The organism is Citrobacter sp. Cpo065, assembly GCF_030332805.1.
Taxonomy (GTDB): Bacteria; Pseudomonadota; Gammaproteobacteria; order Enterobacterales; family Enterobacteriaceae; genus Citrobacter; species Citrobacter portucalensis.
The window spans coordinates 1-57671 of the sequence record NZ_JAOWHC010000017.1; the positions used below are offsets into that span (position 1 = coordinate 1).

Annotated in this window: 52 protein-coding genes and 5 tRNA genes (1 of these 57 running past the window's edge); 42 read left to right on the forward strand and 15 right to left on the reverse strand. The window is 53.1% G+C overall.

The genetic code is table 11. From position 1 onward, the window contains the following. Positions 1–125 precede the first annotated feature (125 nt). A tRNA-Trp gene (locus tag OGY68_RS00075) sits at positions 126–201 on the forward strand. Positions 202–300: 99 nt separating this feature from the next. Here OGY68_RS00075 and hdfR read toward each other — a convergent pair. Beyond that, positions 301–1146, reverse strand: coding sequence for an HTH-type transcriptional regulator HdfR (gene hdfR, locus OGY68_RS00080; protein ID WP_008787063.1), 846 nt, complete (start codon positions 1144–1146; stop codon positions 301–303). Between the two features lie 106 nt (positions 1147–1252). On the opposite strand from hdfR, the gene maoP reads away from it, so the two are divergent. Further along, entirely contained in the window at positions 1253–1591 is a 339-nt protein-coding gene (maoP, locus tag OGY68_RS00085) for a macrodomain Ori organization protein MaoP (RefSeq protein ID WP_003018025.1), read from the forward strand. Between the two features lie 24 nt (positions 1592–1615). On the opposite strand, the gene OGY68_RS00090 is transcribed toward maoP, so the two are convergent. Further along, positions 1616–3136: a YifB family Mg chelatase-like AAA ATPase gene (locus OGY68_RS00090; RefSeq protein ID WP_057067459.1), complete on the reverse strand. Its 1521-nt coding sequence runs from the start codon at positions 3134–3136 to the stop codon at positions 1616–1618. A gap of 352 nt (positions 3137–3488) precedes the next feature. On the opposite strand from OGY68_RS00090, the gene ilvL reads away from it, so the two are divergent. The 6 genes from ilvL to ilvA all read left to right on the forward strand — a co-directional run bounded on the left by ilvL (position 3489) and on the right by ilvA (position 10041). After that, positions 3489–3587: an ilv operon leader peptide gene (gene ilvL / locus OGY68_RS00095; protein WP_001311244.1), complete on the forward strand. Its 99-nt coding sequence runs from the start codon at positions 3489–3491 to the stop codon at positions 3585–3587. A 139-nt stretch (positions 3588–3726) separates the two neighbouring features. Further along, positions 3727–5373, forward strand: a complete 1647-nt coding sequence (ilvG, locus tag OGY68_RS00100; protein WP_057067460.1) for an acetolactate synthase 2 catalytic subunit — start codon at positions 3727–3729, stop codon at positions 5371–5373. Then, positions 5370–5633 carry an acetolactate synthase 2 small subunit gene (gene ilvM / locus OGY68_RS00105; protein ID WP_003018017.1) on the forward strand — a complete coding sequence of 88 codons (264 nt, stop codon included), beginning with the start codon at positions 5370–5372 and terminating at the stop codon, positions 5631–5633. Before ilvG ends, ilvM begins: the two co-directional genes overlap by 4 nt. A 17-nt stretch (positions 5634–5650) precedes the next feature. Further along, positions 5651–6580 (forward strand): branched-chain amino acid transaminase, encoded by a 930-nt coding sequence (locus OGY68_RS00110; RefSeq protein WP_003018014.1) that lies wholly within the window; start codon positions 5651–5653, stop codon positions 6578–6580. 60 nt (positions 6581–6640) lie between these two features. Continuing rightward, positions 6641–8491, forward strand: coding sequence for a dihydroxy-acid dehydratase (gene ilvD / locus OGY68_RS00115; protein WP_008787065.1), 1851 nt, complete (start codon positions 6641–6643; stop codon positions 8489–8491). A gap of 5 nt (positions 8492–8496) precedes the next feature. Beyond that, the gene (gene ilvA / locus OGY68_RS00120; protein ID WP_032945726.1) at positions 8497–10041 is read left to right on the forward strand and encodes a threonine ammonia-lyase, biosynthetic; all 1545 of its coding nucleotides are present in this window, start codon (positions 8497–8499) and stop codon (positions 10039–10041) included. A gap of 63 nt (positions 10042–10104) precedes the next feature. Here ilvA and fabV read toward each other — a convergent pair whose 3' ends face one another. Together fabV and ilvY are read right to left on the reverse strand one after the other, a co-directional pair. Further along, positions 10105–11298 (reverse strand): enoyl-ACP reductase FabV, encoded by a 1194-nt coding sequence (gene fabV, locus OGY68_RS00125; protein WP_008787067.1) that lies wholly within the window; start codon positions 11296–11298, stop codon positions 10105–10107. A 172-nt stretch (positions 11299–11470) separates the two neighbouring features. Further along, positions 11471–12373, reverse strand: a complete 903-nt coding sequence (gene ilvY / locus OGY68_RS00130; protein ID WP_003829023.1) for an HTH-type transcriptional activator IlvY — start codon at positions 12371–12373, stop codon at positions 11471–11473. A gap of 164 nt (positions 12374–12537) precedes the next feature. Between ilvY and ilvC the strand changes: the two genes are divergently transcribed. Then, positions 12538–14013 carry a ketol-acid reductoisomerase gene (gene ilvC / locus OGY68_RS00135; RefSeq protein ID WP_057067461.1) on the forward strand — a complete coding sequence of 492 codons (1476 nt, stop codon included), beginning with the start codon at positions 12538–12540 and terminating at the stop codon, positions 14011–14013. Positions 14014–14113: 100 nt separating this feature from the next. On the opposite strand, the gene ppiC is transcribed toward ilvC, so the two are convergent. After that, positions 14114–14395 carry a peptidylprolyl isomerase PpiC gene (gene ppiC / locus OGY68_RS00140; RefSeq protein ID WP_003017999.1) on the reverse strand — a complete coding sequence of 94 codons (282 nt, stop codon included), beginning with the start codon at positions 14393–14395 and terminating at the stop codon, positions 14114–14116. Between the two features lie 84 nt (positions 14396–14479). Between ppiC and rep the strand changes: the two genes are divergently transcribed. Beyond that, positions 14480–16501, forward strand: a complete 2022-nt coding sequence (gene rep / locus OGY68_RS00145; RefSeq protein ID WP_057067462.1) for a DNA helicase Rep — start codon at positions 14480–14482, stop codon at positions 16499–16501. A gap of 51 nt (positions 16502–16552) precedes the next feature. On the opposite strand, the gene gppA is transcribed toward rep, so the two are convergent. Both gppA and rhlB read right to left on the reverse strand, forming a co-directional pair. Beyond that, positions 16553–18034: a guanosine-5'-triphosphate,3'-diphosphate diphosphatase gene (gene gppA, locus OGY68_RS00150; RefSeq protein ID WP_057067463.1), complete on the reverse strand. Its 1482-nt coding sequence runs from the start codon at positions 18032–18034 to the stop codon at positions 16553–16555. Between the two features lie 136 nt (positions 18035–18170). Further along, positions 18171–19439: an ATP-dependent RNA helicase RhlB gene (gene rhlB / locus OGY68_RS00155; RefSeq protein WP_057067464.1), complete on the reverse strand. Its 1269-nt coding sequence runs from the start codon at positions 19437–19439 to the stop codon at positions 18171–18173. Positions 19440–19582: 143 nt separating this feature from the next. Between rhlB and trxA the strand changes: the two genes are divergently transcribed. From trxA to OGY68_RS00255, 20 genes are all read left to right on the forward strand, one after another. Further along, entirely contained in the window at positions 19583–19912 is a 330-nt protein-coding gene (trxA, locus tag OGY68_RS00160) for a thioredoxin TrxA (protein ID WP_001280776.1), read from the forward strand. Between the two features lie 130 nt (positions 19913–20042). Further along, the gene (locus tag OGY68_RS00165; RefSeq protein WP_049259789.1) at positions 20043–20162 is read left to right on the forward strand and encodes a rho operon leader peptide; all 120 of its coding nucleotides are present in this window, start codon (positions 20043–20045) and stop codon (positions 20160–20162) included. A gap of 87 nt (positions 20163–20249) precedes the next feature. Continuing rightward, a complete protein-coding gene (gene rho, locus OGY68_RS00170) occupies positions 20250–21509 on the forward strand; it encodes a transcription termination factor Rho (RefSeq protein ID WP_002437993.1) in 1260 nt (419 codons plus the stop codon). Positions 21510–21747: 238 nt separating this feature from the next. After that, entirely contained in the window at positions 21748–22851 is a 1104-nt protein-coding gene (gene wecA, locus OGY68_RS00175) for a UDP-N-acetylglucosamine--undecaprenyl-phosphate N-acetylglucosaminephosphotransferase (protein ID WP_032945680.1), read from the forward strand. Between the two features lie 12 nt (positions 22852–22863). Next, positions 22864–23910: an ECA polysaccharide chain length modulation protein gene (wzzE, locus tag OGY68_RS00180; protein WP_003829003.1), complete on the forward strand. Its 1047-nt coding sequence runs from the start codon at positions 22864–22866 to the stop codon at positions 23908–23910. A 55-nt stretch (positions 23911–23965) separates the two neighbouring features. Further along, on the forward strand, positions 23966–25096 hold the full coding sequence (wecB, locus tag OGY68_RS00185) for a non-hydrolyzing UDP-N-acetylglucosamine 2-epimerase (protein ID WP_032934208.1): 1131 nt from the start codon (positions 23966–23968) through the stop codon (positions 25094–25096). Next, positions 25093–26355, forward strand: a complete 1263-nt coding sequence (gene wecC / locus OGY68_RS00190; RefSeq protein WP_057067465.1) for a UDP-N-acetyl-D-mannosamine dehydrogenase — start codon at positions 25093–25095, stop codon at positions 26353–26355. Before wecB ends, wecC begins: the two co-directional genes overlap by 4 nt. After that, complete coding sequence (gene rffG, locus OGY68_RS00195; protein ID WP_057067466.1) at positions 26355–27422, forward strand: dTDP-glucose 4,6-dehydratase; 1068 nt, start codon at positions 26355–26357, stop codon at positions 27420–27422. The genes wecC and rffG overlap by 1 nt, the downstream gene beginning before the upstream one ends. A 33-nt stretch (positions 27423–27455) precedes the next feature. Next, the gene (gene rfbA, locus OGY68_RS00200) at positions 27456–28337 is read left to right on the forward strand and encodes a glucose-1-phosphate thymidylyltransferase RfbA (RefSeq protein WP_032945685.1); all 882 of its coding nucleotides are present in this window, start codon (positions 27456–27458) and stop codon (positions 28335–28337) included. After that, on the forward strand, positions 28315–28992 hold the full coding sequence (rffC, locus tag OGY68_RS00205) for a dTDP-4-amino-4,6-dideoxy-D-galactose acyltransferase (RefSeq protein ID WP_057067467.1): 678 nt from the start codon (positions 28315–28317) through the stop codon (positions 28990–28992). Before rfbA ends, rffC begins: the two co-directional genes overlap by 23 nt. A 4-nt stretch (positions 28993–28996) precedes the next feature. Next, positions 28997–30127 (forward strand): dTDP-4-amino-4,6-dideoxygalactose transaminase, encoded by a 1131-nt coding sequence (gene rffA, locus OGY68_RS00210; protein WP_008787075.1) that lies wholly within the window; start codon positions 28997–28999, stop codon positions 30125–30127. A gap of 1 nt (position 30128) precedes the next feature. Next, positions 30129–31379, forward strand: coding sequence for a lipid III flippase WzxE (wzxE, locus tag OGY68_RS00215; RefSeq protein WP_003017971.1), 1251 nt, complete (start codon positions 30129–30131; stop codon positions 31377–31379). Then, positions 31376–32455, forward strand: coding sequence for a TDP-N-acetylfucosamine:lipid II N-acetylfucosaminyltransferase (locus OGY68_RS00220; RefSeq protein ID WP_057067468.1), 1080 nt, complete (start codon positions 31376–31378; stop codon positions 32453–32455). Before wzxE ends, OGY68_RS00220 begins: the two co-directional genes overlap by 4 nt. Beyond that, positions 32452–33807: an ECA oligosaccharide polymerase gene (gene wzyE / locus OGY68_RS00225; protein ID WP_020996101.1), complete on the forward strand. Its 1356-nt coding sequence runs from the start codon at positions 32452–32454 to the stop codon at positions 33805–33807. The genes OGY68_RS00220 and wzyE overlap by 4 nt, the downstream gene beginning before the upstream one ends. Beyond that, positions 33807–34547, forward strand: coding sequence for a lipopolysaccharide N-acetylmannosaminouronosyltransferase (wecG, locus tag OGY68_RS00230; RefSeq protein WP_048237111.1), 741 nt, complete (start codon positions 33807–33809; stop codon positions 34545–34547). Before wzyE ends, wecG begins: the two co-directional genes overlap by 1 nt. A gap of 278 nt (positions 34548–34825) precedes the next feature. After that, positions 34826–36211, forward strand: a complete 1386-nt coding sequence (thrP, locus tag OGY68_RS00235; RefSeq protein ID WP_003828980.1) for a bifunctional threonine/serine APC transporter ThrP — start codon at positions 34826–34828, stop codon at positions 36209–36211. Positions 36212–36313: 102 nt separating this feature from the next. Then, positions 36314–36390: transfer RNA gene (locus tag OGY68_RS00240), tRNA-Arg, on the forward strand. 56 nt (positions 36391–36446) lie between these two features. Further along, positions 36447–36522 (forward strand) — tRNA-His (locus tag OGY68_RS00245). Between the two features lie 20 nt (positions 36523–36542). Beyond that, positions 36543–36628, forward strand: a tRNA-Leu gene (locus OGY68_RS00250). 41 nt (positions 36629–36669) lie between these two features. Next, positions 36670–36746 (forward strand) — tRNA-Pro (locus OGY68_RS00255). Positions 36747–37201: 455 nt separating this feature from the next. Here OGY68_RS00255 and hemY read toward each other — a convergent pair. From hemY to hemC, 4 genes are read right to left on the reverse strand one after another with little or no spacing between them, the layout of a single operon-like run. Continuing rightward, positions 37202–38401 (reverse strand): protoheme IX biogenesis protein HemY, encoded by a 1200-nt coding sequence (gene hemY / locus OGY68_RS00260; RefSeq protein ID WP_048215221.1) that lies wholly within the window; start codon positions 38399–38401, stop codon positions 37202–37204. Between the two features lie 2 nt (positions 38402–38403). Then, on the reverse strand, positions 38404–39591 hold the full coding sequence (gene hemX / locus OGY68_RS00265; protein WP_057067469.1) for a uroporphyrinogen-III C-methyltransferase: 1188 nt from the start codon (positions 39589–39591) through the stop codon (positions 38404–38406). Positions 39592–39612: 21 nt separating this feature from the next. After that, on the reverse strand, positions 39613–40353 hold the full coding sequence (hemD, locus tag OGY68_RS00270; RefSeq protein ID WP_003828974.1) for a uroporphyrinogen-III synthase: 741 nt from the start codon (positions 40351–40353) through the stop codon (positions 39613–39615). Then, positions 40350–41291 carry a hydroxymethylbilane synthase gene (hemC, locus tag OGY68_RS00275; protein ID WP_003828972.1) on the reverse strand — a complete coding sequence of 314 codons (942 nt, stop codon included), beginning with the start codon at positions 41289–41291 and terminating at the stop codon, positions 40350–40352. Before hemC ends, hemD begins: the two co-directional genes overlap by 4 nt. A 394-nt stretch (positions 41292–41685) precedes the next feature. Here hemC and cyaA point away from each other — a divergent pair, with 394 nt between their 5' ends. Beyond that, positions 41686–44232 (forward strand): class I adenylate cyclase, encoded by a 2547-nt coding sequence (cyaA, locus tag OGY68_RS00280; RefSeq protein ID WP_032934207.1) that lies wholly within the window; start codon positions 41686–41688, stop codon positions 44230–44232. 75 nt (positions 44233–44307) lie between these two features. On the opposite strand, the gene cyaY is transcribed toward cyaA, so the two are convergent. Continuing rightward, positions 44308–44628, reverse strand: coding sequence for an iron donor protein CyaY (gene cyaY / locus OGY68_RS00285; RefSeq protein WP_003828967.1), 321 nt, complete (start codon positions 44626–44628; stop codon positions 44308–44310). Between the two features lie 138 nt (positions 44629–44766). Here cyaY and lptM point away from each other — a divergent pair, with 138 nt between their 5' ends. The 8 genes from lptM (at position 44767) to corA (ending at position 51823) form a co-directional block, all read left to right on the forward strand. Beyond that, on the forward strand, positions 44767–44970 hold the full coding sequence (gene lptM / locus OGY68_RS00290) for an LPS translocon maturation chaperone LptM (RefSeq protein WP_003017937.1): 204 nt from the start codon (positions 44767–44769) through the stop codon (positions 44968–44970). 49 nt (positions 44971–45019) lie between these two features. Next, on the forward strand, positions 45020–45844 hold the full coding sequence (gene dapF / locus OGY68_RS00295; protein ID WP_003017933.1) for a diaminopimelate epimerase: 825 nt from the start codon (positions 45020–45022) through the stop codon (positions 45842–45844). Continuing rightward, positions 45841–46548 (forward strand): DUF484 domain-containing protein, encoded by a 708-nt coding sequence (locus OGY68_RS00300; RefSeq protein WP_008787084.1) that lies wholly within the window; start codon positions 45841–45843, stop codon positions 46546–46548. The genes dapF and OGY68_RS00300 overlap by 4 nt, the downstream gene beginning before the upstream one ends. Further along, positions 46545–47447, forward strand: a complete 903-nt coding sequence (gene xerC, locus OGY68_RS00305; protein WP_032945700.1) for a tyrosine recombinase XerC — start codon at positions 46545–46547, stop codon at positions 47445–47447. Before OGY68_RS00300 ends, xerC begins: the two co-directional genes overlap by 4 nt. Further along, positions 47447–48163, forward strand: a complete 717-nt coding sequence (yigB, locus tag OGY68_RS00310; RefSeq protein ID WP_032945701.1) for a 5-amino-6-(5-phospho-D-ribitylamino)uracil phosphatase YigB — start codon at positions 47447–47449, stop codon at positions 48161–48163. The genes xerC and yigB overlap by 1 nt, the downstream gene beginning before the upstream one ends. Positions 48164–48251: 88 nt before the next feature. Continuing rightward, a complete protein-coding gene (gene uvrD / locus OGY68_RS00315; RefSeq protein ID WP_003828957.1) occupies positions 48252–50414 on the forward strand; it encodes a DNA helicase II in 2163 nt (720 codons plus the stop codon). A 247-nt stretch (positions 50415–50661) separates the two neighbouring features. Next, entirely contained in the window at positions 50662–50718 is a 57-nt protein-coding gene (ysgD, locus tag OGY68_RS00320) for a YsgD/CorL family protein (protein ID WP_212723238.1), read from the forward strand. Between the two features lie 154 nt (positions 50719–50872). Continuing rightward, positions 50873–51823 (forward strand): magnesium/cobalt transporter CorA, encoded by a 951-nt coding sequence (gene corA, locus OGY68_RS00325; RefSeq protein WP_003017920.1) that lies wholly within the window; start codon positions 50873–50875, stop codon positions 51821–51823. Positions 51824–51896: 73 nt separating this feature from the next. Here the strand turns inward: corA and rarD are convergent, their stop codons facing one another. Then, entirely contained in the window at positions 51897–52790 is an 894-nt protein-coding gene (gene rarD / locus OGY68_RS00330) for an EamA family transporter RarD (RefSeq protein ID WP_003828953.1), read from the reverse strand. Between the two features lie 51 nt (positions 52791–52841). Further along, positions 52842–53309 carry an acyl-CoA thioesterase YigI gene (yigI, locus tag OGY68_RS00335; RefSeq protein ID WP_003017917.1) on the reverse strand — a complete coding sequence of 156 codons (468 nt, stop codon included), beginning with the start codon at positions 53307–53309 and terminating at the stop codon, positions 52842–52844. Between the two features lie 165 nt (positions 53310–53474). Between yigI and pldA the strand changes: the two genes are divergently transcribed. The 3 genes from pldA (at position 53475) to rhtC (ending at position 56946) form a co-directional block, all read left to right on the forward strand. After that, on the forward strand, positions 53475–54344 hold the full coding sequence (pldA, locus tag OGY68_RS00340) for a phospholipase A (protein ID WP_003828947.1): 870 nt from the start codon (positions 53475–53477) through the stop codon (positions 54342–54344). Between the two features lie 88 nt (positions 54345–54432). Next, on the forward strand, positions 54433–56262 hold the full coding sequence (gene recQ / locus OGY68_RS00345; protein WP_008787089.1) for an ATP-dependent DNA helicase RecQ: 1830 nt from the start codon (positions 54433–54435) through the stop codon (positions 56260–56262). A gap of 63 nt (positions 56263–56325) precedes the next feature. Further along, positions 56326–56946 carry a threonine export protein RhtC gene (gene rhtC / locus OGY68_RS00350; RefSeq protein WP_057067470.1) on the forward strand — a complete coding sequence of 207 codons (621 nt, stop codon included), beginning with the start codon at positions 56326–56328 and terminating at the stop codon, positions 56944–56946. Positions 56947–56984: 38 nt separating this feature from the next. Here rhtC and OGY68_RS00355 read toward each other — a convergent pair whose 3' ends face one another. Further along, on the reverse strand, positions 56985–57671 hold the 3' portion of the coding sequence (locus tag OGY68_RS00355; protein ID WP_057067471.1) for an Rpn family recombination-promoting nuclease/putative transposase. It continues 198 nt past the right edge of the window; 687 of the gene's 885 nt are visible here — the last part of the coding sequence; its start codon lies beyond the right edge, outside the window — the gene reads right to left on this strand; its stop codon occupies positions 56985–56987.

Genomic DNA, 57671 nt, shown 5'->3' on the forward strand with positions numbered 1-57671 from the left:
CGGTAGTTCAGTTGGTTAGAATACCTGCCTGTCACGCAGGGGGTCGCGGGTTCGAGTCCCGTCCGTTCCGCCACTTATTAGAAAATTAAGCCTGCTACTAAGCAGGCTTAATGATAAGAAGATTTAGGGGCGTAGCTCAGTTGGTAGAGCACCGGTCTCCAAAACCGGGTGTCGCGAGTTCGAGTCTCTCCGCCCCTGCCAGAAACAATCCTTAGCATTCTTGCTAAGGATTTTTTTTACCTGTAATTTGAGTTTTTCCTTCTTTCTTTTTTACTCCCGGCATCCTTGCCAGCGTTTTCCTTAATCTTCCAGAATATTCGTTCTCAGCAGATCGCAAATCAGCGCATGTTTATCGCTATTTTGCAGCCAAACTGCATATAACGGGCGTGAAAGCGTTGTACTGTCGGTAACCGTATGGAGATCGCTTTTACCTTTAGCCCAGCTGACCGGTAGCCAGCTAAAACCTTTGAGGACTGAAAGTTGCTGCCTGGCTAATTCTGCCGAACTGGTGGTAAGTACCGGCACTTCATCTCCCGCAATCAATCCAGCCTCGTGTTGCTGAAAGTCAGGTCCCCATTCCAGACGCAGATAATTCAGTTCATCTTTGGTTTGTGAAGGAGAACTGCAATACAGCGCCAGCGTGAAATATCCCAACAGTTGGCTGCTAAATTCGTCCATTTTGGGCGTTTCGGTAGTAATCAATAGATCAAGCTGTCGTTCATGAAGCTGTTTTACTAACGACTGTCGCTGCGCGATCCTCGCTTCAAATTGCAGGCTGGATTGTGGCTCCTGGGATTGGTACAAACGCCCCAGCCAGCCATTAAGCATGCATTCCCAGAGGGATGCGCTGGCACCAATAGAAAACTCGTTATGCCGCGAGGTATTCGCAACCTCCTTACGTGCTGCTTGCCACGTATTCATCAGCGTTTCAGCGTAAGGTAATAATTTTTCACCTGCAGCGGTTAAACGGATATTGTTTCTGTGTCGGGTGAACAGGTTTACACCCAATTGATTTTCCAGTTGTCTGATCCGAAAACTAACCGCTGATTGGGTCAGATAGAGCGCTTCAGCAGCCCTGCCAAAGTGGCGTGTCCGGCTAACTTCCAGGAAAGTTTTTAACAATTCCGTATCCACAACTCGCTCCATAAAATTATTTGTCGTTATGATTTAAATCTTTTGTTTGACGCTCTGTCAAGCGTAACTAATACTCCGCGCCATAAATAGCTCGGCCAAAGAATTAGGAGCGTGCAGGATGGCGGAAAGCTTTACGACGACTAATCGATATTTCGATAATAAATATTATCCCCGCGGATTCTCCCGTCATGGTGATTTCACCATTAAAGAAGCACAACTGCTTGAGCGTCACGGTTATGCTTTCAACGAGCTGGATCTGGGCAAGCGTGAGCCGGTAACGGAAGAAGAAAAACTGTTTGTTGCGGTATGCCGTGGTGAGCGCGAACCGGTTACCGAAGCTGAACGTGTGTGGTCCAAATACATGACGCGCATTAAGCGTCCAAAACGCTTCCACACGCTGTCTGGCGGGAAACCTCAGGTGGAAGGTGCGGAAGACTACACCGAATCTGATGATTAATAAAAAAGGGCGAAAGCCCTTTTTTTATGCCAGTAGTTTCTGCAAATGAATGAGTAATCTGTCTATCGCCCGATACCCAACAGCCTCCTGTAAGTGCTGGCGAGAGATATGGTCAGATTGTTCTATATCCGCGATCGTTCGAGCGACCTTTATCAGGCGTAACCATGCGCGGATGGATAATCCGAGATGCGCGAGCGTTTCTTCAAGCCACTGCGCATCGTCGCTACGCAATGGACAGTATTTATGGATATCCTGACTGTCCAGGTGCGCATTTAACTTATTCTGCCGCCGATACTGACGCTCTCGTGCTGCCATAACGCGTTGCTTCACCGTTGCGCTATCTTCCCCTTTTACCTGGCTCTGGCTGAGTATGCCGGGCGGCGGTAAGGGGATTTCGAGGGAGAGATCGAAGCGGTCAAGAAATGGACCTGATAATCGATTGAGGTAGCGTAGCGTCTGCTCTGGGGTACAGCGGTTATGGTTCCCCTGATAATGTCCTGTTGGGCTGGGATTCATGGCAGCAATAAGCTGAAAACGCGCGGGGTAAGTTATTTTTGCCCGAGTGCGGGATAAATGAATCTGCCCGGACTCAATGGGCTCTCGCAGTGCATCCAGCGTGCGCCGCTCAAACTCGGGAAGTTCATCCAGAAACAGTATGCCGTTATGCGCCAGAGATATCTCGCCTGGCGCAGGAATAGAGCCGCCACCGACCATGGCAGTTAATGAAGCACTGTGATGCGGCGAACGAAAAGGGCGTTGTTTCCACTGTTTTTGTAGCGTGTCGGAATTGACCAGACTTAGAATCGCGGCGCTTTCCAGTGCTTCATCATTGCTTAGTGGCGGAAGCAATCCTCTCAGGCGACTGGCCAGCATGGTCTTACCCGTTCCCGGCGGCCCGATGAGTAAGAGGTTATGACCGCCAGCTGCGGTAAGTTCCAGTCCGCGTTTACCCTGTTCCTGGCCGATAACATCGCTCAGATCATCTGCTAATGCGCAGGGGGTAAAATCTGCCGATGATGGTCTGTCTAAATCATGCTTACCTTCGAGAAATGCGCATACGGCCTGTAGATGATCGGCTATCAGGCACCCTTCACCGTGTATCAGTCCCACTTCAGCTGCATTCTCTTTTGCGACAATAATTCTCCTGCCTGCGCGAATAGCTTCAGTTGCACTTGATATCGCACCGGGAACGCCGCGTAACGCGCCTGTAAGCGCTAATTCGCCTACCAGCTCATATGTATCGAGGTTATGGGTTGTAAGCTGCTCAGACGCTGCCAGAAGCGCAACTGCGATAGGTAAATCATATCGTCCCCCTTCTTTCGGGAGATCGGCCGGAGCGAGGTTTATGGTTATCTTCTTTGCCGGGAATTCATAACCGCTATTAATAATCGCACTGCGAACTCGATCGCGAGCCTCTTTTACCGTTGTTTCGGGTAATCCCACCATGGTTAAACCAGGCAAACCATTGCTGATATGTACCTCGATGGTAATGGCTGGCGCATTCACGCCCAGCGCAGCGCGTGTGTGAACAATCGATAGTGACATAAGCCCTCCTGATGAAAGCATTATGTCGCAATACATCGCGGCAAGATTTCACATAATTACGGTTTTTAGAGGCTTATTCCTGTGTTTTTATGTAGCTCAATACTGCTTGCATAAAGCCTGGAATAGCGCTCGCAAACGCTTTTGAATAACGTTTTTAGTAGGAAACGGGTTGCCGAGAATCACCTGAAACGTGAAATATTTTCACTTTTGATTTTTTGTATAAAAAACAACGATATTTATCTAATCCGTTAACGGCGTCAGAAAAACGAATAAAAAAATATCTTGTGTCATTTGCAAATTCTATGGTAACTCTTTAGGTATTCCTTCGAACAAGATGCAAGAAAATACAAAAATGACAGCCCTTCTACGAGTGATTAGCCTGGTCGTGATTAGCGTGGTGGTGATTATTATCCCACCGTGCGGGGCTGCACTTGGACGAGGAAAGGCTTAGAAAACAAGCCTTAACGAACTAAGACCCCCGCACCGAAAGGTCCGGGGGTTTTTTTTGACCTTAAAAACATACATGAGGAGCAGAAAGTGAACGGTAGCATAAAATTCTGTTTCTCAAGATTTACGGCGGGGATGTAACTATGAATGGGGCACAGTGGGTGGTACATGCGTTGCGTGCACAAGGGGTTCAAACCGTCTTTGGTTATCCTGGTGGCGCAATTATGCCGGTTTACGATGCGTTGTATGACGGCGGCGTAGAACACCTGTTGTGCCGACACGAGCAGGGTGCGGCAATGGCGGCAATTGGCTATGCCCGTGCGACCGGTAAAACCGGTGTGTGTATCGCCACTTCAGGTCCTGGCGCTACCAACCTGATCACCGGACTCGCCGATGCGCTGTTAGATTCTGTTCCGGTGGTGGCGATCACCGGCCAGGTGGCCTCACCTTTCATTGGAACGGATGCGTTCCAGGAAGTGGACGTTCTGGGTATGTCTTTGTCCTGCACCAAACACAGTTTCCTGGTGCAGTCACTGGAAGAGCTGCCGCGCATCATGGCAGAGGCTTTCGCTGTGGCGAACTCCGGTCGTCCGGGTCCGGTTCTGGTTGATATCCCGAAAGACATCCAGCTGGCCAGCGGTACGCTGGAGCCGTATTTTACGACCGTCGAAAGCGTAGAGGTTTTCCCGCACGCTGACGTTGAGCAGGCGCGTAAAATGCTGGCGCAGGCGCAAAAACCGATCCTGTACGTCGGTGGCGGCGTTGGTATGGCGCAGGCGGTCCCGGCCCTGCGTGAATTTATCGCGGTAACCCAAATGCCGGTCGCCTGCACGCTGAAAGGTCTGGGCGCAGTAGAAGCTGACTACCCATACTATTTGGGTATGTTGGGAATGCATGGCACTAAAGCGGCAAATTTCGCGGTGCAAGAATGTGATTTACTGATTGCCGTGGGCGCGCGTTTTGATGACCGGGTGACCGGCAAGCTGAATACCTTCGCGCCGAACGCCAGCGTGATCCACATGGATATCGACCCTACGGAAATGAACAAGCTGCGCCAGGCGCACGTCGCCCTGCAGGGTGATTTAAATTCTCTGCTGCCGGCATTGCAGCAATCTCTGAAGATTGACGCATGGCGTCAGCATAGCGCTGAACTGCGCACAGAGCATACCTGGCGCTATGATCATCCCGGTGAGGCTATCTACGCGCCACTGTTGTTGAAGCAGTTGTCCGATCGCAAACCCGCAGACAGCGTAGTGACAACGGATGTTGGTCAGCATCAGATGTGGTCGGCGCAGCATATGACCTACACCCGCCCGGAAAACTTCATCACCTCGAGCGGCCTGGGTACGATGGGCTTTGGCCTGCCAGCAGCGGTTGGCGCGCAGGTTGCTCGCCCGAACGATACGGTAATCTGTATCTCCGGTGACGGTTCCTTCATGATGAATGTACAGGAGCTGGGCACCGTAAAACGCAAGCAGTTGCCGCTGAAAATAGTCTTACTCGACAACCAGCGGTTAGGCATGGTGCGACAATGGCAGCAGCTGTTTTTCCAGGAACGTTATAGCGAAACCACCCTTACCGATAACCCCGATTTCCTCATGTTGGCCAGCGCCTTCGGCATACCAGGTCAACACATCACCCGTAAAGACCAGGTTGAAGCGGCACTCGACACCATGCTGAACAGCGAGGGGCCATACCTGCTTCATGTCTCAATCGACGAACTTGAGAATGTCTGGCCTCTGGTACCGCCAGGTGCCAGTAACTCAGAAATGCTGGAGAAATTATCATGATGCAACATCAGGTCGCCGTTGAGGCTCGTTTCAATCCGGAAACGTTAGAACGTGTTTTACGCGTGGTACGCCATCGTGGTTTTCAGGTGTGCTCCATGAATATGGAAGCCGCCAGCGATGCGCAAAATATAAATATCGAATTGACCGTTGCCAGCCCCCGGTCGGTCGACTTACTGTTTAGTCAGTTAAGTAAACTGGTAGACGTTGCACATGTTGCTATCTGCCAGAGCACAACCACATCACAACAAATCCGCGCCTGAGCGCAAAAGGAAGAAAAATGACGACGAAAAAAGCTGATTACATTTGGTCTAATGGCGAGATGATTCGTTGGGAAGACGCGAAGGTTCACGTGATGTCCCACGCGCTGCACTACGGTACTTCAGTATTCGAAGGCATCCGTTGCTACGATTCTCACAAAGGGCCGGTGGTGTTCCGTCATCGCGAGCATATGCAGCGTCTGCGTGATTCAGCCAAGATCTATCGTTTTCCGGTTTCTCAGAGCGTTGATGAGCTGATGGAAGCTTGCCGCGAGGTGATTCGTAAAAACAATCTGACCAGCGCCTATATCCGTCCGCTAGTGTTTGTTGGCGACGTGGGGATGGGCGTTAACCCGCCAGCGGGATACACCACTGACGTGATCATCGCCGCGTTCCCGTGGGGTGCTTACCTTGGTGCAGAAGCGCTGGAGCAGGGGATCGACGCGATGGTTTCTTCCTGGAACCGCGTTGCGCCGAACACCATCCCTACTGCTGCTAAAGCTGGCGGTAACTATCTGTCTTCGCTGCTGGTGGGTAGCGAAGCGCGTCGTCATGGCTATCAGGAAGGCATTGCGCTGGACGTGAATGGCTACATCTCCGAAGGTGCGGGCGAAAACCTGTTTGAAGTAAAAGACGGCATTCTGTTTACCCCGCCGTTTACCTCTTCCGCGCTGCCGGGTATCACTCGTGATGCGATCATTAAGCTGGCGAAAGATCTCGATATCGAAGTGCGTGAGCAGGTGCTGTCCCGTGAATCACTGTACCTGGCCGATGAAGTGTTCATGTCCGGTACCGCGGCCGAAATCACCCCAGTACGCAGTGTCGATGGTATCCAGGTGGGCGAAGGCCGCTGCGGTCCGGTCACCAAACGCATCCAGCAGGCCTTCTTTGGCCTCTTCACCGGTGAAACGGAAGATAAATACGGCTGGTTGGATCAGGTTAATCAATAAACATAAATTTGGGACGGCACGCACCGTCCCAATTATTAGACAGACGGGAGTTAATCAAGCATGCCTAAGTATCGTTCTGCTACCACCACCCACGGCCGCAATATGGCGGGTGCCCGCGCATTGTGGCGCGCCACCGGGATGACCGATGATGACTTCGGTAAACCGATTATCGCTGTGGTGAACTCCTTTACCCAGTTTGTGCCGGGTCACGTCCACCTGCGCGATCTCGGTAAGCTGGTTGCCGAACAAATCGAAGCCTCAGGCGGCGTGGCGAAAGAGTTCAACACCATTGCTGTGGATGATGGTATCGCCATGGGTCATGGCGGCATGCTGTATTCACTGCCGTCGCGTGAGCTGATCGCTGACTCCGTTGAGTACATGGTTAATGCCCACTGCGCCGATGCGATGGTCTGTATCTCCAACTGCGACAAAATCACCCCCGGGATGTTAATGGCCTCTCTGCGCCTGAACATCCCGGTTATCTTCGTTTCCGGCGGCCCGATGGAAGCCGGGAAAACCAAGCTCTCTGACCAAATCATCAAATTGGATCTGGTTGATGCGATGATTCAGGGCGCTGACCCGAAAGTTTCCGACTCACAAAGCGAGCAGGTTGAACGTTCCGCTTGCCCAACCTGCGGCTCCTGTTCCGGTATGTTCACCGCTAACTCGATGAACTGCCTGACCGAAGCGCTGGGCTTGTCGCAGCCGGGTAACGGTTCGCTGCTGGCGACTCACGCCGACCGTAAAGAACTTTTCCTCACCGCAGGCCAGCGCATCGTCGAGCTGACCAAACGTTATTATGAGCAGGACGATGCTTCCGCGCTGCCGCGCAACATTGCCAGCAAGGCAGCGTTTGAGAACGCCATGACGCTGGATATCGCCATGGGCGGCTCCACCAATACCGTTCTGCACCTACTGGCGGCCGCGCAGGAAGCGGAAATCGACTTCACCATGAGTGATATCGACAAGCTGTCCCGCAAAGTCCCGCAGCTGTGTAAAGTGGCGCCGAGTACGCAGAAATACCATATGGAAGACGTGCACCGCGCAGGCGGCGTACTGGGTATTTTAGGCGAACTGGATCGTGCTGGACTGCTGAACCGCGACGTGAAAAACGTGCTGGGGCTGACTCTGCCGCAAACGCTCGATCGGTATGACGTGATGTTGACCAAAGACGACGCGGTGAAAAAAATGTTCCGTGCAGGCCCGGCCGGCATTCGTACTACCCAGGCGTTCTCACAGGACTGCCGTTGGGATACGCTGGATGACGACCGCGCTGAAGGCTGCATTCGCTCGCTGGAGCATGCTTACAGCAAAGACGGCGGTCTGGCAGTTCTGTACGGTAACTTCGCGGAAAACGGCTGTATTGTAAAAACCGCAGGCGTGGATGACAGCATCCTGAAATTCACCGGCCCGGCAAAAGTGTATGAAAGCCAGGACGATGCGGTTGAAGCCATCCTCGGCGGTAAAGTGGTGGCTGGCGACGTGGTTGTCATTCGCTACGAAGGGCCGAAAGGCGGGCCTGGCATGCAGGAAATGCTCTACCCCACCACCTTCCTGAAATCGATGGGCCTCGGTAAGGCTTGCGCGCTGATTACCGACGGTCGTTTCTCCGGCGGTACTTCGGGGCTTTCCATTGGTCACGTTTCTCCGGAAGCGGCCAGCGGCGGTAATATCGCGATTATCGAAGATGGTGACATGATTGCCATCGATATCCCGAATCGTGGTATTCAACTTCAACTGAGTGATGCGGAAATCGCTGCGCGCCGTGAAGCGCAGGAAGCTCGCGGTGACAAAGCCTGGACGCCAAAAGATCGTCAGCGTCAGGTCTCCTTTGCACTGCGCGCTTACGCCAGCCTGGCAACCAGTGCCGACAAAGGTGCGGTGCGCGATAAGTCGAAGCTCGGGGGATAATGACCATGGCGGATTCACAACCTCTATCCGGCGCTCCTGAGGGCGCCGAGTATCTCAGAGCGGTACTGCGTGCGCCGGTATACGAAGCGGCACAGGTAACGCCGCTACAGAAAATGGAAAAACTCTCTTCGCGCCTCGACAATGTCATTCTGGTGAAGCGCGAAGACCGTCAACCTGTTCACAGCTTCAAGCTACGCGGTGCCTATGCCATGATGGCGGGCTTGACCGAAGAGCAAAAAGCGCATGGCGTCATTACCGCATCGGCTGGTAATCATGCTCAGGGCGTCGCTTTCTCTTCTGCGCGATTAGGCGTGAAGGCGCTGATTGTCATGCCAACGGCTACCGCCGATATCAAAGTCGACGCCGTTCGCGGCTTCGGCGGAGAAGTGCTGCTGCACGGCGCGAACTTTGATGAAGCCAAAGCCAAAGCGATTGAATTGTCGCAGCAGCAGGGGTTTACCTGGGTGCCGCCGTTCGATCATCCGATGGTGATTGCCGGGCAGGGCACGCTGGCGCTGGAGCTGCTCCAGCAGGACGCGCATCTCGATCGCGTCTTTGTGCCAGTTGGCGGCGGTGGTCTGGCGGCAGGTGTTGCGGTGCTAATTAAACAGCTGATGCCGCAAATCAAAGTGATTGCCGTGGAAGCCGAAGATTCGGCCTGTCTGAAAGCGGCGCTGGATGCCGGTCATCCGGTGGATCTGCCGCGAGTGGGTCTCTTTGCCGAAGGCGTGGCGGTCAAACGTATTGGCGATGAAACCTTCCGTCTGTGCCAGGAATACCTCGACGATATTATTACCGTGGATAGCGATGCTATTTGCGCGGCAATGAAAGACCTGTTCGAGGATGTACGTGCGGTGGCGGAGCCTTCCGGGGCGCTGGCGCTGGCGGGGATGAAAAAATACATCGCCCAGCATAATATTCGCGGTGAGCGTCTGGCGCATGTTCTTTCCGGCGCTAACGTTAACTTCCACGGCCTGCGCTACGTTTCCGAACGTTGCGAGCTGGGGGAACAGCGCGAAGCCTTGCTGGCCGTGACCATCCCGGAAGAAAAGGGCAGCTTCCTGAAGTTTTGCCAACTGCTGGGCGGGCGCTCGGTGACCGAGTTTAACTACCGCTTTGCTGATGCGAAAGACGCCTGCATTTTTGTCGGCGTACGTCTGAGCCGTGGGCTGGAAGAGCGTAAGGAAATCCTGCAACTGCTCAATGAGGGCGGCTATAGCGTGGTGGATCTGTCTGATGACGAGATGGCGAAGCTACACGTGCGCTATATGGTCGGTGGACGTCCGTCGAAACCCTTACAGGAACGTCTTTATAGCTTCGAATTTCCGGAGTCGCCGGGGGCGTTGCTCAAATTCCTGCATACCCTGGGGACGCACTGGAATATTTCATTGTTCCACTATCGCAGTCACGGCACTGACTATGGTCGTGTGCTGGCGGCGTTTGAGTTGGGTGAACACGAGCCTGATTTCGAAACGCGGCTGAATGAACTGGGTTATGACTGTCATGATGAAACATATAACCCGGCGTTCAGGTTCTTCCTGGCGGGTTAACGACAGCCATTAAAAAAGGGTTCATGTAAAAACATGAACCCTTTTTGCTACTGTACCAGCAGATTACAGAGTGATAACGTCGAATTCGACTTCGGTATTCACGTCAGCATCGTAATCCACACCGTCGAGGGCAAAACCGAACAGGTTCAGGAATTCCTGCTTGTATCCTGCATAGTCAGTTTCTTGCGCCAGGTTTTCGGTAGTGATCAGCGGCCACAGATCGCGACATGCCTGCTGAATGTCGTCACGCAGTTCCCAGTCATCCATACGGATACGCTGGTTGTCATCAAGCGCCACTTTATCGCCGTACAGGCTGGTGGTCATCAGACGGTTGATCTGCTCAATACAACCTTCGTGAATCCCTTGCGCTTTCATCAGCTTGAAGACCATGGAGATGTACAGTGGCATTACCGGAATCGCAGAAGATGCCTGGGTGATGACGGACTTTAGTACGGCAACGTTAGCGGAACCGTTCAGCGGTGCCAGCTGGTTACGCAGTTCTCCCGCCGCGCGATCGAGGTCTTCTTTCGCTTTGCCCAGCGCGCCGTGCCAGTAGATTGGCCAGGTCAGGTCGGTACCGATGTAGGAGTAGGCTACGGTTTTCACGCCATCAGCCAGCACGCCCGCTTCGCTCAGCGCGCCCATCCACAGTTCCCAGTCTTCGCCGCCCATGACGGTGACGGTGTTCTGAACTTCTTCTTCGGTTGCCGGCTCAATGCTGGCGGTGATGATCTGATCTTTGTTGGTATCGATCGCTTTAGAGGTGTAAACCTCACCGATTGGCTTCAGCGCTGAACGGACGATTTCACCGGTTTTCGGCATTTTACGCACTGGGGAAGCCAGTGAGTAAACCACCAGGTCAATCTGACCCAGGTCTTCTTTGATCAGTTTGATCACTTCATCACGGCATTCGTCAGAGAACGCATCGCCGTTGATGCTTTTGGAGTACAGACCTTCACGCTTGGCCGCTTCGTCGAAAGCTGCAGAGTTATACCAGCCTGCGGAACCTGGTTTGGTATCCGTGCCCGGTTTTTCGAAAAATACGCCGATAGTGGCGGCACCGCTGCCAAAGGCGGCGGAAATTCTGGAAGCCAGACCGTAACCGGTGGAAGCACCGATCACCAGCACGCGAGACGGGCCGTTCTCGATTTTCCCGTTCTGCTTAACATACTCGATCTGCTTTTCCACGTTGACTTTGCAGCCAGTCGGATGGGTCGTTGTACAGATGAATCCACGAATTTTTGGTTTGATTATCATAATGATGGCTAATTAAGTTTGTATTTTCGCTGTCAAGTGCGCAATGACACCGTCTGTTCTGGCCTGCTTAACGCGATGGTTAACAAGCCCCCCACTACAATGGATCACGACATTATACAGAAAAGGAGCGCCAATACTGAATCTACCACTGATTTTAGACCTGACGCTGGTGCTACTCTGCGGATTTACGTTCCAGAACAATCTTCCAAAACGCGTCGATCAGTGGTTCATGCAGCCGCTTTTTCGGCGCGCAGACGCCAAGCTCGAACGGTGTTTTTTCGTCACTTCGCTCTAAAATCATCACGCGATTACGCACCGGCTCCGGGCTGTTTTCTAGCACCACTTCCGGCAGCAGCGCCACGCCGCAGCCCAGCGCCACCATTGAGACCATCGCTTCGTGGCCACCCACCGTGGCGTAAATCGATGGGTTGCTGATTTTGTGACGGCGGAACCACAGCTCGATACGGCGGCGTACTGGACCCTGATCGGCCATGATAAACGGCACCGTCGACCAGTCCGGCTTATCGACCGATACCTGATTACGCACCGGGCAGGGCAACGCCGGAGCGATCAACACAACCGTCAGATTCTCCAGCATCGAGAACGCCACCGCGCCAGGCAGTGTTTCGGGCTTACCGGCAATCGCCAGATCGGCTTCACCAGTGACCACTTTATCCATCGCATCGGCGGCGTCGCCGGTGGTGAGCTTAATTTCCACTGACGGATGCTCGGCGCGGAAACGGTCAAGGATTGGCGGCAGATGGCTGTAGGCGGCAGTTACCGAACAGAAAATATGCAGTTCGCCTGACAGCGACGGCCCTTGTTGATCGAGAGTGTGGCGTAACTGCTGGTACTGCAACAGCGTCTGTTGGGCAAACACGCGCAGCTCTTCACCGGCTTCGGTCAGCGTAACCGTGCGGTTATCGCGCACAAACAGCGGCTGGCCGAGGTCTTCTTCGAGGCGCTGAATCTGCCGGGAAAGCGTGGATGGGCTGACGTGCATTGCCCGCGCGCTGCGGCCAAAGTGACGACTTTCAGCCAAATGCAGGAACATTTTCAGATCGCGTAAATCCACAGACGAGCCTCCGATTTTCTACGTTGCATAAATTGCAATGTGACGTTGTGAATATATCAATTTCCGCAATAAATTTCCTGTTGTAATGTGGATTCAATCTCGCAAATACAAATCTGCGAACCGAATAATAAGCACCACAACACAACATCACGGAGTACACCATCATGGCTAACTACTTTAATACACTGAACCTGCGCCAGCAGCTGGCACAGCTGGGTAAATGTCGCTTTATGGGTCGCGACGAATTCGCCGATGGTGCGAGCTACCTTCAGGGTAAAAAAGTGGTCATCGTCGGCTGTGGCGCCCAGGGTCTGAACCAGGGCCTGAACATGCGTGACTCCGGTCTGGATATCTCCTACGCACTGCGTAAAGAAGCCATTGCTGAGAAGCGTGCTTCCTGGCGTAAAGCGACCGAAAACGGCTTCAAAGTGGGTACCTACGAAGAGCTGATCCCGCAGGCTGATCTGGTGGTTAACCTGACGCCGGACAAGCAGCACTCCGACGTTGTGCGTTCTGTACAGCCGCTGATGAAAGACGGCGCGGCGCTGGGTTACTCCCACGGCTTCAACATCGTGGAAGTGGGCGAGCAGATCCGTAAAGACATCACCGTTGTGATGGTGGCACCGAAATGCCCGGGTACTGAAGTTCGTGAAGAGTACAAACGTGGTTTCGGCGTACCTACGCTGATCGCCGTTCACCCGGAAAATGATCCGAAAGGCGAAGGCATGGCGATTGCTAAAGCCTGGGCTGCGGCCACCGGCGGTCACCGTGCTGGCGTACTGGAGTCCTCCTTCGTTGCGGAAGTGAAATCTGACCTGATGGGTGAGCAGACTATCCTGTGCGGTATGCTGCAGGCCGGTTCTCTGCTGTGCTTCGATAAGCTGGTGGAAGAGGGTACTGACCCGGCATATGCTGAAAAACTGATTCAGTTCGGCTGGGAAACCATCACCGAAGCGCTGAAGCAGGGCGGCATCACTCTGATGATGGACCGTCTTTCTAACCCGGCGAAACTGCGTGCTTACGCGCTGTCTGAAAAGCTGAAAGAGATCATGGCACCGCTGTTCCAGAAACACATGGACGACATCATCTCCGGTGAATTCTCTTCCGGCATGATGGCTGACTGGGCCAACGACGATAAGAAACTGCTGACCTGGCGTGAAGAGACCGGCAAAACCGCGTTCGAAACCGCTGCCCAGTTCGACGGTAAAATCGGCGAGCAGGAATACTTTGATAAAGGCGTTCTGATGATTGCGATGGTGAAAGCGGGCGTTGAGCTGGCGTTCGAAACCATGGTGGATTCCGGCATCATCGAAGAATCTGCTTACTACGAATCACTGCACGAACTGCCGCTGATCGCCAACACCATTGCCCGTAAGCGTCTGTACGAAATGAACGTGGTTATCTCTGATACCGCAGAATACGGCAACTACCTGTTCTCTTACGCTTGCGTACCGCTGCTGAAAGAGTTCATGACCACCCTGCAGACCGGCGACCTGGGCAAAGCGATTGCTGAAGGCGCGGTAGACAACGCGCAACTGCGTGACGTGAACGATGCGATTCGCGGCCATGCTATCGAGAAAGTGGGCCAGAAACTGCGTGGCTACATGACCGATATGAAGCGCATTGCGGTCGCAGGATAATTCCTCATAGAGGAATGGCATATCAACAGCGCTTCGTAGGCCGGATAAGTGAAGCGCTATCCGGCAAAAAAAGCCCGGTGTTTAAACACCGGGCTTTCTATTAGTTACGGTACAGCACTTTAATGATGTGGTAACCGAACTGAGTGTGCAGCGGACCGGTTGGCTCCAGCACAGGGCAGGAAAAGACCACTTTGTCGAACGCCGGAACCATCTGGCCCTGACGGAATTCGCCTAAATCACCGCCGCGTTTGCCTGATGGGCAGATGGAGTGTTTCTTCGCCAGTTTGCCGAAGTCGGCGCCGTTTTTAATCTGTTCCAGAAGATCCAGTGCCAGTTTCTCTTCTTTAACAAGGATATGCACTGCTGCTGCTGTTTTTGCCATGATCGTGCCTTGAGTGGGGTGGTTAAGGCTGGCTATACTACCACGCTGTTATTCTCCCCTCCCGACTTTCATGAGTGACCCTTTATGCGTTTGAACCCCGGACAACAACAAGCCGTCGAATTCGTCACCGGACCTTGCCTGGTGCTGGCGGGAGCGGGTTCCGGCAAGACGCGTGTTATCACCAACAAAATAGCCCATCTGATCCGTGAATGTGGCTATCAGGCACGACATATTGCGGCAGTGACCTTTACCAATAAGGCTGCGCGCGAGATGAAAGAGCGCGTGGCGCAAACGCTGGGTCGTAAAGAGGCGCGTGGGTTGATGATCTCCACTTTCCACACACTGGGACTGGATGTCATTAAGCGCGAATATGCGGCGCTGGGGATGAAGTCGAACTTCTCGCTGTTTGACGATACCGACCAGGTGGCCCTGCTTAAGGAACTGACCGAAGGGCTAATTGAAGACGATAAGCTTATTCTCCAGCAGCTGATCTCGACGATCTCCAACTGGAAAAACGATCTGATGACTCCGGCGCAGGCGGCAGCCAGCGCAAAGGGCGAGCGCGATCGTATTTTTGCCCACTGCTATGGTCTGTATGACGCGCATATGAAGGCGTGTAACGTCCTCGATTTTGACGATCTTATCCTGCTTCCTACTCTGCTGCTACAGCGCAATGAAGAAGTGCGTGAGCGCTGGCAAAACAGAATCCGCTACCTGCTGGTGGATGAATATCAGGATACCAACACCAGCCAGTATGAGCTGGTGAAGTTGCTGGTAGGGAAACGTGCGCGCTTTACCGTCGTGGGCGATGACGATCAGTCGATCTACTCCTGGCGCGGCGCCCGTCCGCAGAACCTGGTACTGTTGAGCAAAGATTTTCCGGCTTTACAGGTGGTGAAGCTGGAGCAAAACTACCGTTCATCAGGTCGCATCCTTAAGGCGGCGAACATCCTCATTGCGAACAATCCACACGTCTTTGAAAAGCGGCTCTTTTCTGAGCTGGGCTACGGCGCTGAGCTGAAGGTGCTGAGCGCAAATAATGAAGAGCATGAAGCCGAACGTGTGACCGGGGAATTAATTGCCCATCACTTTGTGAACAAGACGCAATATAAAGACTACGCCATCCTTTATCGCGGTAATCATCAGTCGCGCGTGTTCGAAAAGTTTCTGATGCAGAACCGTATCCCGTACAAAATTTCCGGCGGAACATCGTTCTTCTCGCGTCCGGAGATTAAAGATTTGCTGGCCTACCTGCGTGTGCTGAGCAACCCGGATGACGACAGCGCATTTTTGCGCATCGTAAACACGCCAAAGCGTGAAATCGGTCCGGCCACGCTGCAAAAGTTGGGTGAATGGGCGATGACGCGTAATAAAAGCCTGTTTACCGCCAGCTTTGATATGGGGCTTAGCCAGACACTGACCGGGCGCGGGTATGATTCTCTGACCCGCTTTACGCACTGGCTGGGTGAAATTCAGCGCCTGGCGGAGCGCGAACCGGTTGCCGCTGTACGCGATCTGATTCACGGTATTGATTACGAATCCTGGCTGTATGAAACCTCGCCGAGCCCGAAAGCGGCTGAAATGCGTATGAAAAACGTCAATACGCTGTTCAGCTGGATGACGGAGATGCTGGAAGGCAGTGAGCTGGAAGAGCCGATGACCCTGACCCAGGTCGTTACCCGCTTTACCCTGCGCGACATGATGGAGCGTGGAGAGAGCGAAGAAGAGCTGGATCAGGTGCAGTTGATGACGCTGCATGCATCAAAAGGGCTGGAGTTCCCTTACGTGTTTATGGTGGGAATGGAAGAAGGATTTTTGCCGCACCAGAGCAGTATCGATGAAGACAATATCGACGAAGAACGTCGTCTGGCTTACGTAGGGATTACGCGTGCACAGAAAGAACTCATCTTCACTCTGTGTAAAGAGCGTCGTCAGTATGGTGAGCTGGTGCGTCCGGAACCGAGTCGTTTCCTGCTGGAGCTGCCACAGGATGACGTTATCTGGGAACAAGAGCGTAAAGTGGTGAGCGCTGAGGAGCGGATGCAAAAAGGGCAGGCCAGCATCGCTAATATTCGGGCAATGATGGCGAAAGCTAAAGCAAAGTAGGTATTCTGTAGGCCGGATACGTGTAAACGCGCGCTATCCGGCAACCAACATCTAATGAACGTCCAACGGCCAGTGGACATAGCTTTGCCACTGACTTTCCTGATCGATTAACTCTTTACCCAGCGGATGATGTTCCAGCCAGCCTTCTGGTAGCGTGACCGTCAGGTGCTCGTTTCTTGCATCCATTTGAATTTCCGGCACAAGATCGTCACGGCGACGGCTGGCGAAGATGATCGCCAAACGTAGCAAACGGCAAAGATGCTCCGCGATGCGCGGTGGCACTGCGTTTTGCTGGTGGAGCGAAGAGAGATCGACGGGGTTGGTCTGGTTGAGTAACAGCGTTGCTAGCAGTTTCTTTTGCGCAGGGGTAAAACCCGGGAGATCGAGATTGCGCACCAGATAAGCGGCATGCTGTGGCGCCTGTTTAAAATCAACGCTCAGGCCAATTTCATGCAGCTGACAGGCACTAATCAGTAGTTCGCGGCTAATCGGTTCAAGATGCCACTTTTTTTCTACCTGATCGAGAAATTTAGTCGCTAAATTGGCAACGCGATGTGCTTGCTCTGTATCGACCATAAAGCGACGCTGGATATTTCGTAATGTGCGGCTACGAATATCCTGATCCACCGCCAGATGCAGCATGCCGTAGACCAGACCTTCACGTAATGCGCCGCCGGCCAAGGTCATGCATTGAATGTTCAGTTCGGTGAAAATAGCAATCAGAATGGCCAGCCCGCTGGGGAAAACCAGCGCACGTTCCAGCGTTAACCCTTCGATTTCCAGCTCTTCCAGACGACCGCAGTGAATGGCGCGCTGCTTAAGCTGCTGAAGTTTGGCCAGCGTAATGCGCTCATCCATACCCTGCGCCATCATGATTTCCTGCAACGCCTGGACGGTACCAGAGGCACCAACGCAAACTTTCCAGCCATGAAAACGCAGTTTGTCGGCGACCGGGCGCAGAACTTCACGTGCGGCCTTCTCTGCCTCGTCAAAGTTATCCTGTGCCAGATTACGATCGGTAAAATAACGTTCGAGCCAGGTGACGCAGCCCATCGACAGGCTGAACAGAGAGGTGGTTTGTGCGCCGGAACCGGTGACTAATTCAGTGCTGGCGCCACCAATATCCACAACCAGACGCTGATCGGCACCGCCGGTTGTGTGGGCCACACCTTGATAAATCAGTCGCGCTTCTTCTTCACCGCTAATTACCTGGACAGGGCAGCCAAGGATCTCTTGCGCTTTAGCAATAAACACATCGGAATTTACGGCGATGCGTAATGTTGCCGTGGCGACCACCCGGATTTGAGGATGCGGAATATCCTGCAGACGTTCTGCAAACAAGCGCAAGCATTGCCAGCCGCGCTCCATCGCTTCAACAGAGAGCTCGTTGTCACCGTTGAGTCCAGCGGCCAGACGCACTTTGCGTTTGATACGCGTGAGCGTCTGGATGCTTCCTGCCACCTCGCGTACAACCAGCATATGAAAACTATTCGAGCCGAGATCGATTGCTGCATACAGCGAAGTAGAATTCATACACTTCATCCTTCAACCTGTATCTGTGTTGGCTGCGTTCTCTCACCCGAATCATTTACTAAAATAAGCTCATCGGGATTCGTTTTCTTGCCGCCTTGATACAGGCTGAATGATTTTGTGTATGGCATAACTTTTCTTAACCTGAACGACGACGATTACGCGGAGCACCACCGGTACGGCGTGGGCCATTGCCTGTACGCGGGCGCGTTAAGCGCAACGGCTTCGGCAGATCGGTCATCAGCGCATCCGGGTTATATTTGCTGACCGGAATCGAGTGGCCGATATAGGTCTCGATTGCGGGTAAATTCAGCGCGTACTCTTCACAGGCCAGGCTGATAGAGTGACCGCTTGCGCCAGCACGTCCGGTACGACCGATTCGGTGAACGTAATCTTCACAGTCATCCGGCAGGTCATAGTTAAATACGTGCGTTACTGCTGGGATATGCAGGCCACGCGCAGCGACATCCGTCGCAACGAGAATGTCGAGATCGCCACGGGTGAACTCATCAAGAATACGCAGACGTTTTTTCTGTGCTACGTCACCGGTCAGCAGACCGACGCGATGACCGTCCGCAGCAAGGCTGCCCCAGATATCTTCACAACGATGCTTGGTGTTAGCAAAAACAATGGCGCGATCTGGCCACTCTTCTTCAATCAGCGTTTGCAGCAAACGCATTTTCTCTTCGTTGGAAGGGTAGAAGAGCTCTTCTTTAATGCGGTGGCCAGTTTTCTGTTCCGGTTCGACTTCAACGTACTCAGCGTTATTCATCTGTTCGAACGCCAGTTCGCGAACGCGGTAAGAGAGGGTTGCAGAAAACAGCATGTTCAGACGTTGGGTGGTTGGCGGCATACGACGGAACAGCCAACGGATATCTTTAATAAAGCCCAGATCGTACATACGATCGGCTTCATCCAGCACCACGACCTGAATCGCGCCCAGATTAATGTGGTTCTGTTTTGCATAGTCGATGAGACGACCGGTCGTGCCGATAAGAATATCGACGCCGCTTTCCAGCACTTTCAGCTGTTTATCGTAACCGTCGCCGCCATACGCCAGGCCTAATTTCAGACCAGTGGTCTGTGCCAGCGGCTCGGCATCGGCGTGGATCTGCACGGCTAACTCACGCGTTGGCGCCATAATTAACGCACGCGGTTGGTTCACCTTGCGATCGGCAATCTCGGGATGAGAGAGAAGATAATGAAACGTTGACGTCAGGAACGCCATCGTTTTTCCGGTACCGGTTTGCGCCTGCCCGGCAACATCACGACCAGCCAGCGTTAGCGGCAGCGCGAGGGCCTGAATGGGCGTACAGTTATGAAAGCCTTTATTTTCAAGGGCTTCTATCACCTTTGGGTGCAGGGCGAAGTCGGAAAACTTCTGTTCTGTTAAATGTGTTTTGCTCATAGTGTGGTAGAATATCAGCTTACTATTGCTTTACGAAAGCGTATCCGGTGAAATAAAGTCAACCTTTAGTTGGTTAATGCTACATCAACACGTCGTTGATTAATGCTACACCAATGCACCAGGCTTATTCCTGTGGAGTTATTATGAGCGATAAAATTATTCACCTGACTGACGACAGTTTTGACACGGATGTACTCAAAGCGGACGGAGCAATCCTCGTTGATTTCTGGGCAGAGTGGTGCGGTCCGTGCAAAATGATCGCTCCGATTCTGGATGAAATCGCTGACGAATATCAGGGCAAACTGACGGTTGCTAAACTGAACATTGACCAAAACCCAGGCACCGCGCCGAAGTATGGTATCCGTGGCATCCCGACCCTGCTGCTGTTTAAAAACGGCGAAGTTGCGGCGACGAAAGTCGGCGCGCTGTCCAAAGGTCAGTTGAAAGAATTCCTCGACGCTAATTTAGCGTAAGGAAGTCTCATGATCGGGCGACCCTACTTCGAAATGATTCGGATGACTGGACGCCCGACTTGAGTCGTGCTAAGTTAGTGTTGACTTCGTATTAAACATACCTTATTAAGTTTGAATCTAGTTATATCCAATACTTCCCGTTGTTTCTCGCGCGAGAAGTGGACAGATTCCTGGCTTGTCACTCAATCCGTCTTGTCGTTTCAGTTCTGCGTACTTTCCTGTGACCAGACAGCGAACAGACATGAGTTGATGGCCGTAAACAGGCATGGATGACCCTGCCATACCATTCACAACATTAAGTTCGAGATTTACCCCAAGTTTAAGAACTCACACCATTATGAATCTTACCGAATTAAAGAATACGCCGGTTTCTGAGCTGATCACTCTCGGCGAAAATATGGGCCTTGAAAACCTGGCTCGTATGCGCAAGCAGGACATTATTTTTGCCATCCTGAAGCAGCACGCAAAGAGTGGCGAAGATATCTTTGGTGACGGTGTGCTGGAGATATTGCAGGATGGATTTGGTTTCCTCCGCTCTGCAGACAGCTCCTACCTCGCCGGTCCTGATGACATCTACGTTTCTCCCAGCCAAATCCGCCGTTTCAACCTCCGCACTGGTGATACCATTTCTGGTAAGATTCGCCCGCCGAAAGAAGGTGAACGCTACTTTGCGCTGTTGAAAGTTAACGAAGTTAACTACGACAAACCAGAAAACGCCCGTAACAAAATCCTCTTTGAGAACTTAACGCCTCTGCACGCAAACTCTCGTCTGCGTATGGAACGTGGTAACGGTTCTACTGAAGACTTAACGGCGCGTGTACTGGATCTGGCATCGCCGATCGGTCGTGGCCAACGTGGTCTGATTGTTGCTCCGCCGAAAGCGGGTAAAACCATGCTGCTGCAGAACATCGCGCAGAGCATTGCATACAATCATCCTGACTGCGTGCTGATGGTACTGCTGATTGACGAACGTCCGGAAGAAGTTACCGAGATGCAGCGTCTGGTGAAAGGTGAAGTGGTTGCCTCTACCTTTGACGAACCAGCCTCCCGCCACGTTCAGGTTGCGGAAATGGTTATCGAGAAGGCGAAACGTCTGGTTGAACACAAGAAAGACGTTATCATTCTGCTTGACTCCATAACCCGTCTGGCGCGTGCATATAACACCGTGGTTCCGGCTTCCGGTAAAGTACTGACCGGTGGTGTGGACGCCAACGCCCTGCATCGTCCGAAGCGTTTCTTTGGTGCTGCACGTAACGTGGAAGAGGGCGGTAGCCTGACCATCATCGCTACTGCGCTGATTGATACCGGCTCTAAAATGGATGAAGTTATCTACGAAGAGTTTAAAGGTACCGGCAACATGGAACTGCATCTCTCTCGTAAGATTGCTGAAAAACGCGTCTTCCCGGCTATCGACTACAACCGTTCCGGTACCCGTAAAGAAGAGCTGCTCACTACCCAGGAAGAGCTGCAGAAAATGTGGATCCTGCGCAAAATCATCCATCCGATGGGTGAAATCGACGCAATGGAATTCCTCATTAACAAACTGGCGATGACCAAGACCAACGACGATTTCTTCGATATGATGAAGCGTTCCTGATTCGGGCATCATCTGAAAACGCCACGTTTTTACGTGGCGTTTTGCTTTTGTGGATGTAATCTTAACGACACAATAATAATAATCCGGTATGACATACCGCCTGGCGATGAAGGGTTGTAATTCGTATTTTGTGGTTAATAATCATACAGAACCACCTGATATGGAATCGGGTTTCTCTTCTGAATAATCGCCTGGATGGTTATACTTCATATATTGATATTCTTTGAGAGTATGTATAGTGAATTTACTGACAGCAAGTACTGATCTCATCAGTATTTTTTTATTCACAACGCTGTTTCTTTTCTTTGCCCGTAAGGTTGCGAAAAAGATAGGATTGGTGGATAAACCCAACTTCCGCAAACGTCATCAGGGACTGATTCCGTTGGTTGGGGGGATTTCGGTTTACGCAGGCATTTGCTTTACGTTCCTCATCGCCGATTATTATATCCCGCATGCAACTCTCTACCTGGCTTGTGCCGGTGTACTGGTGTTTATCGGTGCGCTGGACGACCGCTTTGATATCAGTGTAAAAATCCGTGCGACCATCCAGGCTATCATCGGCATCATTATGATGGCGGTAGGTAAGCTCTATCTGTTGAGCCTTGGGTTCATTTTTGGCCCTTGGGAAATGGTGCTCGGTCCTTTTGGCTATTTCCTTACCCTTTTCGCCGTTTGGGCTGCAATTAACGCCTTTAACATGGTGGATGGGATTGATGGTCTGTTAGGCGGGCTATCCAGCGTATCATTCGCCGCAATGGGGCTTATCTTGTGGTTTGACGGCCAGACAAGCCTGGCTATCTGGTGTTTTGCCATGATCGCCGCCATTCTGCCTTACATCATGCTGAACCTGGGTATTCTCGGACGTCGCTATAAGGTCTTTATGGGTGATGCGGGGAGTACGCTGATTGGCTTTACGGTCATCTGGATCCTGCTGGAGACCACTCAAGGTAAAACGCATCCTATTAGCCCGGTCACCGCACTGTGGATTATTGCCATTCCGTTAATGGATATGGTGGCGATCATGTATCGTCGTTTACGTAAAGGTATGAGCCCTTTCTCCCCGGACCGCCAACATATTCATCATTTAATTATGCGCGCCGGGTTTACCTCCCGACAGGCTTTTGTCCTGATTACGCTGGCTGCTGCGATCCTGGCTTCTATCGGCGTGTTGGCTGAATATTCTCGGGTCGTTCCGGAATGGGTGATGCTGGTGCTCTTTTTACTGGCATTTGTCTTGTACGACTATTGTATTAAACGTGCCTGGAAGGTAGCGAGATTTATCAAACGCTGGAAGCGCAAGTTGCGTAGAAACCGTGACAGTAAACCAAACTTAACCAAATAAATTGAGGGTACGATGACACAACCATTACCGGGGGAACATGCCATGAGCGCTGAAAATGAACTGGACATCCGTGGGTTGTTTCGTACTTTGTGGACAGGGAAGGTGTGGATCGTCGGTATGGCTCTCGCCTTCGCGTTAGTCGCTCTCGCCTATACGTTTTTTGCTCGTCAGGAGTGGAGCGCGACGGCGATTTCAGACAGGCCAACGGTTAATATGTTGGGCGGCTATTACTCTCAGCAGCAGTTCTTACGTAACCTGGACATCAAGGCCAGTCTTGCATCTGCGGATCAGCCGTCAGTGATGGATGAGGCCTATAAAGAATTTATCATGCAGCTTGCCTCATGGGATACGCGCCGTGAATTCTGGCAGCAGACTGATTATTACAAGCAACGTATGGTGGGGAACAGTAAAGCCGATGCGGCGATGCTGGATGAACTGATTAATAACATTCAGTTTATGCCCGGCGATGCGGTTCGTAATACCAATGACAGCGTGAAGCTGATTGCCGAAACGGCACCTGATGCCAACAATCTGTTGCGTCAGTACGTCGCGTTTGCCAGTCAGCGTGCGGCGCGTCATCTGAACGACGAGTTAAAGGGAGCCTGGGCTGCGCGCACTGTGCAGATGAAGGCGCAGGTTAAACGCCAGGAAGAAGTGGCGAAATCGATTTTCTCTCGCCGAGTTCACAACATTGAGCAGGCTCTCAAAATTGCTGAACAGCATAATATTTCGCGTACTTCCACTGACGTTCCGGCTGAAGAGCTACCCGATTCTGAACTGTTTTTGCTTGGACGTCCTATGCTGCAGGCGCGACTCGAAAACCTGCAATCTGTTGGTCCCGATTTCGATCTGGACTACTTCCAAAACCGAGCCATGCTTAACACACTGAACGTTGGGCCAACTCTGGATCCGCGTTTTCAGACCTATCGTTATTTGCGTACGCCGGAGGAACCGGTAAAACGTGACAGCCCTCGTCGTGCCTTCCTGATGATTATGTGGGGCATCGTTGGGGCTCTGATCGGTGCTGGTGTCGCGTTAACCCGTCGCCGCACGATTTAGCAATATCGTTGCAGTGAGGGGCTGGGCCCTCACTGCCAATCCGAAGAGAATCGATGTGAAAGTACTGACTGTATTTGGCACGCGACCGGAGGCCATAAAAATGGCACCTCTGGTTCATGCGCTGGCAAAAGATCCTGATTTTGAGGCAAAAGTTTGCGTCACGGCGCAGCATCGGGAGATGCTCGATCAGGTGTTGAACCTCTTTTCCATTGTACCTGACTACGATCTCAATATTATGCAGCCAGGTCAGGGACTAACAGAAATTACCTGCCGAATACTGGAAGGATTAAAGCCAATTCTGGCTGATTTTAAACCTGACGTTGTGTTAGTTCACGGCGATACCACAACCACCATTGCTACTAGCCTGGCCGCGTTCTATCAGCGCATCCCGGTAGGGCATGTGGAGGCAGGCTTACGTACAGGCGATCTCTACTCTCCCTGGCCGGAAGAGGCGAACCGTACGCTGACCGGGCATCTGGCGATGTATCATTTTGCACCAACAGAAAACTCGCGCCAAAACCTGTTACGGGAAAACATTTCTGATAGCCGTATCTTCGTTACAGGTAATACGGTTATTGATGCGTTGATCTGGGTACGCGATCGCGTACTGGCGAGTGATGCATTACGAGCTGAACTAGCAGAGCATTACCCATTCCTGAGCTCGGATAAAAAGATGATACTGGTGACCGGTCATCGTCGGGAAAGCTTCGGTCGTGGTTTTGAACACATTTGTCATGCGCTGGCGGAAATTGCCGCGGCCAATCAGAACGTACAGATTGTCTATCCGGTGCACCTGAATCCTAACGTCAGCGAACCGGTTAATCGCATTCTGGGGCACGTTGAAAACGTCATCCTGATTGAACCGCAGGATTATATGCCGTTTGTCTGGCTGATGAATCACGCCTGGCTGATCCTTACCGACTCTGGCGGGATTCAGGAAGAAGCCCCATCTCTGGGGAAACCGGTACTGGTGATGCGCGAAACGACGGAACGTCCGGAAGCGATTACTGCAGGCACAGTACGTCTGGTAGGGACCGACCCGCAGCGTATTGTCGAAGAAGTCACGCGTTTGCTGCATGACGACAATGAATATCAGACCATGAGCCGCGCCCATAATCCGTATGGTGACGGGCAGGCATGTGGCCGCATTTTACACGCGTTAAAAAATAATCGGATATCGCTATGAGTTTTACGACCATTTCTGTCATTGGGCTGGGTTATATCGGACTGCCGACGGCGGCTGCCTTTGCTTCCCGTCAAAAGCATGTGATTGGCGTAGATGTAAATCAACACGCGGTGGATACCATTAATCGCGGTGAAATTCATATCGTTGAGCCAGATTTGGGCGCCGTGGTGAAAACGGCGGTCGAAAATGGATTTCTGCGTGCGACCACAACCCCTGTAGATGCGGATGCCTATCTGATTGCTGTGCCTACTCCGTTTAAGGGGGAGCACGAACCCGATATGGTTTATGTGGAAGCCGCGGCTAAATCTCTTGCACCGGTGCTGAAAAAAGGCGCGTTGGTGATCCTTGAATCGACGTCGCCTGTCGGGGCCACTGAACAGATGGCCACATGGCTTGCAGAAATGCGGCCTGACCTGACGTTCCCGCAGCAAGTCGGTGAACACGCGGACGTTAACATTGCTTATTGCCCAGAGCGCGTGCTGCCGGGCCAGGTGATGGTTGAACTGATTAAAAACGACCGCGTGATTGGGGGTATGACCTCCGTCTGTTCCGCGCGTGCTAGCGAACTGTACAACATTTTCCTGGAGGGCGAATGTGTCGTGACCAACGCCCGTACGGCGGAAATGTGCAAACTGACTGAGAATAGCTTCCGCGACGTCAATATCGCTTTCGCCAATGAGTTGTCGCTGATTTGCGCCGATCAGGGGATCAACGTCTGGGAACTGATTCGACTGGCAAATCGCCATCCGCGCGTGAATATTTTACAACCGGGTCCGGGGGTTGGCGGGCACTGTATCGCGGTTGATCCGTGGTTTATCGTGGCGCAGAACCCGCAGCAGGCGAAATTGATTCGCACCGCGCGTGAGGTAAACGACGGTAAACCTCATTGGGTGGTTGATCAGGTAAAAGCTGCCGTGGCCGACTGTCTGGCGGATACCAATAAACGGGCCAGCGAAGTGAACATTGCCTGTTTTGGTCTGGCATTTAAACCGAATATTGATGACTTACGTGAAAGCCCGGCGATGGGAATTGCGCAAAGCATCGCGCATTGGCACAAAGGCGAAACATTGGTAGTGGAACCGAACATCCATCAACTGCCGAAAAAACTGGACGGTCTGTGCCAACTGGCAGCGCTGGACGATGCCCTGGCTAGCGCCGATGTGCTGGTCTTGCTGGTCGACCATAATGAATTTAAAGCCATTAAAGGCGATGCGGTTCACCAGCAATATATCGTTGATACCAAAGGGGTCTGGCGCTAATGAAACGAATTCTGGTTACCGGTGGAGCGGGATTCATTGGCTCGGCGGTTGTACGGCATATCATTCAGGAGACTCAGGATGCGGCAATTGTGGTCGATAAGCTGACCTATGCCGGAAACCTGATGTCGCTGGAGCCGGTTGCACAGAATCCTCGTTTTACCTTTGAGAAAGTCGATATCTGCGATCGAGCTTCGCTCGACAGGGTGTTTCAACACTATCAGCCGGACTGCGTGATGCATCTGGCGGCAGAAAGCCACGTCGATCGCTCAATTGATGGTCCGGCCGCCTTTATCGAAACTAACATCGTGGGAACCTACACGCTGTTGGAAGCGGCGCGCGCTTACTGGAGTGATTTAACCAGCGAGAAAAAATCAGCGTTTCGTTTCCACCATATCTCGACTGACGAGGTGTATGGCGACCTGCATTCTACGGATGATTTCTTCACTGAAACCACACCGTATGCACCGAGCAGCCCTTATTCCGCGTCGAAAGCCAGCAGCGATCATCTGGTTCGTGCCTGGCTGCGTACCTACGGTCTGCCAACGCTGATAACCAACTGTTCTAACAACTATGGTCCGTACCATTTCCCGGAAAAACTGATTCCGCTGATGATCCTCAACGCATTGGCGGGGAAGCCGTTGCCGGTTTACGGCAATGGGCAACAGATCCGTGACTGGTTGTATGTAGAAGATCACGCCAGGGCGCTCTATTGTGTGGCGAGAACGGGCGCGGTGGGAGAAACCTATAATATCGGTGGCCATAACGAGCGTAAAAACCTGGAAGTTGTCGAAACGGTTTGCAGCCTGTTGGAAGAGCTGGCACCGCAAAAGCCGCAGGGTATCGCGCAGTACCGCGACTTGATCGCTTTTGTGGACGATCGCCCGGGTCATGATTTGCGTTATGCCATTGACGCGTCGAAAATTGCGCGTGAACTAGGCTGGATGCCGCAAGAAACGTTTGAAAGCGGAATGCGCAAAACCGTGCAGTGGTATCTGGCTAATCAGGCATGGTGGAAACCCGTGCAGGACGGCAGTTACCAGGGCGAACGTTTAGGTCTGAAGGGCTAACAGCCTGGTTTTGGCTCCCGGAGGAGACAACGCATGAAAGGTATCATTCTGGCGGGTGGCTCAGGTACTCGCCTGTATCCCATTACGCGTGGCGTATCGAAGCAGCTATTGCCTATTTACGATAAGCCGATGATTTACTACCCGTTATCAGTATTGATGCTGGCGGGAATTCGCGAAATCCTGATTATCACTACACCGGAAGATAAAGGCTATTTCCAGCGCTTACTGGGCGATGGATCTGAGTTCGGCATTGAATTGCACTATGCTGAGCAACCCAGTCCGGATGGATTAGCACAGGCGTTTATCATTGGTGAAACGTTCCTTAACGGTGAACCATCATGTCTGGTGTTAGGAGACAATATCTTCTTTGGTCAGGGATTCAGTCCAAAACTGCGTCACGTAGCCGCCAGAACGCAAGGCGCGACGGTGTTTGGTTACCAGGTGATGGATCCTGAACGTTTTGGTGTCGTGGAGTTTGACGACAATTTTCGAGCTATCTCGCTGGAAGAGAAGCCGAAAGCACCAAAATCCAACTGGGCAGTGACTGGTCTCTATTTCTATGACAGCAAGGTGGTGGAATATGCAAAACGCGTAAAACCTTCTGAGCGTGGGGAGCTGGAGATTACGTCTATCAACCAGATGTATCTTGATGACGGGCATTTGACGGTCGAATTGCTTGGGCGTGGCTTTGCCTGGCTGGATACCGGTACGCATGACAGTTTGATCGAAGCGAGCACGTTTGTGCAGACGGTGGAGAAACGTCAGGGCTTTAAAATAGCCTGTCTGGAAGAAATCGCCTGGCGTAACGGTTGGCTGGATGACGAAGGCGTGAAGCGTGCTGCCAGTTCACTGGCCAAAACGGGTTATGGTCAATACCTGCTGGAGCTGCTCCGTGCTCGTCCGCGCCAGTATTGAGCCGCTTAGCTGGGAAAATACGTTCTTTGGCGTGAATAGCGCCATTGTGCGTTTTGACCAACACGCGCCGGTTCTGACTGCGGATATGTTGCAGCCCTGGTCGCGGGTACAGGCAAAAATTCCTGCCGCCAATACCCATGAATTAGACGCCCTGCAACAGTTGGGCTTCTCACTGGTTGAAGGTGAAGTGGATTTTGTGCTGCCGGTGATGTGTGCGCATGGCGACCCCGGTGCGCAGATCGCACAAACTACGGATATCCCTGCATTACGCCAACTGGCAGGGCAGGCGTTCGCGCAAAGTCGTTTTCGTGCCCCGTGGTATGCCGCAGATGCCAGCACGCGTTTTTATGCGCAGTGGATTGAAAACGCGGTGCTGGGGACGTTCGATCATCAATGCCTCGTTTTTCGTACACAGGCAGGTGATATTCGTGGCTATGTCTCGCTGCGTGAACTGAATGCGACCGATGCGCGAATTGGCCTGCTGGCCGGGCGTGGGGTGGGAGCAGAACTGATGCAGGCTGCCCTTTGCTGGGCGCAGGCTCGCGGTAAAACAACATTACGCGTGGCAACCCAAATGGGCAATACCGCCGCGCTTAAACGTTATATACACAGTGGTGCGAATGTGGAAAGCACCGCGTATTGGTTATACAGGTGACACGATGATTCCATTTAACGCACCGCCGGTGGTGGGCACTGAACTCGATTACATGCAGTCTGCGATGAACAGCGGTAAACTGTGTGGCGACGGCGGCTTTACCCGTCGTTGCCAACAGTGGCTGGAACAGCATTTTGGCAGCGAGAAAGTATTGCTGACGCCTTCCTGCACTGCATCGCTTGAGATGGCGGCATTGCTGCTGGATATCCAGCCTGGCGATGAAGTCATTATGCCGAGCTATACGTTTGTCTCCACGGCCAATGCTTTCGTGCTGCGCGGCGCGAAAATTGTCTTTGTTGATATCCGCCCGGATACCATGAACATTGACGAAACGCTGATTGAAGCGGCGATCACCGACAAGACCCGCGCTATCGTTCCGGTGCATTACGCGGGCGTAGCCTGTGAAATGGATACCATCATGGCGCTGGCGACCAAACATAACCTGTTTGTCGTGGAAGATGCGGCCCAGGGCGTCATGTCGACTTACAAAGGTCGGGCGCTGGGGACGATTGGTCACATCGGTTGCTTTAGCTTCCATGAGACCAAAAACTATACCGCAGGCGGTGAAGGTGGTGCGACGCTGATTAATGATAAAAAATTAGTCGAACGTGCAGAGATCATCCGTGAAAAAGGAACTAACCGCAGCCAGTTTTTCCGCGGTCAGGTGGATAAGTATACCTGGCGTGATATTGGCTCCAGCTATCTGATGTCCGATCTGCAGGCTGCCTATCTGTGGGCGCAACTGGAAGCGGCTGACCGTATTAACCAGCAGCGTCTGGCGCTGTGGCAGAACTACTATGATGCTCTCGAACCGCTGGCGCGTGTCGGACGCATTGATCTGCCTTCTGTCCCGGAAAACTGCGTGCAGAATGCCCATATGTTTTATATCAAGCTGCGCGATATCGACGATCGCACGGCGTTGATTAACTTCTTGAAAGAAGCTGAAATTATGGCGGTGTTCCACTATATCCCGCTACATGATTGTCCGGCTGGCGATAAATTCGGCGTATTTGCCGGTGTTGATCGTTTCACCACTAAAGAGAGCGAGCGTCTGCTTCGCTTGCCGCTGTTTTACAACCTGTCGCCAGTAAACCAGCGAACGGTCATTTCGACCTTACTCAACTACTTCGCCTGATATGTCGCTTGCTAAAGCGTCCTTATGGACGGCAGCCAGTACGCTGGTAAAAATTGGTGCAGGTTTGCTGGTCGTGAAGCTGCTGGCGGTGTCGTTTGGCCCGGCAGGCGTGGGGCAGGCGGGTAACTTCCGCCAGATGGTCACCGTGCTTGGTGTCCTGGCGGGGGCCGGCATTTTCAACGGCGTCACGAAATATGTTGCGCAGCATCATGACGATCCGACCCGGCTCCGTAAGGTAGTCGGTACATCTTCCGCGATGGTGCTGGGATTCTCTACGCTGATGGCGGTGATTTTTCTGCTGGCGGCCGCGCCAATCAGTCAGGGATTGTTTGGCCATACTCATTATCAGGGGCTGGTAAGACTGGTTGCGCTGGTGCAGATGGGTATTGCCTGGGCGAACCTGCTGCTGGCGTTGATGAAGGGCTTTCGTGATGCGGCGGGTAACGCGCTGTCGCTGATTGTGGGTAGCTTGGTGGGCGTAGTGGCTTATTATGGCTGTTATCGCCTGGGAGGGTATGAAGGCGCTTTGCTGGGTCTGGCGTTAGTGCCCGCGTTGGTCGTTATCCCCGCCGCTATTATGCTGATTAAGCGTGGGGCAATTCCCCTGCATTACCTGAAACCCTCGTGGGATAACGGCCTGGCTGGACAGCTAAGCAAGTTTACCCTGATGGCGCTGATTACCTCCGTAACGCTGCCTGTGGCATACGTGATGATGCGAAACCTGCTGGCGGCGCAGTACAGTTGGGATGATGTGGGGATTTGGCAGGGAGTAAGCAGTATCTCTGATGCTTATCTGCAATTCATTACCGCCTCATTCAGCGTTTACTTGCTTCCGACGTTGTCTCGACTGACCGAAAAGCGCGACATTACGCGCGAGGTGGTTAAGTCGCTGAAGTTCGTGTTACCGGCGGTTGCCGCTGCGAGCTTTACTGTTTGGTTGCTGCGTGATTTTGCGATCTGGCTGCTTTTCTCCGCAAAATTCACCGCCATGCGCGATCTGTTTGCCTGGCAACTGGTCGGCGATGTACTGAAAGTTGGGGCGTATGTCTTTGGGTATCTGGTGATCGCGAAAGCATCGCTGCGGTTTTATATTTTGGCTGAAATTAGCCAGTTCATGTTATTGACGGTGTTTGCTCACTGGCTGATCCCTGCACACGGTGCGCTGGGTGCGGCACAGGCTTATATGGCAACGTACATCGTCTATTTTTCTCTTTGTTGTGGCGTGTTTTTACTCTGGCGTAGGCGGGCATGACTGTACTGATTCACGTTCTGGGATCGGATATCCCTCACCATAACCAAACCGTGTTGCGGTTTTTCAACGACTCGCTGGCCGCGACGAGCGAGCATGCGCGCACGTTTATGGTTGCCGGTCAGGATGCGGGACTCAGTGAGAGCTGCCCGGCGTTATCGCTAAGCTTCTACAGCGGGAAAAAGGCGCTTGCTGACGCTGTGATCGCGAAAGCAAAAGCGGATCGCCAACAGCGTTTCTTCTTCCACGGCCAGTTCAACACCAGCCTGTGGCTGGCGCTGCTGAGTGGCGGGATTAAACCGGCGCAGTTTTACTGGCATATCTGGGGCGCTGATTTATACGAAGTCTCCAGTGGGCTGAAATTCCGCCTGTTTTACCCGATTCGCCGCATGGCGCAGAATCGTGTGGGCTGCGTGTTTGCCACACGGGGCGATTTACGTTATTTCGCCGAGCAACATCCCCGTGTGCGGGGTGAGTTGCTCTATTTCCCAACGCGAATGGATCCGTCACTCAATAACATGAGCAATGATTGCCAGCGCAGCGGCAAGATGACGGTGCTGGTTGGCAACTCTGGCGATCGCAGCAATGAGCATGTTGCCGCGCTTCGCGCCGTCCATCAGCAGTTTGGCGACACGGTGAATGTGATTGTGCCGATGGGTTATCCCGCCAATAATGCGGCCTATATCGACGAGGTTCGCCAGGCTGGCCTGGCATTATTTAGCGCTGATAATCTGCAAATTTTGAGTGAAAAGCTGGAATTTGACGCTTATCTCGCGTTATTGCGTCAATGCGATTTGGGTTACTTTATTTTTGCCCGTCAACAGGGAATCGGTACCCTGTGTTTGCTGATCCAGGCGGGTATCCCATGCGTGCTCAACCGTGAAAATCCCTTCTGGCAGGATATGGTGGAACAAAATCTTCCGGTGTTATTTACCACTGATGATCTCAATGAAGGCGTCGTACGTGAAGCGCAGCGCCAGTTGGCATCGGTAGATAAAAATACTATTACCTTCTTTAGCCCGAATTATCTGCAGCCGTGGCACAACGCGCTGCGCATTGCTTCAGGAGAAACCGTATGAGCCTGATGCAATTCAGCGGTCTTCTGGTGGTCTGGCTGCTCTCCACCTTGTTTATCGCCACGCTGACCTGGTTTGAGTTCCGCCGCGTGCGTTTTAACTTCAATGTTTTCTTCTCATTGTTGTTCTTGCTGACGTTCTTCTTCGGATTCCCGTTAACCAGCATCCTGGTGTTCCGCTTTGATGTGGCAGTGGCTCCGCCGGAGATCCTGCTGCAGGCCTTGCTGTCAGCCGCCTGTTTCTATGCCGTCTACTACGTGACGTATAAAACGCGCTTGCGCAAACGAGTAGATGATAAGCCGCGCAGGCCGCTGTTTACCATCAATCGTGTTGAAGCCCATTTGACCTGGGTTATCCTGATGGCGATTGCGCTGGTGAGCGTGGGCATCTTCTTTATGCACAACGGATTCCTGCTGTTCAGACTGCAATCCTATAGCCAGATTTTTTCCAGTGAAGTCTCTGGCGTCGCTCTGAAGCGTTTCTTCTACTTCTTCATTCCGGCAATGCTGGTGGTTTATTTCTTGCGTCAGGACAGCAAAGCGTGGGTGTTCTTCCTCGTGAGTACCGTCGCGTTTGGTTTGCTGACCTATATGATTGTGGGTGGGACGCGGGCCAATATCATTATCGCGTTTGCCATCTTCTTGTTTATCGGCATTATTCGCGGCTGGATTTCGCTGTGGATGTTGGCCGCTGCAGGCGTGTTGGGCATTGTCGGGATGTTCTGGCTGGCGTTGAAGCGCTACGGAATGAGCGTTAGCGGCGATGAGGCGTTCTATACGTTCCTGTACCTTACGCGCGACACCTTCTCACCGTGGGAGAACCTGGCGCTGTTGCTGCAGAATTACCACAATATTGAGTTCCAGGGGCTGGCGCCGATTGTCCGTGACTTCTACGTCTTTATTCCCTCCTGGCTGTGGCCTGGGCGGCCGAGTATTGTACTCAACTCAGCGAACTACTTTACCTGGGAAGTGTTGAACAACCACTCAGGACTGGCGATTTCGCCGACGTTAATTGGTTCACTGGTGGTGATGGGCGGGGCGCTGTTTATACCATTAGGCGCGATTGTTGTTGGGCTCATCATCAAGTGGTTCGACTGGCTGTATGAGCTAGGTAACCGAGAAACCAATCGCTATAAGGCGGCGATTTTGCACAGTTTCTGTTTTGGCGCCATTTTCAATATGATCGTGTTGGCACGTGAAGGGCTGGATTCGTTTGTCTCACGAGTGGTCTTTTTCCTCGTGATTTTCGGCGTTTGCCTACTGGTGGCAAAATTGTTGTTCTGGCTGTTTGATAGCGCGGGACTCATTCATAAACGAATCAAATCGCTGCCCCGGACACAGATTGAAGGATCGTAATGACAGATAACACAACTGCGCCGCTGTATTCGCTGCGCGGATTACAACTGATTGGCTGGCGCGATATGCAACATGCGCTGAATTACCTGTTTGCCGAAGGACGCCTCAGGTCAGGAACGCTGGTGGCTATCAACGCTGAGAAGATGCTGACAGCAGAAGATAACCCTGAAGTGAGGGAGCTGATCAACGCCGCGGAGTTCAAGTATGCGGATGGGATTAGCGTGGTGCGTTCGGTGCGCAAAAAATTCCCACAGGCGCAGGTTTCACGCGTGGCCGGAGCTGACCTTTGGGAAGCGTTGATGGCGCGAGCTGGGCAAAACGGAACGCCAGTTTTCCTGGTTGGCGGCAAGCCTGAAGTTCTGGCACAAACAGAAGCAAAACTACGTGCGCAGTGGCGTGTGAACATTGTGGGTAGTCAGGACGGTTATTTTACCCCAGAGCAGCGTCAGGCGTTGTTTGAGCGTATTCACGCCAGCGGTGCGCAAATTGTGACGGTGGCGATGGGTTCGCCAAAACAAGAGATCTTTATGCGTGATTGCCGCAAGACTCACCCCGACGCGCTGTATATGGGCGTAGGGGGCACCTACGACGTCTTTACCGGTCACGTTAAGCGTGCGCCTAAAATCTGGCAAAATCTGGGGCTGGAGTGGCTGTATCGCTTATTGTCGCAGCCGAGCCGTATTACTCGACAACTTCGCTTATTACGCTATCTCCGCTGGCACTATACCGGCAACCTCTGACGCCCTCTCTCCTCTGATAAGTAGCGTGATCTGCTAATTACGCTACTTATTCACAACATAATCGCTGCTTTATCGCACAATCTATTCATTTTTTGAATGCTTTAATTGCCATTTAAGCGATTTTAGGAAACCATTCGCAACAATCATTGCAGTGCCGTGGTGTTTTTGGCGCCAACCGTAAAGCGGTCGGTGCCGCATGGCCTGTTATGGCATAACAAGATGTACCCATAACGAGAACCGGTAATACCGGACAGCATGCAAACACATCAAGAGGATTTATGGCTGAGAACAAACCTGAGCTACAGCGTGGGCTGGAGGCTCGTCACATCGAATTAATTGCCCTTGGGGGCACTATTGGCGTTGGGCTATTTATGGGGGCCGCCAGTACCCTTAAATGGGCGGGACCTTCGGTTCTGCTGGCGTATATCGTCGCCGGGCTGTTCGTGTTTTTCATTATGCGTTCTATGGGGGAGATGTTATTCCTCGAGCCGGTTGCAGGTTCATTCGCTGTTTACGCTCACCGTTATATGAGCCCCTTCTTTGGCTATCTCACCGCCTGGTCATACTGGTTTATGTGGATGGCGGTGGGGATCTCAGAGATTACCGCCATCGGGGTGTATGTGCAGTTCTGGTTCCCGGAAATGGCGCAATGGATACCCGCACTGATCGCGGTAGGACTGGTTGCGTTGGCAAACCTCGCTGCGGTTCGCCTGTATGGTGAAATTGAGTTCTGGTTTGCCATGATCAAAGTGACCACCATCATTGTGATGATCGTCATTGGGGTTGGGGTGATTTTCTTCGGCTTTGGCAATGGCGGCCAGGCGATTGGTTTTGGCAACCTGACCGAGCACGGCGGCTTCTTTGCTGGGGGCTGGAAGGGCTTCCTGACGGCATTGTGTATTGTTGTGGCGTCTTACCAGGGCGTGGAGCTGATCGGTATCACTGCAGGGGAAGCGAAGAATCCACAGGTCACGCTGCGTAGCGCGGTGGGTAAAGTGCTGTGGCGCATTCTGATTTTCTACGTTGGTGCGATTTTTGTCATCGTCACTATTTTCCCGTGGAATGAGATTGGCAGCAACGGCAGCCCGTTTGTTCTCACCTTTGCCAAGATTGGTATTACTGCTGCGGCAGGGATTATTAACTTTGTGGTGCTGACGGCGGCGCTGTCTGGCTGTAACAGCGGCATGTACAGCTGTGGGCGTATGCTCTACGCGCTGGCAAAGAATCGCCAGCTTCCTGCCGTTGTTGGAAAAGTATCACGCCATGGCGTGCCGGTTGCCGGAGTGGCTATTTCTATCGCGATCCTGCTGATTGGCTCATGCCTGAACTACATCATTCCTAACCCGCAGCGCGTGTTTGTTTATGTCTATAGTGCCAGCGTGTTGCCGGGGATGGTGCCGTGGTTTGTGATCCTGATAAGCCAGTTGCGTTTCCGTCAGGCGCATAAAGCGGCGATTGCCAGTCATCCATTCCGCTCCATTCTGTTCCCGTGGGCGAATTATTTGACGATGGCGTTCCTGATTTGCGTATTAATTGGCATGTACTTTAATGAAGATACCCGAATGTCGCTTTTTGTTGGCATGGGTTTCTTACTGGCCGTGACGCTCATTTATAAGGTTTTTGGTCTGAATCGTCATGGCACAGCCCATAAATTGCGGGAATAAGCGACAAAACGCACAAACCATGACCAAACGATAATTTATTTTAAAAAAGCACTAGACAGAAGACCGAGACCTCCGTAATATCCAGCCCCGCAACGGCGCTAAGCGCCCGTAGCTCAGCTGGATAGAGCGCTGCCCTCCGGAGGCAGAGGTCTCAGGTTCGAATCCTGTCGGGCGCACCATTTAGTAGGGTGCCAGAGCTGCGGTGGTTTTAATACCGCGTAAAAGATTTGCAGTGGTGGCTATAGCTCAGTTGGTAGAGCCCTGGATTGTGATTCCAGTTGTCGTGGGTTCGAATCCCATTAGCCACCCCATTAATTTAAAGTTGTGAAATGCGAAGGTGGCGGAATTGGTAGACGCGCTAGCTTCAGGTGTTAGTGTCCTTAGGATGTGGGGGTTCGAGTCCCCCCCCTCGCACCACGACTTAAAGAATTGAACTAAAAATTCAAAAAGCAGTAAAACGGCGAGTAGCGCAGCTTGGTAGCGCAACTGGTTTGGGACCAGTGGGTCGGAGGTTCGAATCCTCTCTCGCCGACCAATTTTGAACCCCGCTTCGGCGGGGTTTTTTGTTTTCAGATTTTCCCTTCTTAGCCTGCGCATCTGCGAATTTCCTGAAGTCTTAAAAAGTCCGAATACCTGGTTTTTGCAGTGCAATCGTGGCATGCGTTGTGCAATAATATGCGGGTAGATGCTCATTCCATCTCTTATGTTCGCCATCAGGCCTCATAAACTCAGGAATGATGCAGAGCCGTTTACGGTGCTTATCGTCCACAGACAGATGTCGCTCAGGCCTCATCAAACACCATGGACATAACGTTGAGTGAAGCACCCATTTATGTTGTCATACAGACCTGTTTAACGCCTGCTCCTTACCGAGCGGGCGTTTTTTTATGCATAAACAAAATCCTTCGAGCGACTTCTCGAAGGATTTTGTTTATACGATTGAAAAATATGTAGGCCCGGTAAGCGAAAGCGCCACCGGGCATTCAGGAGTTACTGCGGGGGATTGTTGTTCTGCAGCGTCAACATCAGGCCATCACGGCGCATGGTGGCGGCTTCTTCCGGCTGGTGCAATCTGTCCAGCGCGTCAGCAAGCCAGGCGTAGTCATAGGCATCCGGGCGCTGTTTGAGAGCGGCACGGAAGGCGAGCGTAGCTTCCTGCCATTCCCCATGCTTCATTAACGACTGACCCAGCGTACTCCACAGCAACGGGCGATCGCCCACGGCTTTAATCTGCTGGCGCAGCACTTTTTCTATCTGTTCCGGATTATTGGTTTTCAGACGCGGGATCGGCAGCACCAGGCGGTCATCGTACTGACGTTTCAAACCATCAATGATGACCTGCTGCGCCGTATCGTGATCGTCACACTCAATCAGATGTTCAGCCATCGCCACCTGCAGGGCAACCTGATGACGGGTTTTACGGCTCTGGTTTTTCCACCATGCACGCAGCCCCTCGCTGCCCTGATCGGCGCGGACTTGATCCATCAAGCCAACCCATGCCTGTTGTTCCAGCATGGCGCGGTGCTCATCATCACCCACATGCGCTTTTGCCATGGATGGGATGATATCCAGCAAGGAACTCCATGCGCCGGTGCGAATGTAGGCCTGCTCAGCCAGACGCAGCACTTCCGGATGACGTGGCGTCACTTCCAGCAGTTTGTCTACGCTGTGGCGTGCGGCGTGATTTTCATTACGCGCCAGTTGCAGGCGAACGCGAGCGATTTCTACCGGGATCGTATCATTTCCGGCCAGTTCGGCAGCACGCTCAAGGTGTTGGTTGGCGCGCGCTTCGTCACCGCGCTGCTGAGCCGCTTCTGCCGCCAGCAGGTAATTCACTACCGGCTGTTCTGCATGATCGGCATTTTTCGACATCAGCTTCTCAACCTGCTGATAGTCACCTTCTGCCAGTTTGAGCAGCGCCTGTTCGGTCTGCTTACGGGCGCGACGTCGCTTACGACCCACAAACCACCCACGGGTATGTGCGCCGGTGCGGAAAATTCGGCGCAACAGCCATTCAATCGCAAACAGGACGACCATGGCGACGATAAGGATGATCACCAGGCCCGTAACGCTGGTTTCGATATTGTAGTTATCCGTCTGGATCAGCACGTAACCCTGATGACCGGCTATCATCGGACCGACGACGATCCCGGCGATCAACAGCACAAAGAGCAACAATACTTTTAGCATCATTATTCTCCTTGCGGCGCGGTTGCCGGAGCATCTGTCGAAGGCGCTGGCGCTGGCGCAGGTGCTACTGCTACCGGTGCTGTGGCAGGCTGCGCCAGTAAATTACGTACGCGGGTCTGCATTAACTTGTCGAGAATAGCCTGGCTCTGCAGCGTTTCCGGAACATCCATACTGATGCTTTGCTGGCTCAGCTGGTCTACTTCTTCAAGGAACGCTTTGGTCGCTGCATCGTCGGTGTCGTAGTAAGCACGCACCCATGTGGAGACATTTTCCAGCGCCTGGCGGTATGTTTCTTCCTGATGACGCGGCACGGCCTGTGCGGCCACTAACAGACGAGAACGGATGTTCTCACGTAAGTAAACGTCCTGGTTCGGTGCCAGCAGCGGGACGGCGGTTTCATCACGACGACGAATAGTGATGAAGCTGTCCATAAAGTTCTGCCAGCTTTTTTGCAGATTGACGCGCCATTCGCTAATCGAGCTGGAAAGCTCGCTGCTGTCGGAGTCCATTGGAGAATCGTCGGTGTCGTTGTCGGCCAGACGCAGATTATCAATCTGATTAGAGAGCTGATTCACTTTCAGGATAATGCCGTCATAGTCGACCTGAGTTACCGCGGAGAGGCTCGCGATGTCGTCAGTAATCGCACGTCGCGCGGTAATTAAGCTCGGGTCGTTCATATCCGCCAAGCTCGCGTCGGCGCTTTTCAACAGCGCAGCGGCGGTGGTGACGTCCTGATCGCTCCATAATTTACGACCGGCCAGTTTCACCAGAAAATCAGCCTGCGCCAGCAGCCATGTGCCCGCATCGCTGCCGGAGATGGTGGCGACTTTTTGCTGGACTTCATCAAGCTGTTTGACCAGCGTGGCCTGCTGGCGAGTGGCTTCATCCAGCTGTGTTGCCTGCTGTTTAATAATACCTTCCAGCTCAGCTTTTTGGCTTTCCTGCGCTTTTTGCAGCGCCGTCAACTGGTTCGCCAGCGCATCGCTGGTTGCCGTTTGTGTTGTTGCCTGTTGTTTCCCCCAGCCGTACAGCCCAACGCCTGCAGCCAGCGCAATAGCAATCGCCACAGCGCTCAGAATCAGCGCCGTGCTGTTCTTACTCTTTTTTTCAGTATTGACTGGCTGTGACGTGGTTTCCACGGCCTCCCTGGTCTCTTCAACCACGGCGGAGGATTTTTCTTGTTCCGTCATTATGGCATCCCATTATGAGAGTTATTGTAATGCGCGTAGTAGCGCATCGTTGTCGGCGTTATCAGCGACCTTAATATCTTGCCAGCCCAGTTCCCGGGCGAGGTGCGCCAGACGCTCACTGACGACCAACAGCCGACAGCGTAGTAACCAGTGCTCACGATACCACTGCGGAATGAGCGACCAGAGCTGTTGTAGCATCTCTCCGCTGGTGACAACCACCGTGGTTACGCCACGGGATTGCCAGCGCATCGCTTCTTCCGCACCATCGTAATGTTTTGCACTGCGTTGATAACATTCACAAAAATCGACATCGGCTCCGCGTGCCGTCAGGGTTTCACCTATCAGCTCCCGGCCTCCGTTGCCGCGTAATATAAGCGCGCGTTTTCCCGCAATATTTTGTAATTCAGGTAATTGTAGCAAGACTTCGCTAATTTCCCGATCCAGAGGGTAGTGAATATTGAAGCCGCTAACAGTATGCAGCGCCAGCGCCGTTGTACGGCCAATGGCAAAATAACGTGGAAGGGATGGCCAGCTTTTCTCTTGCTGGCGAAGTTCGGCATCTGCAAAGGTAACGGCGTGCTGCGAGAGGGCGAAGACCAGATCGTTCTCCGTCAGCGCCGACAGTCGGGAAGCAACCGTTGCCAGTTCCCGACCAGGTGAAAACTCGATGAGCGGAAAACTCCAGGCCACCTGCCCCAGTGTGCGCAGTCGGCTCACTAACTCTTCCCCTGCGGGAGACGGGCGGGTGACCAGAATACTCATGCGGGGGCTTCTCCGTTATAAACTTCCGCCAGAATGGCGCGCGCACCGTTCTCCAGCAGTTCTTCTGCCAGAGAGATACCCATCTGTTCGGCATCCTGTGTGGCGCCGCGACGTTCTCCACATACCATCTGTGAACCGTCTGGCGCGCCGACCAGCGCACGTAGCCAAATCTCACCGTCGATGATTTCGGCATAGCTGCCAATAGGTACCTGACATCCCCCTTCCAGGCGGGTGTTCATGGCGCGTTCTGCTTTGACGCGTAGCGCTGTCTCTTCATGGTTGAGCGGTGCTAACAGCGCCTGAGTGCGCATATCATCCAGTCGACATTCTATGCCTACTGCGCCTTGCCCGACAGCGGGCAGGGAGACTTCCGGCGGCAGAGCGGTGCGGACTCGCGACTCAAGACCTAAACGTTTTAATCCGGCGACTGCCAGAATAATGGCGTCATAATCGCCGTTATCCAGTTTGCTGAGGCGCGTGCCTACGTTGCCGCGCAGCGAACGGATGACGAGATCCGGGCGACGCTTCGCCAACTGGCACTGGCGGCGCAAACTGGATGTCCCGACGATGCTGCCTGCGGGGAGTTCATCCAGCGAGTTGTACTTATTTGAGACGAAAGCATCACGCGGATCCTCTCGCTCACAAATGGTGACCAGTCCAAGACCGTCAGGGAATTCAACCGGCACATCCTTCATGGAATGCACAGCGATATCGGCGCGTTTTTCCAGCAGCGCGACTTCCAGCTCTTTAACAAACAACCCTTTCCCCCCGACCTTCGCCAGCGGGGTATCAAGGATCACATCGCCACGGGTTACCATAGGAACCAGTTCCACGATCAGACCGGGGTGGTTTGCCATTAAGGCGTCTTTGACATAATGTGCCTGCCAGAGCGCAAGGGGGCTTTGGCGTGTGGCAATTCTCAAAACATTGTCTAACATGCTTGTTACCGTCATTATCAATCATTGACCATCCTAACATCCTTATCAAAGGGATGTCAGCGTTACGCTCAAACGTAAGTGAGAGGAAAAGGCGCTGCATCATCACTGGCAGTGAATAATGACGAGAAACCTCCCGACCGTATGAAGGAATTTACACGTAACGAACGGTGCTACACTTGTATGTAGCGCATCTTTCTTTACGGTCAATGAGCAAGGTGTTAAATTGATCACGTTTTAGACCATTTTTTCGGCTGTACAGCATAAAAAAATATGGGCGAAAAACAGGTAACGGTTATTTTTGACATACGGTTTATCCGAATTGATGGCGATTATTGTGAGCGCTTGCGCCGCGGCAATCGACAACATGACGGATAGCAACATCAGGCGATACGTCTTGTACCTCTATATTGAGACTCTGAAACAGAGACTGGATGCCATAAATCAACTGCGTGTGGATCGCGCGCTTGCTGCCATGGGACCTGCCTTCCAGCAGGTATACAGTCTGCTGCCGACATTATTGCACTACCACCATCCGCTGATGCCGGGTTACCTCGATGGTAACGTTCCCAAAGGCATATGCTTTTACACGCCTGATGAAACCCAACGCCACTACCTGAACGAACTGGAACTGTACCGCGGTATGTCGCCGCAGGATCCTCCCAAGGGCGAACTGCCGATCACCGGCGTTTACTCAATGGGCAGCACCTCTTCGGTAGGGCAAAGCTGTTCCTCTGACCTTGATATCTGGGTCTGCCATCAATCCTGGCTGGATAGCGAAGAGCGCCAGCTGCTGCAGCGAAAATGTAGCCTGCTGGAAAGCTGGGCCGCCTCGCTGGGCGTAGAAGTCAGTTTCTTCCTGATTGATGAAAACCGTTTCCGTCACAATGAAAGCGGCAGTCTGGGTGGTGAAGACTGTGGCTCGACGCAGCATATCCTGTTGCTTGATGAATTCTATCGCACCGCTGTGCGCCTCGCGGGTAAACGTATTTTGTGGAATATGGTGCCGGGCGACGAAGAAGAGCATTACGACGATTACGTCATGACGCTCTACGCACAGGGGGTGCTAACGCCAAACGAATGGCTGGATCTCGGCGGACTCAGTTCGCTTTCCGCCGAAGAGTACTTTGGCGCCAGCCTCTGGCAGTTGTACAAGAGTATCGACTCCCCGTACAAAGCGGTGCTGAAAACGCTGCTGCTGGAAGCCTATTCCTGGGAATACCCAAATCCACGCCTGTTGGCGAAAGATATTAAACAGCGCCTGCACGATGGCGAGATCGTCTCTTTTGGTCTCGACCCTTACTGCATGATGCTGGAGCGCGTTACCGAGTACCTCACGGCGATCGAAGATCCGACGCGCCTGGATTTAGTGCGTCGATGTTTCTACTTAAAAGTGTGTGAGAAACTGAGCCGTGAGCGCGCCTGCGTGGGCTGGCGTCGTGAAGTATTAAGTCAGTTAGTGAAAGAGTGGGGCTGGGATGACGCCCGTCTGACCATGCTGGATAACCGCGCTAACTGGAAGATTGACCAGGTACGCGAAGCACATAACGAACTGCTCGATGCGATGATGCAGAGCTATCGTAACCTGATCCGCTTTGCGCGGCGCAATAACCTCAGCGTCAGCGCCAGCCCGCAGGATATCGGCGTGCTGACCCGTAAGCTGTATGCCGCGTTTGAAGCGTTGCCGGGTAAAGTCACGCTTGTGAACCCACAGATATCTCCGGATCTCTCGGAACCGAATCTGACCTTTATCCATGTACCGCCGGGTCGTGCCAACCGTTCAGGTTGGTATCTCTACAACCGCGCGCCTAACATGGACTCGATCATCAGTCATCAGCCGCTGGAATATAACCGCTATCTCAACAAGCTGGTGGCGTGGGCCTGGTTCAATGGCCTGCTGACCTCGCGTACGCATTTGTTTATTAAGGGCAACGGCATTGTTGATTTGCCGAAGCTGCAGGAAATGGTCGCCGACGTGTCGCACCACTTCCCGCTGCGACTGCCTGCACCAACGCCGAAAGCGCTCTATAGCCCATGCGAAATTCGCCATCTGGCGATTATCGTTAACCTCGAATATGACCCAACGGCCGCATTCCGTAATCAGGTGGTACATTTTGATTTCCGTAAGCTGGACGTCTTCAGCTTTGGCGAAGAGCAAAATTGCCTGGTAGGAAGCGTCGACCTGCTGTACCGCAACTCGTGGAATGAAGTGCGTACGCTGCACTTCAACGGCGAGCAGGCGATGATTGAAGCGTTAAAAACGATTCTGGGCAAAATGCACCAGGATGCCGCGCCGCCAGATAGCGTCGAGGTCTTCTGCTATAGCCAGCATCTGCGCGGTTTAATTCGCACCCGCGTCCAGCAACTGGTGTCTGAGTGCATCGAATTGCGCCTCTCCAGCACCCGTCAGGAAACCGGACGTTTCAAAGCGCTGCGTGTTTCCGGCCAGACGTGGGGATTGTTCTTCGAGCGCCTGAACGTTTCGGTACAGAAGCTGGAAAACGCAATTGAATTCTATGGCGCGATTTCACATAACAAACTGCACGGGCTTTCCGTCCAGGTTGAGACCAACCATGTGAAACTGCCGTCGGTGGTCGACGGTTTTGCCAGCGAAGGGATTATTCAGTTCTTTTTCGAAGAAACGGGTGATGAGCAGGGCTTTAATATCTACATTCTGGACGAAAGCAATCGGGCTGAGGTGTATCACCACTGCGAAGGTAGTAAAGAGGAGTTGGTACGCGACGTCAGCCGTTTCTATTCATCGTCGCACGATCGTTTTACCTACGGCTCCAGCTTCATCAACTTTAACCTGCCGCAGTTCTATCAGATTGTGAAAACTGACGGGCGCGCGCAGGTGATTCCGTTCCGCACCCAGCCGATTAGCGCTGTTCCGCCAGCCAGTCAGGACAACGACACGCCGCTGTTACAGCAGTATTTCTCGTGAGTTAACTTACCCGGTGGCGCGACGCTTACCGGGCCAAAGTAGGCCGGATAAGCGAAGCGCATCCGGCACTAAAGCTTAGCGGAAGCTCACCTCTTCACCCGCCTGCTGCGTTGCCGCTTGTTCCAACAGATCCCAGAACGTTTCGCCGCTTCGGTCGCAGATCCATTCGTCGCCTTTCAGGTCAAAGTGGTAGCCGCCCTGTTTGGTCGCCAGCCACACCTGGTGGAGCGGCTCCTGACGGTTAATGATAATTTTGCTGCCGTTTTCGAAGCTGATGGTCAGCACGCCGCCGTTGATCTCACAATCGATATCGCTGTCGCCATCCCAGTCATCCAGACGTTCTTCAATGGTCATCCAAAGGGTGTCAGCAAGGCGATGAAATTCACTGTCGTTCATTTTCTTATCCTATTTTTCGTGATGCCCGCAGTATAACGTGGAATAAATCGCGATGCAGTTTTTAGCCAAACTCTTGCTTTTACGCCTTCTCCTGCGATGATAGAAAACAGAAAGCATGAACTTTACAGGCAATCCATAATGAAAAACGTGTTAAAGCCACTCGCTGTCATTTTTACTCTGTTCAGCCTGACGGGCTGTGGGTTAAAAGGCCCGCTCTATTTCCCGCCGGCTGATAAAACCGCGCCGCCTCCGACCAAGAGCGTTCAGCCGCAATCGCAATCCACTACGCCTGAGAAAAACGATCGTGGGATTAGTGATGGGCCTTCTCAGGTGAATTACTAACGGCAGGAATAGATTTTACATTTCTGTACCCGCGTGAACGGAGTGAATGATGCAATTCTCTAAAATGCATGGCCTTGGCAACGATTTTATGGTCGTCGACGCGGTAACGCAGAATGTCTTTTTCTCACCAGAGCTGATCCGCCGCCTGGCCGACAGACATCTCGGCGTTGGATTTGATCAACTGCTGGTGGTTGAGCCTCCGTATGATCCGGAGCTGGATTTCCACTACCGTATTTTTAATGCCGACGGCAGTGAAGTGTCACAGTGTGGCAATGGCGCCCGCTGTTTTGCCCGTTTTGTTCGCCTGAAAGGGCTGACTAATAAACGTGATATTCGCGTCAGTACCGCGAATGGTCGTATGGTATTAACCGTAACCGACGACGAGCTGGTGCGGGTGAATATGGGCGAACCCAATTTTGAACCCTCGCAGGTTCCTTTTCGCGCTAACAAAGCAGAGAAGACCTATATTATGCGCGCGGCCGAACAGACAGTATTGTGCGGCGTGGTTTCAATGGGGAACCCGCACTGCGTGATTCAGGTTGATGATGTTGATACGGCCACGGTAGAAACACTGGGACCGGTTCTGGAAAGCCACGAACGCTTCCCTGAACGCGCCAATATCGGATTTATGCAGGTGGTAAAACGCGAGCATATCCGACTGCGCGTCTATGAGCGCGGCGCGGGTGAAACGCAGGCCTGCGGCAGCGGTGCGTGCGCTGCCGTTGCGGTCGGTATCCAGCAGGGTCTGCTGGCGGAAGAAGTGAGGGTGGAATTACCGGGCGGTCGACTTGATATCGCCTGGAAAGGTCCGGGTCATCCGCTGTATATGACTGGCCCGGCGGCACATGTCTACGACGGATTTATTCACTTATGAAGCAACCAGGGGAAGAACTACAGGAAACGCTCATGGAGCTGGACGACCGGGCGGTCGTCGATTACCTGCAACGTAATCCTGAGTTTTTTATCCGTAATGCCCAGGCCGTTGAAGCGATGCGAGTTCCGCACCCAGTGCGGGGCACGGTCTCTTTAGTGGAATGGCATATGGCGCGGGCACGTAATCATATTAACGTGCTGGAAGAGAACATGGCGTTGTTGATGGAACAAGCCAACGCCAATGAAAGCCTGTTCTATCGTCTGTTAAATCTGCAAGGGCGGCTGGTGTCGGCCAGCAGTCTTGACGACATGCTGATGCGATTTCATCGCTGGGCGCGTGAGTTAGGGCTGGCCGGAGCGACGGTTCGTCTGTTCCCGGATCGCTGGCGACTTGGCGCGCCATCAAAATTCACCCATCTGGCATTAAGCCGTCAGGCTTTTGAACCGCTGCGTATCCAGCGTCTGGGTCAGTCACAGCACTATCTTGGGCCGCTCAATGGTCCGGAATTGCTGGTCATGATGCCGGAGGCGAAAGCCATAGGCTCGGTGGCGATGTCGATGCTCGGGCAAGATGGCTCTCTGGGCGTGATGCTGTTTAGCAGCCGTGACGTTAATCATTACCAGCAGGGGCAAGGCACGCAATTGCTGCAGGAAATCTCGCTGATGTTGCCGGAGCTGCTGGAGCGCTGGATTGAACGCGTATGACCGATTCACCCCTTTCTCAGGATGTGGCGCGCTTTTTGCGCTATCTGGGCGTTGAGCGTCAGCTTAGCCCGATCACATTGCTTAATTATCAGCGTCAGCTTGATGCCATCATTGCGTTAGCCGGAGAGACCGGTCTGCAAAGCTGGCAACAATGTGATGCTGCGATGGTACGTAGTTTTGCTGTTCGCAGCCGTCGTAAAGGACTGGGGCCGGCGAGTCTGGCGCTGCGTCTCTCCGCGTTACGCAGTTTCTTCGACTGGCTGGTTAATCAGGGCGAGCTGAAAGCCAATCCGGCAAAAAGCGTTTCCGCGCCGAAAGCACCGCGTCATCTCCCTAAAAACATCGATGTCGACGATGTTAATCGTCTGCTGGATATCGATCTCAACGATCCCCTTGCCGTGCGCGATAGAGCAATGCTGGAAGTGATGTACGGCGCGGGTCTGCGTTTATCTGAGTTGGTTGGGCTGGATATTAAACATCTCGACCTCGACACCGGCGAAGTGTGGGTGATGGGTAAGGGCAGTAAAGAGCGTCGCCTGCCGATTGGTCGCAACGCGGTGGCGTGGATTGAGCACTGGCTGGATCTACGCGGGCTATTTGGCAGCGATGACGATGCGCTATTTCTGTCCAAATTGGGCAAACGCATCTCGGCGCGTAATGTGCAGAAACGCTTTGCTGAATGGGGTATCAAGCAGGGGCTGAACAGCCACGTACATCCCCACAAATTGCGTCACTCCTTTGCGACGCATATGCTGGAGTCGAGCGGCGATCTGCGCGGAGTGCAGGAGTTATTGGGTCATGCCAATCTCTCCACGACTCAAATCTATACCCATCTTGATTTTCAACACCTGGCTTCAGTGTACGATGCGGCGCATCCGCGCGCCAAACGGGGGAAATAATGCGTTTTTACCGGCCTTTGGGGCGCATTTCTGCGCTCACCTTTGACCTTGATGACACCCTTTACGATAACCGTCCCGTTATCACACGCACCGAGCAGGAAGCGCTCGCGTTTGTACAGAATTACCATCCGGCGTTGAATTCGCTGCAAAATAGCGACCTACAGCGCTTACGTCAGGCCGTTCGCGACGCCGAGCCGGAAATCTACCACGATGTTACCCAATGGCGTCACCGTGCCGTAGAGCGCGCTATGCTGGAGGCGGGGTTGTCAGCGGCAGAAGCCAGAATGGGGGCGAATGCGGCGATGATGAATTTTGCCAAATGGCGTAGCCGCATTGAAGTCCCGCAGACGACGCATGACACGCTGAAGGCGCTGGCCCGCAAATGGCCGCTGGTGGCGATCACCAACGGTAACGCGCAGCCGGAACTGTTTGGCCTGGGTGATTACTTTGAGTTTGTGCTGCGCGCCGGTCCCGACGGGCGATCAAAACCCTTTAGCGACATGTACACGTTGGCGGCGGAAAAACTGAAAATGCCTGTGGGTGAGATTCTGCACGTGGGTGATGACCTGACGACGGACGTCGCGGGCGCCATCCGTTGTGGTATGCAGGCCTGCTGGATCAAACCGGAAAATGCCGACCTGATGCAAACCGCAGACAGTCGTTTGCTTCCGCATATCGAAATTTCACAGTTGGCATCTCTAACCTCGCTGATATAATCACCAGCAGAACTCTGTATATATACCCAGCTTTTTGGCGGATGGCGCTACGCTTATCCGCCTTACCTACTTTTACGCGGCGGTGCCAATGGACGTTTCTTACCTGCTCGACAGCCTTAATGATAAACAGCGTGAAGCGGTGGCCGCGCCACGCAGCAACATGCTGGTTCTGGCAGGCGCGGGGAGTGGTAAAACGCGCGTGCTGGTGCACCGTATAGCCTGGTTACTGACGGTTGAGAACAACTCGCCGTACTCCATTATGGCGGTGACCTTTACCAACAAAGCGGCGGCGGAAATGCGCCACCGTATCGGCCAGATCATGGGAACCAGCCAGGGCGGTATGTGGGTAGGTACATTCCACGGTCTGGCCCACCGTCTGCTGCGCGCGCACCATATGGATGCGAACCTGCCGCAGGATTTTCAGATCCTCGACAGCGAAGACCAACTGCGTTTGCTCAAGCGTCTGATCAAGGCGATGAACCTTGATGAGAAGCAGTGGCCGCCGCGTCAGGCGATGTGGTTCATCAACAGCCAGAAAGACGAAGGGCTGCGTCCGCATCATCTGCAAAGCTACGGCAACCCGGTTGAGCAAACCTGGCAGAAAGTGTATCAGGCTTACCAGGAAGCGTGTGACCGCGCGGGGCTGGTGGATTTCGCCGAGCTGCTGCTGCGCGCCCACGAGCTGTGGCTCAACAAACCGCATATCCTGCAGCACTACCGCGAACGTTTTACCAATATCCTGGTGGACGAATTTCAGGATACCAACAACATTCAGTACGCGTGGATCCGCCTGCTGGCGGGCGATACCGGCAAGGTAATGATCGTCGGCGATGACGATCAGTCAATCTACGGCTGGCGCGGAGCGCAGGTGGAGAACATCCAGCGCTTCCTTACGGACTTCCCCGGCGCAGAAACTATTCGCCTGGAGCAGAACTACCGCTCGACTAACAATATCCTCAGCGCGGCCAACGCCCTGATTGAAAATAACAACGGGCGTCTGGGTAAAAAGCTGTGGACCGATGGCGTCGACGGCGAACCGATCTCGCTGTATTGCGCGTTCAACGAACTCGATGAAGCGCGCTTCGTGGTCAATCGCATCAAAACCTGGCAGGACAACGGCGGTGCGCTGGAACAATGCGCCATTCTGTATCGCAGCAACGCCCAGTCGCGCGTACTGGAAGAGGCGTTGTTACAGGCCAGCATGCCGTATCGGATTTATGGCGGGATGCGTTTCTTCGAACGCCAGGAAATCAAAGATGCGCTCTCTTACCTGCGCCTGATCGCCAACCGCAATGACGACGCCGCATTTGAGCGCGTGGTGAATACGCCCACCCGCGGGATTGGCGATCGTACTTTGGATGTGGTGCGTCAGACCTCCCGTGACCGCCAGCTAACGTTGTGGCAGGCCTGTCGTGAGCTGTTGCAGGAAAAAGCCCTCGCGGGTCGCGCCGCCAGCGCCTTACAGCGCTTTATGGAGCTGATTGACGCACTGGCGCAGGAGACCGCCGATATGCCGCTGCACGTGCAGACTGACCGGGTGATTAAAGACTCCGGCCTGCGCATGATGTACGAGCAGGAAAAAGGCGAGAAAGGCCAGACGCGTATCGAAAACTTAGACGAACTGGTGACGGCAACGCGCCAGTTCAGCTACAACGAAGAAGACGAAGACTTAATGCCGCTGCAGGCATTCCTGTCTCACGCTGCGCTGGAAGCGGGCGAAGGGCAGGCGGATACCTGGCAGGACGCGGTACAACTGATGACGCTGCACTCGGCGAAAGGTCTGGAGTTCCCGCAGGTGTTTATCGTCGGGATGGAAGAAGGCATGTTCCCCAGCCAGATGTCGCTGGACGAAGGCGGTCGCCTCGAAGAAGAGCGCCGCCTGGCTTACGTAGGCGTGACCCGCGCAATGCAAAAGCTGACGCTGACCTACGCCGAAACGCGTCGTCTGTACGGCAAAGAGGTTTACCATCGTCCGTCGCGCTTTATCGGCGAACTGCCGGAAGCGTGCGTTGAAGAGGTTCGCCTGCGCGCCACTGTCAGCCGCCCGGTGAGCCATCAGCGGATGGGCACGCCAATGGCGGAAAATGATACCGGCTATAAGCTCGGCCAGCGCGTGCGCCACGCTAAATTTGGCGAGGGCACCATCGTCAACCTGGAAGGAAGCGGCGAACACAGTCGTTTGCAGGTCGCGTTCCAGGGGCAGGGGATCAAATGGCTGGTTGCCGCCTACGCCAGACTGGAAACGGTATGATCGCCTGATGTCACTGCGCTTATCAGGCCTACGCGGAACGTAATATTTTGATTTGTAGGCCGGATAAGGCGAAGCCGCCATCCGGCTATCTGTCGGTTAATATTCTGAAATCATAGATAAATAATTCCCCTCTGCTAACCTTTCTGTATAAGGGGAAATTATTACTTTTTCGCCATCCGTTGCGTGTTGACGTCAAAATTTTGCTGGCGTAACATGCGCGCACGATTACGCTAAGAGGACATTCGCCTTGGACACACCCAGTAGATACTGGCTCATTATCCTGTCATCCAGGATCAACTCCTAAGGCTATCCCTTTTTGCTGATAGCCTTCGCGGTTGTCAGCGACCTTCTGTTTTTTCCCGTCGCGCTGAGTCAGGCTGTTTAATGGTCTGAAACCCAATTTGTTTCTGTGTGCCCTCCGAACTGTCCGATAATTTTTTGCATTGGGAGTCCCGGTCATGCTGAGCGCATTTCAACTGGAAAACAATCGTTTAACTCGCCTTGAGGCAGACGAGATCGAGCACCTGGCCAGTTCGGTTTGGGTCGATTTAGTCGAGCCGGATGACGAAGAACGAAACCGTGTGCAAAAGGACTTGGGCCAGAATCTGGCTACGCGCCCTGAACTGGAAGACATCGAAGCATCCGCACGTTTTTTTGAAGACGAAGACGGTCTGCACATCCACTCCTTCTTCTTTTACGAAGACGCCGACGATCACGCGGGTAACTCAACCGTCGCATTTACCATTCGCGAAGGCCGCCTGTTTACTCTGCGCGAGCGCGAACTGCCGGCCTTCCGCCTGTACCGCATGCGTGCGCGTAATCAGGCGATGGTGGATGGCAACGCCTACGAGCTGTTGCTCGACCTGTTCGAAACTAAAATTGAACAGCTGGCGGATGAGATCGAAAATATTTACAGCGACCTGGAAAAACTCAGCCGTGTGATCATGGAAGGGCGTCAGGGCGATGAGTATGACGAAGCGCTGTCGACGTTGGCGGAACTGGAAGATATCGGCTGGAAAGTACGTCTGTGTCTGATGGATACCCAGCGCGCGCTGAACTTCCTGGTGCGTAAAGCGCGTTTGCCGGGCAGTCAGCTGGAGCAGGCGCGTGAGATCCTGCGCGATATCGAGTCACTGCTGCCGCACAATGAATCGCTGTTCCAGAAGGTTAACTTCCTGATGCAGGCGGCGATGGGCTTTATCAACATCGAGCAGAACCGCATCATCAAGATCTTCTCGGTGGTTTCTGTGGTATTCCTGCCGCCGACGCTGGTGGCTTCCAGCTACGGGATGAACTTTGAGTTTATGCCGGAATTGCACTGGAGCTTCGGTTACCCGGGCGCGATTGTCTTTATGATGCTCGCGGGTCTGGCGCCGTATCTGTACTTTAAGCGCAAGAACTGGCTGTAATAACTGTATTTTATCCGGCCTACGGCGATGTGCTTTTGTAGGCCGGATAAGCGAAGCGCCATCCGGCACTCCCCTAGCTCCGACGAACCCGTCGTTGCGTATAAATCGCATCCATCACGAAAATCGCCAGCGCCACCCAGATAAACGCAAACGTGACCATTTTATCCGTTCCCGGGACTTCACCATAGAAGGTGACGGCCAGCAGGAACATCAGCGTAGGCCCGATATACTGGAAGAATCCCAGCGTGGACAGACGCAGGCGGGTTGCCGCGCCGGTAAAGCACAGCAGCGGAATGGTGGTCACGACACCCGCGGCAATCAGCAGCAGGTTGAGCGACATGGGGTTTTGCCCCATATGGCTGGTTGAGCTGTCCGCAATGCCAAACAGATAGATGGCGGCGACAGGTAAAAGCCACAGGGTTTCGATCAGCATGCCGGTTTGTGCTTCGACGGCAATCTTCTTGCGCACCAGCCCATAGAACGCAAAGCTGAACGCCAGTCCCAGCGCGATTATTGGCAGCGATCCGAAGGTCCACAGCTGTACCAGCACGCCGCAGGCGGCTAACAGTACTGCCAGCCACTGCATGCGACGAAAGCGCTCACCGAGGAATAGCATTCCCAGCACAATATTCACCAGTGGGTTAATAAAATAGCCGAGGCTGGCTTCCAGCATATGGTGATTATTGACCGCCCAAATGAACAGCAGCCAGTTTCCGCCGATGAGCACTGCAGAGAGCGCCAGCAGGAAGATCTTCTTTGGCGTTTGTAGCAGCGTTTTGACGCCTGACCACTGGCGGCTGATGCTCATCAGTACCACCATAAAGAAAAATGACCAGATGACGCGGTGCGTCAGGATCTCATCCGCCGGAACATAGTAAATCAGCTTGAAGTAGGCGGGAGCGATACCCCAAATAAAATAAGCAGCAAGAGCGAGTAGCACGCCCTGCCGCGTTTGTTTAGCATCCATCGGGAAAACTCATTGCAGAAATGTAACAGCAGTTTACCTTTTTTTAGGCACTTACCCCACCATATAAGTGGCGGTTGCGCTGGCAATATAAAGCTGTTCTTCGTTATGCAATTCCACGCGCGCAACAGCGACTTTATTACCCGCCCGCAGCAGGCTGCTGGTGGCGGTAAAGCGATTCCCTCTTCCGGGGCGCAGATAATCAACACGCAAATCGATTGTACCCATGCGTGACATCCGCTGACGCAGTTCGTCCTCACTGATTGTTTCATGGCGGGTCAGCGTACTCCCAACGCATACCAGCCCGGCGGCGACGTCCAGCGCCGAGGCGATCACGCCGCCATGCAGAATGCTTTGCGCCCAGTTGCCGACCATCATCGGTTGGTTATTAAAGGCTAATTGAGCAAATTCTTTCTCATAGCGTTCGAGCTCCAGTCCCAGCGCCCGGTTAAACGGCATATGATAGACAAACATTTCCCCCACTAACTTCAGCGCTTCCTCAGCAGTAAGTACGGCAGACATACGATCCCTACATCTCGACGGTTAATGAAATGTTGATATTATGCTTATTATTTGTTGTTTTCTACTTTAGGACGGGATAACTAACGAGTAACTAGCTAAGTATGTAGAATACTTGCCAGATAATTATACAATTCATCAATATTTTGGTTCAGGAGAACATTACCGATGCGGGCGATTCTGGGATGGTTACTACCAGCAATTATGCTGCCGTTGACCGCGTATGCGCAGGAAGCGACAGTGAAAGAGATTCATGATGCACCGGCGGTTCGTGGCAGTATTATCGCCAATATGCTGCAGGAACATGACAACCCTTTCACGCTTTATCCTTATGATACCAACTATCTTATTTACACCAATACCAGCGACATGAACAAAGAGGCGATCAGCAGTTATAGCTGGTCCGAAAATGCGCGCAAAGATGAGGTTAAGTTTCAGCTAAGCCTGGCGTTTCCGCTCTGGCGCGGGATATTAGGCCCAAACTCGGTACTTGGTGGTTCCTATACCCAGAAGTCCTGGTGGCAGCTTTCGAACAGTGAAGAGTCTTCACCGTTTCGCGAAACCAACTACGAACCGCAGTTGTTCCTAGGTTTCGCCACCGACTATCGCTTTGCCGGTTGGACTCTTCGTGATGTCGAAATGGGTTATAACCATGACTCCAACGGCCGTTCCGATCCCACGTCACGTAGCTGGAACCGTCTTTATACCCGTCTGATGGCTGAAAATGGTAACTGGCTGGTGGAAGTTAAGCCGTGGTACGTGATTGGTAGCACCGACGATAACCCTGATATCACTAAATACATGGGCTACTATCAGCTGAAAATGGGATATCACCTGGGTGACGCGGTTATCAGCGTGAAAGGCCAGTACAACTGGAATACCGGCTACGGCGGCGCAGAGCTGGGGGCCAGTTACCCCATCACGAAGCATGTGCGTCTATACACTCAGGTCTACAGTGGTTACGGCGAATCGCTGATTGACTACAACTTCAATCAGACGCGTGTTGGTGTGGGCGTGATGCTCAACGATATCTTCTGATAAGTATTGAGAGTATTTTAATCATTGCAGTTTCTCTCTCAGGCGCTGAAAATAGCGCCTGTTTTTATTTCGGGCGAATGGGGTTAATGTGGCGCAGGCGGAAGTGTTGAATCTGGAAATGGGCGCTAAACAGGTTTTGCAGGAAACCTTTGGCTACCAACAGTTTCGCCCCGGTCAGGAAGAAATCATTGATACCGTGCTCTCTGGTCGCGACTGCCTGGTCGTTATGCCGACCGGCGGCGGTAAATCCCTGTGCTATCAAATTCCCGCATTATTGCTAAACGGACTCACCGTTGTTGTTTCCCCGCTGATTTCCCTGATGAAAGATCAGGTCGATCAACTGCTAGCCAACGGCGTGGCGGCGGCGTGCCTGAATTCTACTCAAAGTCGTGAACAACAGCTTGAGGTGATGGCGGGCTGCCGCAGCGGGCAGATTCGCTTACTGTATATTGCGCCCGAACGCCTGATGCTGGATAACTTCCTTGAGCATCTGGCGCACTGGAATCCGGTGCTGCTGGCGGTTGATGAAGCGCACTGTATTTCGCAGTGGGGGCATGATTTCCGCCCCGAGTACGCTGCGCTGGGCCAGTTACGTCAGCGTTTCCCGACGCTGCCGTTTGTGGCGCTGACCGCGACCGCGGATGAGACAACCCGGCTGGACATTGTGCGTCTGCTGGGACTCAACGATCCGTTAATTCAGATCAGTAGCTTTGACCGCCCGAACATTCGCTACATGCTGATGGAGAAGTTTAAGCCGCTCGATCAGCTGATGCGCTACGTGCAAGAGCAGCGCGGTAAGTCTGGCATTATCTATTGTAACAGTCGCGCCAAAGTCGAAGACACCGCCGCGCGTCTGCAAAGCCGTGGCATCAGCGCCGGGGCTTATCATGCCGGGCTGGAAAATGCCGTACGCGCCGAGGTGCAGGAGAAATTCCAGCGTGATGACCTGCAAATCGTAGTGGCGACCGTGGCGTTCGGTATGGGGATCAACAAACCTAACGTACGCTTCGTGGTGCATTTCGATATTCCGCGTAACATCGAATCCTATTACCAGGAAACCGGCCGCGCCGGGCGTGATGGCCTGCCTGCGGAAGCGATGCTGTTTTACGATCCGGCTGATATGGCATGGCTACGCCGTTGCCTCGAAGAGAAACCCGCTGGGCAACTACTGGATATCGAGCGTCATAAGCTCAATGCGATGGGGGCGTTTGCCGAGGCACAAACCTGTCGTCGTCTGGTGCTGCTGAACTATTTTGGCGAAGGGCGCCAGGAGCCGTGTGGCAACTGCGATATCTGTCTCGACCCGCCAAAACAGTACGACGGACTTATGGATGCGCGCAAAGCGCTGTCGACGATTTACCGTGTTAACCAACGCTTCGGCATGGGGTACGTCGTGGAAGTTCTGCGCGGAGCGAATAACCAGCGTATTCGCGAACTGGCTCATGACAAACTGCCGGTCTATGGCATTGGTCGTGAGCAAAGCCACGAACACTGGGTGAGCGTTATTCGCCAGCTTATTCACCTGGGCCTGGTGACGCAGAATATTGCTCATCACTCCGCGTTACAGCTAACAGAAGCCGCGCGTCCGGTGTTGCGCGGTGACGTTGCGTTACAGCTTGCTGTACCGCGTATTGTGGCGCTGAAACCGCGTGCGATGCAGAAATCCTTCGGTGGTAACTACGACCGCAAACTGTTCGCCAAATTGCGTAAGCTGCGTAAAGCCATTGCCGACGAAGAGAACATTCCGCCGTACGTGGTGTTCAACGACGCCACGCTGATTGAAATGGCAGAGCAGATGCCGGTTTCACCGAGTGAAATGCTAAGCGTAAACGGTGTGGGGATGCGTAAACTGGAGCGTTTCGGTAAAGAGTTTATGGCGCTTATTCGCGCACACGTTGATGGTGACGACGAAGAGTAGTCAGCCGGGCAAAAAAGTGCCAGGATGGTGACTCACTGAACTATTCCCCCGCGAGTCATTTTTATGTTAACGCTATTTTTCACCGTTGCGTTGGTGCATATCGTTGCGCTGATGAGCCCCGGTCCCGATTTCTTTTTTGTTTCTCAAACTGCGGTTAGCCGTTCGCGCAAAGAAGCTATGATGGGCGTGCTGGGCATTACCTGCGGCGTCATGGTCTGGGCTGGCGTGGCACTGCTCGGCCTGCATCTGATTATCGAAAAAATGGCCTGGCTGCATACCATTATTATGGTCGGCGGGGGGCTGTATCTGTGCTGGATGGGTTATCAGATGCTGCGCGGCGCGTTTAAAAAACAGGATGTTGCAGCGCCCACTCCGCAGGTGGAGCTGGCGCAGAGCGGACGCAGCTTTTTGAAAGGTCTGCTGACCAACCTGGCGAACCCTAAAGCCATTATCTATTTTGGCTCCGTCTTCTCATTGTTCGTTGGCGACAACGTGGGAACGGGCGCGCGTTGGGGGATCTTTGCTCTGATTATCGTGGAAACGTTGGTGTGGTTTACCGTGGTCGCCAGCCTGTTTGCGCTCCCGAAAATGCGTCGTGGCTATCAGCGTCTGGCGAAGTGGATTGATGGTTTTGCCGGCGCGCTGTTCGCAGGCTTCGGTATCCATCTGATTATTTCGCGCTAAGTTTGTTGCCCGCCTGGGAGTCCCAGGCGGTATGCGGCTTATTGCGCAAGCTTCTGTAGCTCATCCTTCGAAAGGCCGGTCATTTCCATAATCGCGTCGGTATCAAGACCTCGCTTGAGCATCGCTTTTGCTACATCAGTAAGGGCAATGCGCCTCCCTTCTTCACGGCCTATCTGCTTTAGTTGATCCGCCATTGTCATCAGTTTTTCTCCATGCTGCGGCACCCGCTGTGCCAGCTTATACAATAATGTCTGAACATCTTGTGTATTCCCTGCTTGCACCATGTAGTTTACCAGCACGGTTATTTGTTGTCCGCTCATCTTCTCCAGCATAAACAGGCGGGTAAGTTTATCCAGCAACTGCGCCATGTCGCGCTGGCGAATGTGTTTTTGTACTAATGTCAGCGCCGCCATGCTGCGATGCTGCATGATCTCATCATCTGGAATAACCGTCACATCCACCAACGGAAATGGTGTGCTGTAAAGTTGAAGGGCGGTTCCAGAATCCTCAAAGTGATCCAGCCAGTTCATTGAGCCTTGCCATGGGCTTTGCTTGCCATGGTAAAAGAGCACTGGAATAACCAGCGGCAGAGTGTCGTTTCCAGCCTCAAGATGACGCTGCATCGCTGCGATAGCGTAGCGCATCAGGCGAAATGACATGTGCTTATCCGGTGAGCTTTGATGCTCAATGAGCACATGTACATAGCCATGTCCGCTGGTGGTTTC

Excerpts from the sequence above, each read along its gene's own strand:
- wzxE (WP_003017971.1), top strand. The coding sequence starts at position 30,129 with ATGTCGCTTGCTAAAGCGTCCTTATGGACGGCAGCCAGTACGCTGGTA.
- hemD (WP_003828974.1), bottom strand. The coding sequence starts at position 40,353 with ATGAGTATTCTGGTCACCCGCCCGTCTCCCGCAGGGGAAGAGTTAGTG.
- fabV (WP_008787067.1), bottom strand. The coding sequence starts at position 11,298 with ATGATAATCAAACCAAAAATTCGTGGATTCATCTGTACAACGACCCAT.
- uvrD (WP_003828957.1), top strand. The coding sequence starts at position 48,252 with ATGGACGTTTCTTACCTGCTCGACAGCCTTAATGATAAACAGCGTGAA.
- cyaY (WP_003828967.1), bottom strand. The coding sequence starts at position 44,628 with ATGAACGACAGTGAATTTCATCGCCTTGCTGACACCCTTTGGATGACC.
- hemC (WP_003828972.1), bottom strand. The coding sequence starts at position 41,291 with ATGTTAGACAATGTTTTGAGAATTGCCACACGCCAAAGCCCCCTTGCG.
- rep (WP_057067462.1), top strand. The coding sequence starts at position 14,480 with ATGCGTTTGAACCCCGGACAACAACAAGCCGTCGAATTCGTCACCGGA.
- rffG (WP_057067466.1), top strand. The coding sequence starts at position 26,355 with ATGAAACGAATTCTGGTTACCGGTGGAGCGGGATTCATTGGCTCGGCG.
- gppA (WP_057067463.1), bottom strand. The coding sequence starts at position 18,034 with ATGAATTCTACTTCGCTGTATGCAGCAATCGATCTCGGCTCGAATAGT.
- OGY68_RS00300 (WP_008787084.1), top strand. The coding sequence starts at position 45,841 with ATGAAGCAACCAGGGGAAGAACTACAGGAAACGCTCATGGAGCTGGAC.
- rarD (WP_003828953.1), bottom strand. The coding sequence starts at position 52,790 with ATGGATGCTAAACAAACGCGGCAGGGCGTGCTACTCGCTCTTGCTGCT.
- dapF (WP_003017933.1), top strand. The coding sequence starts at position 45,020 with ATGCAATTCTCTAAAATGCATGGCCTTGGCAACGATTTTATGGTCGTC.
- yigB (WP_032945701.1), top strand. The coding sequence starts at position 47,447 with ATGCGTTTTTACCGGCCTTTGGGGCGCATTTCTGCGCTCACCTTTGAC.
- rhtC (WP_057067470.1), top strand. The coding sequence starts at position 56,326 with ATGTTAACGCTATTTTTCACCGTTGCGTTGGTGCATATCGTTGCGCTG.
- wzyE (WP_020996101.1), top strand. The coding sequence starts at position 32,452 with ATGAGCCTGATGCAATTCAGCGGTCTTCTGGTGGTCTGGCTGCTCTCC.
- ilvA (WP_032945726.1), top strand. The coding sequence starts at position 8,497 with ATGGCGGATTCACAACCTCTATCCGGCGCTCCTGAGGGCGCCGAGTAT.
- wecC (WP_057067465.1), top strand. The coding sequence starts at position 25,093 with ATGAGTTTTACGACCATTTCTGTCATTGGGCTGGGTTATATCGGACTG.
- xerC (WP_032945700.1), top strand. The coding sequence starts at position 46,545 with ATGACCGATTCACCCCTTTCTCAGGATGTGGCGCGCTTTTTGCGCTAT.
- ilvC (WP_057067461.1), top strand. The coding sequence starts at position 12,538 with ATGGCTAACTACTTTAATACACTGAACCTGCGCCAGCAGCTGGCACAG.
- hdfR (WP_008787063.1), bottom strand. The coding sequence starts at position 1,146 with ATGGAGCGAGTTGTGGATACGGAATTGTTAAAAACTTTCCTGGAAGTT.
- ilvL (WP_001311244.1), top strand. The coding sequence starts at position 3,489 with ATGACAGCCCTTCTACGAGTGATTAGCCTGGTCGTGATTAGCGTGGTG.
- maoP (WP_003018025.1), top strand. The coding sequence starts at position 1,253 with ATGGCGGAAAGCTTTACGACGACTAATCGATATTTCGATAATAAATAT.
- corA (WP_003017920.1), top strand. The coding sequence starts at position 50,873 with ATGCTGAGCGCATTTCAACTGGAAAACAATCGTTTAACTCGCCTTGAG.
- thrP (WP_003828980.1), top strand. The coding sequence starts at position 34,826 with ATGGCTGAGAACAAACCTGAGCTACAGCGTGGGCTGGAGGCTCGTCAC.
- ppiC (WP_003017999.1), bottom strand. The coding sequence starts at position 14,395 with ATGGCAAAAACAGCAGCAGCAGTGCATATCCTTGTTAAAGAAGAGAAA.
- pldA (WP_003828947.1), top strand. The coding sequence starts at position 53,475 with ATGCGGGCGATTCTGGGATGGTTACTACCAGCAATTATGCTGCCGTTG.
- hemY (WP_048215221.1), bottom strand. The coding sequence starts at position 38,401 with ATGCTAAAAGTATTGTTGCTCTTTGTGCTGTTGATCGCCGGGATCGTC.
- rfbA (WP_032945685.1), top strand. The coding sequence starts at position 27,456 with ATGAAAGGTATCATTCTGGCGGGTGGCTCAGGTACTCGCCTGTATCCC.
- wecG (WP_048237111.1), top strand. The coding sequence starts at position 33,807 with ATGACAGATAACACAACTGCGCCGCTGTATTCGCTGCGCGGATTACAA.
- rffA (WP_008787075.1), top strand. The coding sequence starts at position 28,997 with ATGATTCCATTTAACGCACCGCCGGTGGTGGGCACTGAACTCGATTAC.
- ilvM (WP_003018017.1), top strand. The coding sequence starts at position 5,370 with ATGATGCAACATCAGGTCGCCGTTGAGGCTCGTTTCAATCCGGAAACG.
- ilvG (WP_057067460.1), top strand. The coding sequence starts at position 3,727 with ATGAATGGGGCACAGTGGGTGGTACATGCGTTGCGTGCACAAGGGGTT.
- hemX (WP_057067469.1), bottom strand. The coding sequence starts at position 39,591 with ATGACGGAACAAGAAAAATCCTCCGCCGTGGTTGAAGAGACCAGGGAG.
- lptM (WP_003017937.1), top strand. The coding sequence starts at position 44,767 with ATGAAAAACGTGTTAAAGCCACTCGCTGTCATTTTTACTCTGTTCAGC.
- ilvD (WP_008787065.1), top strand. The coding sequence starts at position 6,641 with ATGCCTAAGTATCGTTCTGCTACCACCACCCACGGCCGCAATATGGCG.
- wzzE (WP_003829003.1), top strand. The coding sequence starts at position 22,864 with ATGACACAACCATTACCGGGGGAACATGCCATGAGCGCTGAAAATGAA.
- OGY68_RS00090 (WP_057067459.1), bottom strand. The coding sequence starts at position 3,136 with ATGTCACTATCGATTGTTCACACACGCGCTGCGCTGGGCGTGAATGCG.
- trxA (WP_001280776.1), top strand. The coding sequence starts at position 19,583 with ATGAGCGATAAAATTATTCACCTGACTGACGACAGTTTTGACACGGAT.
- OGY68_RS00220 (WP_057067468.1), top strand. The coding sequence starts at position 31,376 with ATGACTGTACTGATTCACGTTCTGGGATCGGATATCCCTCACCATAAC.
- rhlB (WP_057067464.1), bottom strand. The coding sequence starts at position 19,439 with ATGAGCAAAACACATTTAACAGAACAGAAGTTTTCCGACTTCGCCCTG.
- rho (WP_002437993.1), top strand. The coding sequence starts at position 20,250 with ATGAATCTTACCGAATTAAAGAATACGCCGGTTTCTGAGCTGATCACT.
- yigI (WP_003017917.1), bottom strand. The coding sequence starts at position 53,309 with ATGTCTGCCGTACTTACTGCTGAGGAAGCGCTGAAGTTAGTGGGGGAA.
- OGY68_RS00110 (WP_003018014.1), top strand. The coding sequence starts at position 5,651 with ATGACGACGAAAAAAGCTGATTACATTTGGTCTAATGGCGAGATGATT.